We start from the raw sequence: 56660 nt of genomic DNA, 5'->3' as shown, positions 1-56660 counted from the left end.
GTTCGGCATCGATTCCGCTCAGTTGAACCGATACGTCCCACAGTCGTCTTGCGAGTTCTGGATTCCGCGCGTCCTGAGACGGAGTGCATTCACCAGAGGGGCCTCGCAATTCAGAAGTTCTCGTCGGCCCGTAATAGCCGCCGGACTTTATTTGTCCGGTCGCCGCCTGCAATGCACCCCACGCGCCCTGAGCCGGCGTATTGAAGAACAGGCCGATCAATGACATTGCGATGTTGCCCCACCAGCTATCGCGCGCAAGGTTGGTTCCAGCAAGGCCCGGATGGCAGGCCACTGCCGTAACAGGTATACCCGCCGCTCGCAGTCGCCGATCCAACTCAAAGATAAAAAGCAGATTCGCAAGCTTGCTGGCTGCATAGCGAGGCATCCACTTGTAACTCTTCTCCGCATCAAGATCGTCCCACTCGATCTTCGCGTCCTTGTGCAGGCCGCTGCTCGTGACAACGATGCGCGTCCCGGATGTTTCCGTGAGCTTGGGCAGCATGAGCGCAGTGAACGCAAAGCAACCAAGATGATTGACGCCGAATGTCAGCTCGAAGCCTTGCACCGTATGCTTTAGCTTCGGCCCTTGCACGCCCGCATTATTGATGAGCGCGTCGATGCGCGGTTCCTTTTCGGCCAGTTTTGCTGCGTTCCGCACGCTCGTCAGATCTGCGAGGTCAAGCGGCAGGAATGCGAGATTCGCTCCAGGGGTCTTCAGACGAATCCGGCTGATAGCCGCTTCCGCTTTCGACTCGTCACGGCACGCGAGAAGCACCCTGGCTCGCCGTGCCGCCAACGTACTCGCTATTTCAAAGCCTATGCCGGTGTTGGCGCCGGTGACGATAAAAGTCTTTCCCGATTGATCGGGTACATCAGCATGGGTGAATCCGCTCATGGAGTGAACCTTGTCGAGACGTTATTGCGTTAATGGTTAGCGATGCCTGGCGCGGCACGCACGAACTTCCTGTCGGTCACCTGGTCAACCAGGAACTTCGCAAGATTGCCTCTGGAGAGCTTCATGCTGAGTTTGGTTTTTCCATACCAACCTACATCCACGCTGCCATCCGCGGGACCATCCTTGAGGTTCGGAATGCGTACCAGTGTCCAGTCCAGGTCCGAATTGGCGACCAATTCGCCAGTCGCCTTGATGTCCTCATACCCTTTGCGCGCGATAACCTTGAACAACAGCGCGAACGCATGGGGTTTGAATGCAAAGCCATCCTTGGGATCGCGATAGGCAGCCGTAGAAATCTGGATAAGACGGCGCACGCCTGCGTGCTTCATCGCGGCGATGATGTTGGTCAAGCCGTGCATGATCGGCTTATCGCCTTGCACCTTGAGACTGTTGGGACCAAGGGCACTGATGACTGCATCGGCACCTTGAACGCTCCTCGCAATGGCACTCTGGTCTTGCAGGTCGCCGACAACGATTTCTACCCTTCCCGCGAACGACGCGAGTTTCTTTGCGTCGCGCGTATAGACCGACAGGTTGTAGCCCTGCTTCAAGGCTTCCTCGATGATGTGCCTTCCGGTCGGCCCAGTCGCACCGAACAGCGCGATGGTTTTTTTTCCGGCCATGAGGTCACGCAGCTTTCGCCAGCAAGGCTTTGATGGCCGTATCGGTGTTGGCGATTGCGGCCTTCGCCGCATCGGGGCCCAAAACCGTGCCTTCGACACGCACCACTTCAACGTCGGTCAGACCGATGAAACCGAACAGGTGCAGTAGATAGTTGGTCTGAAAGTCGAACGGTGCCCAGGCACCTTCCGAGAACACGCCGCCGGTAGCGGTAACTAGATAGACCTTTTTGCCGGTCAGCAGCCCCTTCGGCCCAGCATCGCGGTAGCCGAAGGTGACGCCCGGCCAGGTGACGTGATCGAACCACGCCTTGAGCTGCGAGGGCAGACCGAAGTTGATCATGCCCGAACCGAGCACGATCACATCGGCGACCTTTAACTCATCGACCAACTCTTGCGCGACCTTCACCGCCTCGACCTGTTCCGGTGTGCGATCTTCGGGCGACGTGCTCCGGCCTTGGATGTAGGCCGGTGCGATGTGCGGCGGTGGATTCGCGGCGAGGTCGCGCACGGTCAGCGGGCCGCCCGAGCGGGCCTGGACGCCTTCAGCAATTTCGGCGGCGAAGCGGGTGGAAAGGCTGTCAGCCCCGCGCGGACTGGAAGTGACAAGTAGGGTATGGCTCATGACGGCTCCTAGGTATAAAATGAGAACCAAGTTCGATATTGATTCTGACTTACCAATTCATACAAAGGATGGTATGGTTCCCGCCGTTTCCCCACAAGAAGGCACACGCATGTCACTTAGTCACACCGAGCTACCTGCCGATATGCCTGCACCTGACGCGGGCGGCTGCCTGGCAACCCGTGAAATCCTGGATCGCATCGGCGACAAGTGGAGCCTCTACATTGTCGCCATGCTGGCTAATGGCCCGCGGCGCTTCAACGAATTGAAACGCGGCATCGACGGCATTTCCCAGCGGATGCTTACGCTGACCTTGCGCGGGCTGGAACGCGACGGACTGGTAACGCGAACGATGTATCCAACGATTCCGCCGCGCGTCGATTACGAACTCACTGACATGGGAAGAACGCTGTTGAAGCCGGTCATGGCGTTGGTCAACTGGGCGAGCGAGAATCAAGTCGCCATTGCCGAGGCGCATAAACGTTTTGACGAGGAGCCGGAGCCAGATCAGGTCTTGGTTCAGGGCGTTGTCTACCAGCGTCGATAAACGAGCCGAGGCTGTAGGCTTGTGCAAACACAGCGACGAAATCCAACTGACGGCTCGCGGCGGGACCGGTCCCAACGCGGATCTTTCGTGGGGTGAGAAGGCGCTGCATTTTCCGATCTATCCAAACAACAGTCGGCCACGGGCGATCGGAAAAGTCGCATAGCCTGACCTGGGTGTCCGTTCCCTGAGCCAAACGGGACACCTCAACGTCTCGCCGTCGACGCAAACCAATGACGCTTCATGGCCGACCGGCGCCCGACGACCGAACGACACTACGTGTTTTGGAATGAGGCTAGCGATAGTTCACGAAGTTGATGATGTCATTGAGGAACCACGGGAGAATCAGTTGCGTGTCGGGATCGCTAACGCCCACGGTGAGCCTCGGCGGCTTCGATGTGGGTGAACCGGGCTTCGCGCCATCAGGGATGTGCAGCATGTAGGTGGTGGTGTCGGCGGCGGGCGGCGACGGCGAAGCACAACCGGCAACGAGTAAGGCAAGGAACGCTGCGCAGCACAAGCGCTTCATGATAGGCAATCTCCAGCCACGTGATCTCGAGAAGCCCAAGCGTACCATCGGCCCCGCCGCTGCCGCGCAAAGCTGTGCATGCGCCGGATATGCCGAATTAATTCGATGCCGTGGCTTTCGCGCTTATTCGGCGCGAAATTCCACGTCTGAATATCGCCATACAAAGGGGAAAGGAACGAAGCATTGCGGCAATGGAAAGACCACGTTGCGCGAAACGAATACGTGCAACGCGGCCGTCCCGAAAATGAGAGGCGTGGTTAACGGAAGCCGTAAACGAGAACCTTCTTTCCTTCGAATTGTTCCTGCACACCTTGTTCGCAGTTCGGCGGACACGTCGTGCCGTCGGCGGTGGGACCGGACGCGGGCGAATACGCCCTGTAGACAACGGATTCGATGAGTGTCCCGTCGTCGGAAACCACGATCTGCAGGTCGGTCTCGACGCCGGCCAGCACCGGTCCGCCGCTGCCATAGACCTGTTTCATGATCCCCGTGCAATCGGAGTTCACCGCGTAGGTGCCGCTCTGGTACGGGTTGAAGGCGGTCTGCCCGCCTTTCGGCAAGCCATTGATCATGCCGAAGTCGGTGCGGGTGAATTTACCCGAGCCGTCGAACGTCACGATGGCGACGTCATCGAGTGTCGAAGGTGAGGCAAACGGGTGCAGCTTGTTGTTGCTATCCAGCAAGCCAAGGATCTCACCATGTCCGTGAAATCCATAAGCTCCCCTTAGCGTTGCGTTGGAGCAAAGGCGCCCGTCGGCCTGCGCGACGCCACTGAGCGAGAGCAGTGCAAAGGCTGTTGCCGACAAAATGCTTGAATGCTTGATCTTCATGGTCATCTCCTTGTCACCATAGCAGGCGTCTGGCTTCATAACGCGCAGCGGGCCAAAAGCAGGCGTCGAGCGAGGCGCCGGCTGGTGCCGGTGTGCGCTCCGCTTCCTAAGCCTATGGAACCGCGCACGCTTGCGCCTCCATCATTTGATGGAGAGAGCGAGGCAGCAGGAGATTTCGTGTGCAGACAAACTCGATGGGAACGGCGTTACGGCCTCACTGCATTACGGCTTCACTGCGTAGTGCACCAGTTCGATTGCGTTCGTTGCGGGTGCGCCTCTTCCGGCCAGACGGCCCTGAAATTCTTCGCGCACTACCCGCTTGACGCTCGGGGCATACCAGAGCGTCTCCTCCATCGGGCCGCCGCCCGGGCCGTACTGCGGCTGCCAGACGCCGCTCATCGTGATCTTGATCGCGGAGAAAACGCCCGCCTTCGTCTTGACCGTCTCCACGCCGTCCAATTCGCATTGAGCCCGGCGCTGCACCCTCATGCCCGAAGGGGCGGTGGCCATGCAGTCCGCTTCATAGCGCGCGCCGGCTCGCAAGTTGTCTCCCACCCTGTAGTGCGGCGCATCCTGAGGCAGCGCGATGGCAGCGGCGTCGAGCGCGAAACTGGCCGGGGCGCCCGGGCCGCCAGCACGCTCACGACGCCGATCAATGCAGTGCGACAGACTTGCGGCCTCATTGGCCCTGTTTCTGCAGATATTGCCGCACGTCGCTCATCGACACCCTGCCTGTATGCGCCGTGTCGATCTGATCGAAATGCTGCGAGATATACCCCAGCCCGCTACTTTGCGCCTGCGCTTTCGTGATCGAAGCGCCGTTGTTCAATGCAGTATTCGCACCCAGGCGAGCCTCAACCCGCTGTTGCGCCTGCTGCTGCAATTGCGTACCGGTGGAAGGTGTGAGCGGCGCTGGCCGGCTCGTCGGGAAAAATGGGCCATCCACACCGTGGCCACCCTTCGGCAGTTGAACGGGCGCCACCGCTTGCGTTGCCGCCTGGGCAATGCCTGTTGTGACCACAGCAACCGCGCCAAGCATGAACGGCGCAATGCACCACAGCTTTTTGAATGTAGACATGATCGCTCGCCTTCAATGTGTGAGGAGCGGGCCTCAATCGGCTATCGATGATCGACGCTCGAGGAAAGGCCCCGGCCTGTCAGGTTATTGGCCCGCTGCGGCGACTGCCGTGGAAGTCGGCGTACCCGCGGGACTCTCGTCGGGCCACGGCTGCGGAAGCGTCCAGAGCGAAAGCGCCAATGGTATGGGTTGACCACCATAGTAGCTCACGAGATCGGCCTTCATCTTCGGGCGCGCCACGTCGTCCAGATAGATCATGTGTCCACCCTGGAAGAAGTTGACCTGCAGGTTCGGGCTCAAACCGGCCACCGTTTGCAGACGCGCAAGCTGCTTCTCCGTATTGAAGAACGGCGTAGCAAGATCGTGATAGCCGTTCTCCGCAAGCACCTTCAATTGCGGATTGAGCTGGATCGCGCCGAGCAGGTCGGGCAGCGTATCGGGCAACGGCTGACCGTCGTGCGAGAAGTCCCAGACTCCGATGATGTTGTCGTTCAGAGGCATGTACGTCGCATTCGGCGCCGTATAGCCGAGATAGTCCGGCATTTGCGTAGCGAGTGCTGTCGTGAACGGCTGCGAGATGAGGATGTCCGACGGGTCGCCGTCGCTCTGCAAGCGCGGATCCGAATTCGGCAGCGATACGCGTCCGTCGTAACGACCGATCGTCGTGCCCGGGATCAGTTCGTTACTGAACGGATTCACGTTGAAATAGCCATTGAGCGCCTGCAAGGTGAGGCTCGAGGGCCAACGCCACGAATCCAGCGTTTTCTCGGGCGGAAAGACCGGCTTGCCGAGCGCGTCGGGAATGCCGAGTTGACTCAGCACCCACGATTGCGCGTATTTGCGGAAATGCTGGTACTGGCCCGTCGCAAAGATCTCCGACTGCAACGCGAAGAGGCCTTGATCGATCAATGGCGGCGAAACCAGGTTGAAGTAGGCGGCCACCTCGGCATAGCCGGGGTAATAGCCCGCGAGTGTGTCGGTATCGAGCACCAGGCCAGCCGTCGAATTCGTGATGGCCGTCGCCTCGATCGCATCGGCAAAGTAGTTCAGGATGGACGACTGAAGCACGATGCCAGTCAACTGCACGCCCGCCGCTTCGAGCGCAAGCGCAAGCATGTCGGTGCGCGGCGTGCCATACGATTCGCCGTAGAGATAGATCGGCGAACTGCTACGATTATTCACGGCCAGATAGCGCTTGATGAAATCGCGCATCACGTCCACGTCCGTATCGCAGCCCCAGAACTTCTGGTTCGTGTTCGGCAGAATGGCCTCCGAGAGCCCCGTGCCCGGTGGGTCGATGAACACCATGTCCGTCGTATCGATCAGGCTCTCCGCATTGTTGACGAGCGGAAAGTTCGGCCAGTTGGTGAGCAGCGGATCGGGCGTCGCGACACGCGTTGGCGCAAACGAGCCGAGACGCAGCCAGATCGACGAAGAACCCGGCCCGCCGTTATAGATGAACGTCACGGGCCGCGGCGAACCGTTCGTGCTCGGCGCGGTATAGGCGACATACGACATCGTCGCCTCCGGATTGCCGTTTGCGTCCGAAGCCGTCAAATGGCCCGTTGTCGTCGTGTAGTTGATGGTCGTTTTTCCCGAAGTCCACTGGTAATGCATGATCGCGGCCTTTTCGGCGACCTGCGACGCGGCAAGGCCATCGGTAGCGTTCGGCGAATAGGCGATCGGGTCGGTATAAGGCTGGTTGGCATTTGGCGAATTTGAATTCTGTACGGCGGCTTTAGCGCTTGCCGAAAACTGGTTCATGGCGCTCGCGGCCGACGAAGTCGGGCTATCTCCACCGCCGCAAGCCGCTAGCATCAACACGCCGATAGCGATTGCGCCTGCATGGCGCAGCTCGCGCCAACTGCGGCTGAACTCCACACTGGGTTTACTGTCCGGATGCATTGTTATACCCCTTCGAATGATGACTTCACACTACGCGGGGGCCGCGGTCGCCGGTAATAACGCCTTGAAAAAGGCACCGAAATTCAAACGCAATTACCTGCGCGAGGCGGCTGACATTTAACTTTCCATTCCTGACAAAGTCGATTCAATTTAAGCGACATCTATTTACTATGGATGCCTAAATAATCCATAAAGCATCGGGAGAAACCACTGAGTTTCGCCGACGGAATTTCGCTGGAAATATTTGGTAATGAAAGATAGCAGAGGAAAAATAGGAGGCGCCGCAGTACTTTGTCAAGGGATAGTTCTTGAACCTATGCGCGCTGATTCGTTGCGCACGCAGCAATTGCGTCGAGCACGAAACGGCCGCGTGCATGCGGGTCGGCGATGCGAGATCTCGGTGCCACGCGAGCGCGAACGAAGAGCGAAATGGATGCTCGACAATGCCCACGGATTGTATGAATGAATGCAATCCATCGCTTGCGCGCCTGTCACCCATTCAATTGGGGCCATACTTCCAGGTGAAGTGCGTGACGGTCAAGAAGCCGTCCGCTCATTTAGCTATTCTTATAAATAAAACGCCACCATGGTAAAAAATTCCGCAAGGCAATCCTTACCAGCACGCAGCCAGCACGCATATGTGCGCCGGGCAACAACGGAGATTGACGCGCTGTGCGAAATCAACCATATTTTGACCAGACGGCTGCGCTCGGTCGGGCCCCGTCGCTTTCCTGCGCATGCAGATCGTGAGTTCCGCGACGCCTTGCCGATCGCTTCAACGACGATTCTGAGCATGCCGAAATGGCATCGCCATAACGGTGGGACGACATCATGTCCGCTCAGATTGGTCGCGACCAGAATTTCCCCGCAGCGTGCAAGCATTGCGGCGGACTGCTGTACGAAAACTTCGAATTCTGCCCTTACTGCGGCACAGATCTTCCACTCGACACCGTTTCGCTCGGCACCCATCCGAAGGCCACATTGACACCGCTCGGCGCCACGGCCGCGGCGCCCCCCGCACCCGCGGCCGCGAAGCTCGCGCAGGCGCGCTTACCCGCATCCGACGGGCCGTCGCTGGAGACCGGCTACCCGCATGCCGCGCAGCACGCCTTGGCGCTTCCACACGGGTTGCGGTTTTCGCAGATGGGGCAATGGATCTTCCCCAGGGGTCTATTCGTATTCGCACTGATTCTTGCGTTCGCGTACGGCACGTATCTGCTGCTCGGTGCGAACCGCCAGCGGGAGGCCACCGCCAGCGAAGCGACCCTGCACTCATCGGGCGGATCGGTTTCGACTGATGCGTCCGGGCAACAGGCCAACGAGACGCCCCCTGCCGCCGGCACGCAGACCAGCGAGCATCCGCAATCCCCCCCGCGCAACGCGCACCCCGCGCCGCAATTCGCCGACACGGCCGAAGCTCTGCGTGCCGCGCGCAACAGCCTTGCGGAAAACAACCTGTTCGACGCGAAGACTGCGGCCAACGCCGTGCTCGCGCGCGGCGGGGACAACGAGGAGGCACGCGCGCTACAAAACGATATCGCCGCGCGCGAACAACGGCGCGATAGCGCGTTGCAAAACGCAGACCGCTGTGTCGCGCAGCGTGCCTGGGCCTGCGTGCAACAACAGGCTTCGGAAGCGCTCGCGATCGATTCGAGCAGTCAAGTCGCGCAATCGTTGATGGAGCGCGCCATCGTATCGACCGCCTGGAAGCCACTCAGCCCACCTAATGGCGCCCCGCAAACGAACGCGGCAGCGGCGTTGCCGCACGGCGCGCACACCGTACGGCTGCCCTCGTCGCAGGACTGGAATACGGGCGCGTCGCCGCCTCCGCTGCCCGGCGCGACGAACACGGCGAACGCGGCGAATGCCCCGACCGCGGCGAATGTCGCGACGGCCGCGAGTCCCGCCGCCGGCAACAACAGCGTCGACGCACAGGAGCGCGCGATCCTGCAAAACGGCTGGAAGCACGCCGCGCCATCTGGCGCCGCACATTGAACAGGATTCCATAACATATCGAAGTCTGCCGTAGATCGCAAACAAGGCGGGAGAGAGACCATGCTGAAAACGACTCTAGCGGGAGTGGCGGCGCTGATCGCCCTGCTTTTCTCTGTCCTCGCCGTCGCCGCCGAGGTCGACGCGCACTACCGCATCGTGACCGGCCCGGAGCGCGGGACGTACATTCAGATCGGCCAGGACCTCGCGAAATGGGTCGCGCAGCCGGCGGGCATCGACCTCGAAGTGATCCCATCGAAAGGCTCGGCCGAAAACGTGCAGCGCATGCGTTTCGAGCCCGGCGTGAAGCTCGCGCTCGTGCAGTCCGACGTCTATCAGGCCTACGTCGACATGGCCAATTCCGGCAACGAAGAGGCCGGCACGCTGATACGGCCGCTGCGGCTCATCATGCCGCTCTACGACGAAGAGATTTACTTCGTGGTGCGTGACGACTCGCCGATGAAGACGATCAACGAGATCAAGGACAAGGTAATGAGCGTCGGGCTGATCGGCAGCGGCACCGCGCAGTCGGCGACGACGCTGTACCGACTCATGTTCGGCCAGCCGATTCCGGAGCAGAACGCGCAGCACCTGAGCAACGAGGACGCACTTGCCGCACTCATCGTCAAGAAGATCGACGTGGCGATCATCGTCGCCGGGCAACCCGCCAAGCTCTTTACCGACATGAACCCCGAACTGCTGCAGCAGATCCGCTTCCTGCGCGTCGATGCGAACGCGCCGGAAACGGCGCGCGCGAAGCAGACCTACTATCCCGCGACGATTCACGTGTCGAGCTACCCGAACTGGCTCAAGGAAGACGTGCCGACATGGACGGTCAAGGCCTTTCTCGTCACCTATGACTACAACCTGCGCGATACGGTCGGCAACCTGAAGCGCTTTGCCGATTCGCTCTGCGCGAACTTCGACAACCTGCAGGAGCACGGCCATCCGAAATGGAAGCAGGTCAAGCTCGATCTACCGGGCCTCGGCAAAGGCTGGCAATACTATCCGCCCGTTGAGCGACGCCTGAAGGCGTGTTTCGCGCATCGCGCCGCGATGCAGGCCGCCACGGGTTCGACCGCGGCGCAAGGCGCTCCCGCCGCACAAAAAGTCGACGGGCGGCCATGCCCGGATCAGGAGCGCCTGCTCCTGCTCTGCAAATAATCCCCCGACGAATCCGCCAGCCGAACGCGGCCCCCGACGCGCGTGAACAGCAAACAAGTGGACCCTTCAAACGCCAGCACGGGGTGGAAGGCGATCCCCTTGTGCCACATGCATTCTCTCCTGGTATCTGCTTTCAGGATGTCCTAATGTCCATGAGTGCCGTAATGCCGGCACGTCGAAACGGTCTTCCCGATGCAGTGCGTCCTAGCCTAACAACAAACAAGGAGACACCCATGAGAGATACCCCGTTCACAGTCCGGCGTAAAACGGCGCACCTGCGTGCCGCGATCGCCATCGCAGGTGCGGCGCTCGTTCCCGGCGCACACGCTGCCGAAAACGACGCCCATCACCCGGAATTCAACCGGCTGCCGTCGTTCGTGGTGGCGAGCAGTCTGCAAACCACGAGCTACGATGGCGTCAGCGACGATCTGTTGACCGCCGGTCTCGGCAAAACCGGCCTCGCCGGGGCGCAGCCTGCCATCGCCAACCCCTCGGCGCCGACGGCAGCGGAACTGCGCCGGCTCGCGATCTGGTCGAACTATCGGGCGCTCGTCGATATGAGCGCGAACGGCGGTTATGGCCGCTTCTGGGGGCCCAATGTCGATGTGTACGGCAACGACACACTGGGCGAAGGCAAAATCGCCGGCACCGAATATCTCGCGTTTGCCGACGACGGCAGCGGCCGCCGGAACGTCAGCCTGCTCGTGCAGGTGCCGACCAGCTTCGATCCGGCGAACCCGTGCATCGTGACCGCCACGTCGTCGGGCTCGCGCGGCGTGTACGGCGCGATCTCCGCGGCCGGCGAGTGGGGACTCAAGCGAGGCTGCGCGGTCGCCTATACCGACAAGGGCACGGGCAACGGCGCAGAAGAACTGATGAGCGGCCTCGTGACGTTGATCGATGGCGTCACGGCCAACGCAGCAACGGCTGGGCGCACGAGTATTTTCACCGCGGACGTGCCGGCGGGCGCGCTCGCCGCCTACAACCAGAAGTTTCCGAGCCGTTATGCGTTCAAGCACGCGCATTCGCAGTTGAACCCCGAAGCGAACTGGGGCCGCGACACACTCGAGGCGGTCCAGTTCGCGTACTGGGTGCTCAACCAGCAGTTTGCGCCGCGCGTCGACGCATCGAATCGCGGCGTGCGCTATGCGCCCGGCGACATTACGACGATCGCGGCTTCCGTGAGCAACGGCGGCGGCGCATCGCTCGCGGCAGCCGAAGAGGACACGGGCAAGTGGATCACGGCGGTCGTGGTCGGCGAACCGCAGATCAATGTGCGCATGCCCGGTGACGCGCAAGTCAGGGAAGGTGGGCAGCGCATTGCCGCGGCCGGCAAACCGCTGGCCGACTACATGACGCTCGCGAACCTGCTGCAACCCTGCGCCGCGCTCGCGGACGCCGCCGCCGGCGCGCCCTATCTCACCGCGCTGCCCGTGGCGACCACGACAGCCATTCGCCAGGCGCGCTGCACGTCGCTCGCGGCGGCAGGCTACGTCCACGGCGGCGATACGCAGGCGCAGGCGAACGACGCGCTCCAACGCCTGCATGAAGCCGGCTATGAAGCGGACTCCGATCTGCTGCAGGCGCCGATGTGGGATTCACAGGCCGTGCCGGCTGTTGCGGTGACCTACGCCGATGCCTACACGCGCTCGAGCGTGCTCGACAACCTGTGCGGATTCAGCTTCGGCACGACGAACGCATCGACGGGTGCCGCGGGCGTTGCGCCCGCCGTCTCGCCAATGCTGACCATCTTTGGCGTGGGCAATGGCGTGCCGCCGACCAATGGCGTCAATCTCGTCTACAACGTCACGCCGCCTGGCGGCGCCGACCATCGGCTGGCCACGCCCGACGCCAGCTTCGCGGGCGCGGCATGTCTGCGCGCGTTGTGGACGAACGGTGATCCGCGCATGCGCCAGAGCGTCCAGGCGATCAGCGTACATGCGAACCTGCATGGCAAGCCCGCAATCATCGTACAAGGCCGCAGCGACGCGCTCGTGCCGATCAATCATGCGTCGCGCGCGTATCTCGCGGCAAACAGCGAACGGGAAGGTTCGCACAGCCACCTGTCGCTGTACGAGGTGACGAACGGGCAGCACTTCGATGCATTCCTCGCCGTGCCGGGCTTCGATACGCACTTCGTGCCGGTGCACTACTACAACATCGCGGCGCTCAATCTGATGTGGAATCACCTGAAGAATGGCACGCCGCTGCCGCCTTCCCAGGTCATCCGCACGATCCCGCGCGGCGGCAACCCGGGCGCCGCGCCGCCGTTGGGTCTCGCGAACCTGCCGGCCATCGTGGAGAATCCGGGCAGCAACGCGATTCGCGCGAACGACGGCGTCGTGAACGTGCCGCATTGAGTCGCGAAGCACGCCGGCGCGGCGAGCGCATCACACCAGCAGTTGCCGCGCCAGCACTTCTCTCGCTTGTGTCACGGTGTCCCCTTCGCCGGGATGCGGTGGCAGGAGCGAGAACACGGCGTCGGGCAAGGCCGGCAGCCGGTGCTTCGGGCCGAGCCGCGTGAGACCCTCCCCGATTGCCGAAGCGCACAGGCATCCCACGCCCAGACCGGCTGCCAGCATGGACTGCAGCCCGGCCACGCCCGACGCGCTGTGAACGAGCACGTACGGGATGTCGTTTTCTTCGAGCGAGCGCACCGCGACCTGGTGCATCATGCAGTCGCCCGGCAGCAGCACGAGCGGCAAGGCTTGCGGCAACTGCTCGGCGAGCGTCGGCGACGCAACCCAATAGAGCGGTTCGCGCAGCAACTCCCAGCGCGCGTCCGCGTCGGTGGCGGCGGGTCGGAACGGGCCGCGCGACAGATGCATGACCACGCCGAGATCGATTTGCCGCTTCGCATACGCGAGCTCGATATCGGCGCTCTTCATCGCGCTCACGTGCAAGCTCAGCTGCGGATAGCAGTCGCGCAGCCGCACGAGCAGACCGGCCACCTCGTTCGTGCGGAAGTACTCGGTGATCGCGACGCGCAACTCGCCCTTGATGGCCTGGCCGCGCACGTCGTCGAAAGCGGCTTCGTTGAGCGCCACGAGACGCCGCGCATGGTCGAGCAATCGTGTGCCCGCGGGCGTGAGCTCCACACCGCGCTTGCTACGCACGAAAAGCGGCATGCCCGCGCGCGCTTCGAGCTTGCGCACCTGCTCGCTGATCGTGGATTGCGAAAGGTGCAGCAACGGCGAGGCCGCCGAAAGGCTGCCCACGTTCGCCACAGCCGCGAACGTCTTCAACTGGTCGAATTCGAAGCCACGCATGACATTCAACATCCATCGAATAACTCGATGGATAGTACCACCTATTCCCGCTTTTCCGTCAGATCGAGGTGGATCAGAATGTCGACTGGACGCTCACGCTGCGCGCGTGCTGAATAGCGCAGCCTGACGAAATCCGGCCCTTTATCGCTGAGCACACTCATGTCTGACAATACGTACGCCGCCTGTGCCGTGGCGCCTCGCGCCGCCGCAGCCGATACCAGCCACGGCCATCACGGCTGGGCGCTGGTCGTTTTGCTGGTGGGCGCGATTCTGCCGCCGCTCGACTATTTCATCGTGAACCTCGCGCTGCCCGCCATCCGCGACGGACTCGGCGCGAACGCGTCCGAACTCCAGCTGGTCGTCTCGGCCTATGCGTGCGCGAATGCCGTCATGCTGATCACGGGCGGGCGCCTCGGCGACCTGTACGGCCGCAAGCGCATCTTCATGGTGGGCATGGCGGGCTTCGTCGTCGCCTCCACATTCTGCGGCCTGGCCACCAGCGGCACGGCACTGGTCGCCGGACGCATCCTGCAAGGCCTGTTCGCCGCGACCCTCGCGCCGCAAGTGCTCGCCACGATCCGCAGCGTTTTCACGCCGCACGAACAGGTGCGCGTGATGGGGCTTTACGCGTTCGTTTTCGGCGTGGCCGCGGTGATCGGCCAGCTTGGCGGCGGCGCGCTCATCAGCCTGCATCCGTTCGGTCTGGGATGGCGCGCGATCTTTCTCGTCAACCTGCCTATCGGCGTGTTCGCGCTCATCGGCAGCTGGCGCTTCATCCCGGAAAGCCGGCCGCCGCGCGGCAAGCGCATCGATGTCCCGGGCACCCTGCTGCTGTCGCTGTTTCTGCTGATGCTCGTCTATCCGCTCACGCGCGGACGCGAGTCGGGCTGGCCGCTGTGGATGCTCGCCTGCCTCGCCGGCTCGCTGCCCATGCTCGGTCTGCTGCTGCGCGTCGAGTGGCGCAGCCTCGTCAACGGCAAGGATCCCCTGCTCGATGTGCGCCTCTTCCGCAATCCGGTCATCGCGCTCGGTCTCGTGCTGGCGTTCCTCTTCTATACGATGAGCGCGTTCTTCCTGACCTACGGTATTTATCTGCAAGGCGGCCTGCATTGGACGCCGCTCGCTTCGGGACTCGCGATCCTGCCGTTCGGCATCGGCTTTCTTTCCAGCCCGCTGCTGATGCCGCGCCTCGTGCACCGGTTCGGCGGCTATCGCGTGCTGACGCTGGGCTTCGTGATGCTCGCGGGCGGACTCGCGATTGCGGCTGCGCTCGCGGGGGCGGTACAGCCCGGCGCCGGTTTCTATCTCGGACTCGCGGCGATCGGCATCGGCCAAGGGCTCGTTTTGCCCTCCGTCGTGCGCATCGTGCTGGCCGAAGTGGAGCCCGAGCGCGCGGGCATCGCCTCGGGCATGGTCACGGCAATGCTGCAGATCGGCGCCGCCGTCGGCGCGGCCACACTAGGCGGCCTGTTCTTCTCGACGCTCGGCGCGGCGCCCGGTGTGATCGACTACGCACATGCGTTCAAGACGACGATGTTCGCACTCGTCGCGATCCTGCTGCCCTGCGCGCTGCTCTCCACCGCGCTGGGACCGCTGCATCGGCGCACGCATGCAAACGGTCCCGGCACACAAACCAATACGCAGTGATTTGCTCCGGAGTCCTCGCTATCAGAAGTCGATCTGCGCGGAGCACGGTGCGGAGCGCGCAGATCGTGAGGCAGGTGCCCTGCTGGAGCCAGTAGCAGGCGATGCAGTGAAACGCTTTCGCTTATATTGGATGTCTGATTATATTTTCTTCCTTGCAGCGGCTATTCACCCACGGGAGGAAATACATTCCAGTAACCGTCGTCGTGCTGAAAGAAGAACAGCGCGTGAAAACCCGTTGTCTGGCGCGTCTCCACGCACACATAGCGTGCCCTGCCGGAAGGGGTATGGCCAAACGCGGTGACATGCACCGGCGAAGTCGGTGCGAGCCATTTTTCGACCTGATAACGCAGTGACTGCGTCTTCGTGCGTCTCATCTGGTCCTCCCAGAGATCGGTTGGTTTTGCAGCCTTTTCGCCGGAAACCGCGAAAACGCCCTGCGCAAACCGAACGCTCTTGATGCAAGGCGCAATTCTTACCGCGTCGCATCAAGTGTTTGAGAAAGCACTTTAACTATAGCCAGAAAAGCCTTTCGCAACATCGATTTCAGCAAGATAGCAACAAAACAACAGAAACCCGGAAACAAGCGTCCGGCAGCATGGGACGACCCCGGCTGATGCGCCGCACCAGGCTGTGAAACGAATGAAAACGTATGCGATTGTGAGGCGCGCGGTCCCGGCGTATCCTGACTTCTGGCAGTTGGCCACCGGGACCTTTTGACTGGCCATTGAAACGATGAGAAACGTGTACGTTGCGATTTACATCTTGTTGTTGATAGCCGTTATCGTCGGCGTGGATGTGGTTTTCCTGAAAAATCTCTTCTGGCTACGGCTGGCCGTGAACATCGGCATCGTCGTGGTATTCGCCGCCGTCTACTACGCATTATTAAAGAATCTGTAAGTCAGGGATCGCGCGTAAAGGACGCAAACCCTGCACCGCGCCCCACACACCCGCGGCACACACGACCGCACCCACGAAAACCACAAGCCACAAATAAAGCCCGCGAGGCCGATACCGTTGAGGGAGCGCGGTGAGGCTCAGGGCGACGAGCAACCCCAACACGAGCGGCAACATCAACGTGTTGACCACTTGCGCGGCAACGTTCAGGGAAACGAGGTCGGGTGCGAGCCAGACAGCCCAGGCACTGCCTGCAACGGCTAGCGCATACGCGCCGTAGAACCAGGGCGCGCGGCCGGGACGGTCATCGAGCGAGGCCCGGTACCCGAATACATCGCCGAGCCCCCATGCCAGCGCGAGTGAACTCACGATGGCGGCCACCAGCGCCGCACCGAGCACGCCTGCGCCAAAGAGCAGGCGCCCCGCAAACGGGCCCGTTACCGCAACGAGCGCATTGCTGATTTCGCCGATACTGCCGAGGGAGCGCGGCTCGCCATGCGCCGACAACGTAGCCGCCGCAGCGACGAGCACCGCTGCCGTCAGCAATTGCGTGAGGACGGCGCCAACCGCCGTCTCGACTCTGGCCGACGTGAAGTCCTTCGCCGTGAGGCTGTCCGCGACCGCCGCCTGCTGATAGAACACCATCCACGGATTGAACGTCGCGCCAATGAGCGCCGCCGCCAGGTAGCCGGCTTCGCGGCCGCCCGCTGCCAGATGAGTCATTTGCGGGACCATGACCTGAAGTTTGTGACGCGCACTCCATGCGACGGCAAAGAACGTCAGGTCGAACGCGCCGATGGCAATCGCGATCCGGTCTACGCGCTTGTGCGAGCCCGTAACGACGATACCGGTCAACAGAATGACGGCGAGCGGCAGCGTGACGGCACGCGATACGCCATACATTTCCCCCACGCCGGCAACGCCCGTGAACTCCGTCACGAGCGACCCCAGCACGGCCACGACCAGTCCGGCCGCGGCGAGCGCGGCCCAAACCGGTCCGAAGCGCGAGCGGATGAGTTCGCCATAACCGCGCCCGGTGAAAATGCCCAGGCGCACGGTCAGCTCCTGAACCATGTAGAGCAGCGGGACCAGCGCAAGCAGCACGGGCAAGAGCCGCAGCCCCGTTTGCGCGCCGGCCTGCGCGGCCGTCACGACGTTGCCGGCGTCGCAGTCGGCCAGCATCACGAGCAGACCTGGGCCCCACAGGGCGAGCCCCCGCAGTCCACGCGAAACGGTTTGCTTGAGCGTCGGGAGACGAGTCATGCGTTCTGAAAGGATGCGCCTGTAGTATCTGTCGGGCGATTGTAGCGTGCGAGTCGGGAGCCGCCAGGCCTGACGTTTGTGCTCCGCAGCCTGTCCCGAGGGACGTCGATTTTCATTTACCTTACCCATGGCCTCTATATCCGCGCGTTCATCCAGTCAAACTACTGACGCCCCCGCCGCCGTGATTCTGGGCGCCATAGGGGTGGTTTTCGGCGACATCGGAACCAGCCCGCTCTACACACTGCGCGAATGCCTGAAAGCCGCAGGCGGAATTAGCCAGACCAACGTATTCGGGATCGTTTCGCTGATCCTCTGGTCGATCATCATTGTCGTGACGCTCAAATACGTGAGCTTCGTCATGCGGGCGGACAATGACCGCGAAGGCGGCATTCTGGCGCTCACGGCGCTGGCCGCTCGTGTGGCGCCCGTGCGCCTGCGCACCGTGCTGCTGACGCTCGGCGTATTCGGCGCCGCGATGTTTTACGGCGACTCGATGATCACGCCGGCGATTTCGGTCATCTCGGCAGTGGAAGGCGTCGAACTCGTGGATCCTCATCTGGCCGCGTGGGTCGTGCCGATCTCGCTCGTGATCCTGACCGGCCTGTTCAAGCTTCAAAAACACGGCACGGCCACGGTCGGAAAAGTCTTCGGGCCGGTCATGATCGTCTGGTTCCTGACGCTTGCCGTACTCGGCGTCGCTCATATCGCACACAACCCCGGCATTTTGCGCGGCGCATCGCCGTCTTACGCCCTGAGCTTCATCGCACATGCACCCGGCACGGCATTCGTCGTCCTCGGCTCTGTGTTCCTTGCGTTGACGGGCGGCGAAGCGCTTTACGCGGACATGGGACACTTCGGCAAGACGCCGATCCGGCTCGCGTGGCTGCTGCTCGTGCTGCCGAGCCTCATCCTCAACTACTTTGGCCAGGCCGCGCTCGTGCTGTCGAAGCCTTCGGCGCTCACGCAGCCATTCTTCTCCCAGGCGCCGGACTGGGCATTGCTTCCGCTGGTTCTGCTGGCAACGGCCGCGACGATCATCGCTTCGCAGGCCGTCATTTCCGGCGCGTTTTCCATGACGAAGCAGGCTGTCCAGCTCGGGTTGCTGCCCCGCATCCCCGTCGTCCACACTTCGACACACGAAGTCGGTCAGGTCTACGTGCCGTTCATCAACATCTCGCTCTATGCGGCAGTCGTATTCCTCGTCGTGTTCTTCCGGTCTTCCGACAATCTCGCGGCCGCTTATGGCATTGCCGTCGCCTCGACGATGCTGCTCACGACGCTGCTCATGTACTTCATCACCCACTGCCTGTGGAACTGGAAACCGGTCGCTACGCTGGCAGTGATCGGGCCGCTGGCCGTCGTGGATGCGATATTCGTCGCGAGCAATGCGAGCAAGGTCCTCGATGGCGGATGGTTCCCGCTGCTGGCGGGCGGCGCGCTGTTCACTATCATGACGACATGGCATCGCGGGCGGGAGATGGTCGTCGAGCGCGTGAAAAGCGACAACCTGCCGCTTCCGGCATTCATTCACTCCTTGTGCGATGGATCGCACCCGCCTCCCCGCGTGGGCGGTACGGCAGTGTTTCCAGGCGGCGTGCCCGGCATGACGCCGAGCGCGTTCCTGCACAATCTCAAGCATAACGGCGTGATGCACGAGACCAATATCTTTCTGGCCGGCACGACCGAGAACGTTCCGCACGTGCCCGAAAGCGAAAAAGTCTCGGTGAGCGATCTTGGGCACGGTTGCTATGCGGTCGCCGCGCGTCACGGCTTCATGGAAATGCCCAACGTGCCGGCACTGCTCCTGCTCGTGCAGAAGCAGATACCTACGTGGCAGTACGAACCCGCGGCCACGTCGTTCTTCCTGGCCCGCGACACGATCCTCGCAACGGCACAGAGCAAAGGCATGTCGCTATGGCGCGAGAAGCTGTTCGCGTTCATGGCGCGCAACGCAGCGCAGGCGGCCGAATACTACAGCCTCCCCGCGAACCGGGTTGTCGAGATGGGTGGACAGATCAACCTCTGAGGCACGATCCGGCGTATCACTCGAGAAAAACGACGCATGGTGAACGACGACCGCACCACGATAATTGCCAGACGAACGCCGGAATCCGCGGCCATGACGGCCAACCTCAAACGGGCGATGGCGATCACGGCCAGGATCAACCGGGGATTGCCACCGACGAGCGTAACGAACTGCCCCCTCAGTTTGAAAATCCGCTGTAGCAGCGCAATCGTCGTGAACGCGCTCGCGCTACTATGAATAGCTCAATTGCTTGTTTGTGGTGAGATAACCGATCGGCAAGAATGGCCCTGCCAAACTTTGGTCAGGACCACGATATGTCGAACGCGCCCAGCCTTCAGCTCGATTCCGCCACGCTCGTCGAAGAATACGACCGGCTTGGCATTCGCCAGTTTCATCACGGTCTGCAACTGCTCGACGTGCTCGGCTTGCGTGAAGGCGAACGCGTGCTCGACGTGGGTTGCGGCACGGGCCGTCTCACCGAATCGGCGGCACAGCGCGTGGGCGAACACGGCGAAGTGCTCGGGCTCGATCCGTTGCCGCTGCGCGTGCAGCGCGCGCTCGAACGCGCGCAGGGCCGCTTCGCCGCGCGCGTCGGCCGCGCCGAAGCGCTGGAAACGGTGCCCGATGCGCACTACGACGTGGTGTATTTCAACAGCGTGATTCACTGGATCCCGGATCAGGCGCAAGCGCTGCGCGAAGCGTGGCGCGTGCTCAAGCCAGGCGGCCGGATCGGCTTCACGACCATGCCCGAAGAAGCGCCACACGACCTGCATGTCGTGCTGCGCGCGCTATTTGCTGGCGAGCCCGAATGGCAGCGCGCTGGAATCGGCGCGCCGAACAAACTCACGCGCGAGCGCTCGGCAGCGCTGCTCCAGGGCGCCGGCTTCGACGTGACGCACAACGAGATCCGCACCTTCGGCGACACTTTCGACAACGTCGACGACGTGCTCGCCTTTAGCCGGTCCAGTTCGTTCGGCAATTTCCTCGCCTCGCTCACGCCCGACGACATCGCACGCGTACGCGCACGGCTCGCGGGCGCGCTCGAACCCCATCGCAACGCGCGTGGCTATGCGCTCACGCGGCGCATGATCATCGCCACGGCGCACAAGCCGCTCGCGCATTGAATCTGCCTTCCATTCCGTAGCGAACGCCAACCACATTCGAGGAGCACACATGAGCGCAGCACCGCGACGCGCGGGACAATTGAGCCTCGGCGCCTTCCTGATGGAGACGGGCCACCATATCGCCGCGTGGCGTCACCCCGATGCACACGCAGCCGGCGGCCTCGACTTCGCGCACTACGCCAAGCTGGCGCAAACGGCCGAGCGCGCCAAATTCGACGCCGTCTTTTTCGCCGATAGCGTGAGCGTGCGCGACACCCATGTGCCTTCGCTCTCGCGCACCGCGCGCGCCGATCATTTCGAGCCGATCACGCTGCTCTCCGCGCTATCGGTGGTCACGAAGCACATCGGGCTCATCGCCACGGTGTCGACCTCGTTCAACGAGCCCTATAACGTAGCCCGCAAATTCGCTTCGCTCGACTATCTGAGCGGCGGCCGCTCGGGCTGGAATCTCGTGACGTCGAGCACCGAAACCGAAGCGCACAACTTCAGCCTCGACAAGCATCTCGATCACGCCTTGCGCTACGAGCGCGCGAAAGAGTTCTACGACGTGGTTTCCGGGCTTTGGGACAGCTGGGAAGACGACGCCTTCATTCGCGACAAGGCAAGCGGCCTCTACTTCGACCCGCAGAAGCTGCACACGCTGGACTATCGCGGCAAGCACTTCAAGGTGCGCGGCCCGCTCAACGTGGCGCGTTCGCCGCAAGGCTGGCCCGTCGTGGTGCAGGCGGGCGCCTCGGAAGCCGGCAGGGAACTCGCGGCGCAAACCGCCGAAGTGATTTTCGTCGCGCATCAAACGCTCGATGAAGCCAGGCAGTTCTATCGCGACGTGAAAGGGCGGCTCGCGCGTTACGGCCGCCGCCCCGAGCATCTCAAGATCATGCCGGGCATTTTCCCCGTGATCGGCCGCACGCAGGAAGAAGCGCAGGAGAAGTTCGACGCGTTGCAGGCGCTGATCCATCCGAGCGTGGGACTGCAGCTGCTCGCGAACATGTCGGGCGGCCTCGACCTCTCGCAATATCCCGTGGATGGCCCCGTGCCCGACCTGCCGGAAACCAACGGCGGCAAGAGCCGGCAACGCTTGCTGCTCGATCTCGCGCGGCGCGACAACCTCACCATACGCGATCTCTATCTGCGCATTGCGGGCGCGCGCGGGCATCAACAGGTGATCGGCACGCCGCAAAGCATTGCGGACCAGCTTCAGCAATGGTACGAGGAGGAAGGCGCCGACGGCTTCAATATCATGTCGCCCTGGCTGCCTGGCGGCCTCGACGAGTTCGTGCAGTACGTGGTGCCCGAATTGCAGCGTCGCGGACTTTTTCGCACGGAATATACGGGGCGCACATTGCGCGAGCATCTTGGCCTGCCTCGTCCCGCGAACCGCTACGCCACGCAGCGCGAAGACGCATTGCGCGTCGCTTCCTGATTCCGTTCATCGACAATCCACATTTCACGCCAGGCCGAAATATTCGCACCGAAGATGCCCGCATACTGTCGATACGCGCTCTATCCCTGGAGCGTGACCCGTAATCTCACCGCGTCCGCGTGAAATCGACCGCCCAGCATGCAAACATCGACCGCGAGCAAATCGGCCGGACTCGACCTGCTTTTGCTCCTCGCACTTTCCACGCTGTGGGGCGCGTCCTATACGTTCATTCGAGTCGGCGTGACGACCATCCCGCCGTTGACGCTCATCGCCGCGAGAACGTCGATTGCCGGAACGCTCCTTCTGTTCTGGATGCTGTGGCAGCGCATTCCGGTACCGCGAGACCCGGCCGTGTGGCGTCGCTTCGCCGTGCAGGCGCTGCTCAATAGCGTGATTCCCTTTACCTTGATCGCATGGGCAGAGCGTTCGGTGGAAGCCGGTCTGGCGACCATCCTCAACTCGACCTCGCCTGTCATGGCGTTCCTCGGCACGTGGCTGATTACCCGCCACGAACAGGTCAACGCGCGCAAGCTGTTCGGCGTCGCCGCGGGTCTCGCTGGCATATGCCTCGTGGTCGGCGTGAGTGCATTCGAAGGACTCGGCCAGCAACTCGTTGCGCAGCTGGCGATCGTCGCCGCGACGGTTTGCTACGCCGGTGCGGCGATCTACGGCCGTTCGTTCAAGGGACTCTCGCCGGTCGCACCCGCTGCGGGGTCTCTCATCGTCGGTGCGATACTGCTGGTCCCCGTGAGCCTGGCCTTAGACCGCCCGTGGACGCTTCATCCGTCGTTGCAATCGATCGCAGCGCTGATCGCACTCGCCGTCTTTTCCACGGCGATCGCGTTCGTCATCTACTTCCGGCTCGTCCAGACGCTCGGCTCGGTCGGCACGACGGCGCAGGCCTATTTGCGCGTGCCGGTCGGCGTGGCGATAGGCATTGCGTGGCTCGGTGAATCGCTTTCGACCTCGGCGTGGCTGGGGCTCGGGTGCGTCGTTGCCGGAGTCATCGCGATGACGCTGCCATCGGCCAGCCAATCCCGCGCGAGCGGCCACAGGCTGCGCTCGAATCGCGAGTGAAAAAACGCGAAATGTCCGATGCTGCGCTCGCCAATTGACGCGGGCGCGATGCGTACATGCGTCGACAGGCTCTGTGTGAAATAACACAGCGCGCGTTCGATCGCGCGAATCGTGCCGAATGGATCGTCGTGGAAGCTCACGGCGAGAATCGGCGCACGCATGTTGCCGAAACGAGCGACGATGTCCATGCGCTGCTCGGGCGTGCGTGCGAGCGCCCCGTCGCCGAGCGTGTCTTCAAAGCGGGCGCGGCCCCGGCTCCATATCCTCGCAACGCCGCGCGGCGTGTCCTCCATCCATCCGAACCACGATGCGGGGAAATAGCCCATCAGGCCAGTCAAAACCGGCATCACGACATGCCATTTCCAGAGCATGAGCGGCATGCTGCGCGGCGCGTAGTCTCGCCAATACGCGTATTGCGTGCCGACGGTGAAGACGCGTCGAATGAGATGATTCGACGGCGCGAGCCCGATCAGGAAGCCGCCAATGCTATGCCCCACGACATCGATCGGCTGCCCAGGGAACAGGCTTCTTGCTTAGCGCAGCACCGCTTCGAAATCGCGCTCTCCCCATTCCAGCCAGCTCGCATCGAGCGTGGCGAGCGCGACGGGCTGCGAGCCGCCAATGCCACGGTAGTCGTAGACCAGCACGTCGAAACCCTGCTGGTGCAGCCATGCACCAAAGCGGAAATAGTAGTGGCAGCGTACCGACGTCGCCGAATTGACGATGACCACCGGACGCGACGCGTCCGCGTTCGGCAGCGCGTGACGACGCCACACATATGCGCGAAGCGTAAAGCCATCGGCAGCAGTGATGGCGACAGCGATGGGACGTGCCTCGGCTGGATCGGCTGAATCCATGAGCGTGCTCCCTGAAGAATCCGGAGTATCGATTTCACTTGACCTTGCCCGCTGCATCAATCAATCTTTGCGCAGCTTTCGCATGAGGAAAACGCATGTCAGTGCCGCTCGTGAAACTCCCTCCTCTCGACCTCATTCGCGGTTTCGTCGCGGTGGGCCGGCGCATGAGCATCACGCTCGCCGCCGACGACCTGTGCGTGACGCAATCCGCCGTGAGCCGCCAGATCGCCGCGCTCGAAGAAGCGCTAGGCGTGCGCCTCTTCAACCGCGGCTATCGTTCGATCGCGCTCACAGCGGAGGGCGAGCGCCTGCTGCGCGTTGCGGACGGCGCGGTGCAGCAGATGCAGGAAATCGTCGGCGCGCTGGCCGCGCCCCAAGCACGTCAGCCGGTGACGATCACCGCCAGCATCGGCATTGCAGGACTGTGGCTGCTGCCGCGCATCGGCGAGTTGCAACGCCAGCTTCCCGATATCGATCTGCGCCTTGCGACCTCAGAGAAGGTGCTCGATCTGCGCGCAGAAGGCATCGATCTCGCCCTGCGCTACGCGCCGGCCCGCATCGCGCCGGAGGCAGCCAATCGCGCTGTGCATCTGTACGACGAATACGTATTGCCGGTCGCGCATCCTTCGTTGAACGTGAAGAAGCTCGACGCGGCCACGCTCGCGCGCCACGTGCTGCTCGAATTCGAGGGCGTGCGCCGCCCGATGCTGCGCTGGGCGGATCATCTGGGCGCGCGCGGCCTTGACGGCGCTCCGCTTCGCGGCGTGCTGCGTTTTAACCAGTACGACCAGGTCATTCAGGCCGCCACCGCCGGCCGCGGTATCGCGCTCGGGCGCCTTGCCCTCGTGCAACCGCTGCTTGCCGACGGCAGGCTCGCCGCCATCGGCAATGCGCGCGCCGAGGGTCCGACTGGCTATGCCTACTGGCTGCATCAGGCCGACGAAGCGCCGCGCGACGACGTGCGCGCCGTCATCGACTGGATCGTCGATCAGGCTCGCCAAAACCAGGTCGCATGAGCGGCACGCATGCGAAGCGTGCCGAAAACTCACTTGAGCCAGCCCGCTTTCCCGCGCTCTACTAGGCACCACGCTGCGCAACAGCGAAGCGCCCAGTGCGAGGAGGCGAACGATGACCGGGATGGACGATGCATGGCGCCGCCGCTGGCTGCTCGTGATCGCAGGTGGCGTCGTGATGGGTGCGGCGCTCGGCGTGCGCAACGTGCAAGGGCTTTTTCTGTTGCCCGTCACGCTCGAGCGCGGCTGGTCGCGCGAGACGTTCGGCCTCGCGCTCGCGCTGCAAAACCTGCTGTGGGGCGTTGCACAGCCGCTCACGGGCATGATCTCCGACCGCTTCGGCTCCGCACGTGTGATCTTCGCGGGCGCCCTGCTCTACGCGCTCGGCCTCGCGATGATGGCATTGAGCGCGACGCCTGGCGTCTACACGTTTGGCGTGGGCGTGGTGCTCGGCGTGGCATTGTCCGGAACGGCTTTCGGCGCCGTCTATGGCGCGCTCTCGCGGCTCTTTGCAGCCGACCAGCGCAGCTGGGCGCTGAGCGTGGCGGGTATGTTCGGCGGCCTGGGCCAGTTCTGCATGGTGCCGCTCACTCAAGGGATGATCGGCAGATTCGGCTGGGTCACGGCAATTCTCGTGCTCGCCGCCATGATGCTCGCCAGCGCGCCGCTCGCGGCATGGCTGCGCGATCGGCCGCTGCGGCGCAGCGGCGCGATCGATACGCACGACACCCTGCGCCGAGCGCTCGGAAAGGCGTTCGCGCATCGCGGCTTCTGGCTGCTCAATCTGGGCTTTTTGTCGTGTGGCTTCCAGCTTGCGTTCATCGGCGCGCACCTGCCGGCGTATTTGCTCGACAAGGGCATGAGCGCGCGCGAAGCGAGCCTGGCGCTCGCGCTGATTGCGCTGGCGAACACGGCAGGCACGTTTCTCTGCGGTTACGCAGGGGGCTTTCTGCGGCGCAAGTATCTGCTCTCGGCGATCTACTTCGCACGGGCGGGCGTAATGGCGCTGTTCCTCGCCTTGCCCCTATCGCCCCTCACGCTTTACGTGTTCGCGTTCGCGATGGGCTTCATGTGGCTCGGCACCGTGCCGCTGACGAGCGGGATCGTTTCGCAGATGTTCGGCGTGCGCTATATCTCGACGCTCTTCGGCTTCGTGTTTCTCGGGCATCAGATCGGGAGTTTCTTCGGCGTCTGGCTGGGCGGCGTGGTGTTCGACGCGACGCATAGCTACGGCCTGCTCTGGCAGGGCTCGATTGCGCTTGGCGTCATCGCGGGATTGATGCACTTGCCGATCGACGACGAGCGGGTCGTGCAGCGCGCCATGATCGGCGGCCAACCTTCGTGAGTGAGGTCGTGGCCTGGCGCATCATGCAGGTCATGCTGGCCGTTTCGTTCGTAACGCTTATTGTCTGGACGTTCGTCGAGTATCTCGCGCCTTCGACGATACTTGCCTTGCTCACCGGCGCCGCGTTTTGCAGATGAGCGCGCCGCTGGTAGCCGCTTACTTGATCAACTGCAGTATGTCGCGAAAGCGCGGGTGCTGGCACGAGCGCAGCCATTCGAACGCGACCATCTCGACCGTCGCCACTTCAGCGCCCGCTTTGTTCAGCCGCGCAATGGCCGCCTCTTTGTCGGCGACTTTCCGCGAGCCTGTCGCGTCAGTAACGACAGTGACCGATAGACCGCGCTGCAGCAAACCCATCGCTGTCTGCAATACGCAGACATGGGCCTCGCATCCCGCGACGATGGCTCGGGTTCGCCCTTCAGGCAGCGCTTCAAACAGACCATCGGCGGTGGCGTCGAAATGGTGCTTTGCAACAGTCGTCGCGCACAGGTCCTTTATTTCCTGCGAGTTTTCGCCGAGCGCGCCCGGATTCTGTTCTGTCCCGATGACCGGAACATCGAGACCCCGAGCAATCCGCCCAAACCGAATGGCTTGAGCGACAACGGATTCGCCGTCGTGAATCGCCGGCATCAGTCTCATTTGCAAGTCGATAAGAACTACGATCGATTCGGAAACGCTATGCAGCATCACGCATCCTTTTCGGAGATTGCAGTGCGGAAAATGGCACCTGTCAGGGATATTACTAAGTATGCGACAAATGGTCACCGTGCGACTCTATGTCCCAATGCCATTCCCTATGGAGCCAGGCATGCAAGCAGAGACGCTAAAGAAAGCAAAAGCCGCCACCTTTCTCACCCGGTCGGCGGTGTGTCTGATGCTGTTGCCAGTTGCCTGTCTTGTCTGGGCACTCCAGGCGTATCCGCCACAAGAAGCGATTTGGGTTTGCTTCTCGCTGGCAATCTATATCTGGCCTTTCGCCGGAGTCCTGTTTGTGATCTCAGCGGGATTCCACGTCGGTAGCCACGGCCGCCGACTCGAAAAGGACGCCGGTTTCCGCGAGGCGCATGGGCACTAACTAGCCCGCGCGCCGTTCCTGCCAAACGGTCTGCTGTCGTTGCCCGGATAAAAGCCTGCTGGAAGCAACAGGCTTCTGAGGCGCGACTTGCCGTCCGCGTCCGTCCGTTTATCAAGACTGCCGGTATGATTGGTTAGCAAACCTTATCGGCACACCATCCTGCGCTGTCAGCGCGGAGCACAACAACGCACGCAGCGACGGCGCGGGTGACGCTACGCCTTGCGTGCGTTCGGCTGCCGCATGCGCGTCCTGCATGATCAAATCCGTTCGGCATCCTTATAATTCGGGTCCATTTGTCAGCGCCAGCTGCTCCGCGCGCCATGGCGAAGTCAGGCGCGCAATGTGCTTCGACCTTTTTCGCCCGGTGAAAGGCGGGGGACCGCTCTTTCGCCAATGGCGTTGTTCGCACTGCACCCAGGCCGAAACCACAAGGAGAAGAACGATGACCCTGCTCATCTATCTGATCGGATGGATCATTTTCATTGGCGGCGTGGCGTGGGCATTGATGGCGCTGCATGTTGCGGTGCACATCATCGAGATCGTGGCGGTGATACTGCTCGGCGTCGCGGTGATCACGGGCGCCACGCGCGCGCGCAATCGCGACCGGTCGACGTAGCCATACACGGGCGAGTCACGGGTGTGTGCAGACTGACGGCGCCTCACACGGCAAAACCAGGACCGGCAAAACTCGTGACTTTCGCTCACAAGCGTGCCCAAGGCGTCGGGTTTTACGATCAAAGTCATTTCAACTGGGCGTTCCGTCACGCGTTTGGCGTGGCCCCGTCTGCATACTGAGCCGATGGGCCTTCGCTCGCCTCACGCGTCAATATCTTACAAGCCAGACTCTCTCTTCCTCTTTAGGATCAGCAGAAGAACGGTTGGTCCGATCGCAATCCTGGAAGCCCATTGCAATGCATCTGCACTTTGAAACCCCGTTGGTGGAGTCGCGCGCCTTGAGCGTCCCTGGTGAACAATCCGTGTGGCTCAAGCTCGACGCCTTGCAGCCATGTGGATCGTTCAAGATCCGGGGCATCGGCCACGCTTGCGCCGTTCACCAAAGCCGTGGCGCGCAGCGTTTCGTATCGTCGTCCGGGGGAAATGCGGGTCTTGCCGTGGCTTATGCGGGCCGGCGCCTGGGCATTCCCGTGCTTGTCGTGGTGCCGGAAACGACGACGGAACGCGCCAGGGAGTTGCTCCGCCTGGAAGCTGCAGAGGTCGTGGTGCACGGCAGTTCCTGGCAAGAGGCCAACCAGTTCGCGCTGACCTTGCTGGGCGCGACGGACGCGTTTCTGCATCCCTTCGACGACACACTGCTGTGGCACGGCCATGCCTCGATGATCGATGAAGTTGCCCAGGCCCGCTTCAAACCCGATGCCATCGTGCTTTCCGTTGGCGGCGGCGGCCTGCTTTGTGGCGTCGTGGAAGGCCTCCGGCGCAATCATTGGCACGACGTGCCGGTGTTGGCCGTCGAAACCGATGGCGCCGCTTCGCTTCATGCCGCTGTCGAGGCGGGTCATACGGTGGCATTGCCCTGTATCTCCAGCGTCGCGACTTCGCTCGGCGCCAAGCGGGTGTGCGAGCAGGCCTTGCGCTGCGTGCGCGAGCACCCTGTCCACAGTCTCGTCGTATCGGACTCCAGCGCACTCGCTGCCTGCGAGCGCTTTCTTGCGGATCACCGCATTCTGGTTGAGCCGGCCTGCGGCGCAGCGCTGTCCGTCGCCTACGAGAGGCATCCCGCGTTGGCCAAATACCGGAATATTCTGGTTGTCGTATGCGGCGGCGCGACGGCCACCATCGATCAGATACGCGCGTGGGCAAGCGAGGCAGATAGCCGATGACCTGGTGCCCGCAGCGGCGGAAACGATCGGATCTTCGCGGCGCCGTGTTCGAAGCGGCAGCCTGCGCAACGCACAGTTACGCGACAGCCGCTCTGATGGCGCGGACCTACGGTCTGTAGACCTAAGCGGCTTTCGACTCTCCGATGTGCTCCAGCATCTCGCGGCCTGCGCGTGTTGTAACCCGGCGAGGGCCAGCGCGAGCTGGCCCTCGCTTGCGATCGCCGCGGCAACGTCAGCCGGGAACTCCCATTGCGCTACGAGGAACGCAACTTACAGGAGCTCGACATGCACTGGCGTCATCTAGCGCTTGGTTTGCTCATAGCCGCGGCATTCTCATTGCCCATTGCATGGGGTGCAAATGACGACCAGCACATGAATCGGCCGAACGACCTTCATACTGCCACTCCGATCAAGCACCTGGTCGTGATCTATGGAGAGAATGTCTCGTTTGATCACTACTTTGCCACCTATCCGCATGCGGCAAATCCTTCAGACGAACCGGCGTTCAACGCACTGCCCGGTACGCCCGCGGTGAACGGCCTCTCTGGACCCCTCCTCTCCAGAAATCCGAATGCCACGAATCCGGCCAATGGCGCGGGCGCAGCGAACCCGTTCCGCATCGACCGTACGCAAGCTGCGACCGCCGACCAGGATCACGCCTATGCGGCAGAACAGCAAGCCTACGACAACGGCGCCGTCGATCTGTTCCCGAAGTACACGGGCAAAGGTAAGAGCGACCTGGACGGCGGGTCCGGAAACAATGGCGAGGTGATGGGCTATTACGACGGCAACACGGTCACAGCGCTGTGGAATTACGCGCAGCGATTCGCGATGAGCGACAATGCCTGGTCGTCGACCTATGGCCCGTCGACGCCAGGCGCGCTGGAGGTGGTCTCGGGTCAAACCAACGGCGTGAGGCCCGTGCTGACGACGAAAAGGCCTTCCGTCCCGGGCTCCTACTACGTGAACGACGGACAGGGCGGCTTCACGCTGATCGACGACGTCGATCCCGCCTTCGACCAATGCTCGAGCCAGCGCGACACCGTCATGATGACGGGCCGAAACATCGGCGACCTCCTGAACGCCCGTAATATTTCGTGGGGCGGCTTCATGGGCGGCTTCAACCTCGAGACCGTGAACAGCAATGGCACGACCGCGTGCAGGCGCAGCACGCTATCGGCGGTCGTCGGTGCTGCCAAGGAGGACTACGTTCCACACCACAACTGGTTCCAGTACTACGCGTCGACGTCGAACCCGAAACATTTACGCCCGAGTTCGATCGAGGCGATCGGGCATACCCTGGAACGTGATGGCCGGACCCCGGACCCCGCCAATCATCAGTACGATTCCGACGACTTCTTTGGCGCGGTGAGCGCCGGGAACTTTCCGTCCGTGAGTTTCCTCAAGGCCCCCGCCTTCCAGGACGGTCACGCGGGCTATTCGGATCCACTCGACGAACAGGCGTTCGTCGCGAAGGTCGTCAACTTTCTGCAGCGCCAGCCGGACTGGACCAGCACCGCCATCGTCGTGACGTGGGATGACTCGGATGGCTGGTACGACCACGCATACGCATCGCCGACGAGCGCGTCATACGATTCGTTCGCCGATCACCTCAACGGTCAGGGAAAATGCGGTACCGGCACCGCGCAGGACGGCGTGAACGGCAAACCCGTGAACGGCCGCTGCGGCCCGGGTGCACGCATTCCGTTTCTCGTCATTTCGCCCTGGGCGAAAGAGAATTACGTCGACCATACGTTGATCGACCAGTCGTCGGTCGTTCGCTTCATCGAAGACAACTGGCTCGACGGAGAACGTATCGGCGGCGGGTCGTTCGACAGCAAGGCCGGCAGCATCATGGGGATGTTCGACTTCGGCCGCCGCTACGAAGACATCGCGCAGCGCAAGCTGTTTCTCGACCCGCCGACGGGGCTGCCAGTCGACCGGCCTGCGGAGGTCTGGCGCCAGACAGCGCGGAGTTCGAAAGCTCTCACCATTCCAGTTTTGATTTCGATTCAATGCAAGGGTAAACGATGCAGTGCGCGCCATTTCTACACTGACTTCTTGTAGATATGTCAACGCATCGCGTCGCTTCTTTCCCTCAGTTTTCAGCCTCTCGATAGTTCATATGGTTGATTTGGAATCCAAATCTGTCTCTCCTTCATTTGCTGGTTACCATGCAAGCGCCCCAGCGCGCCATCAGCGCTATGTCTGATTGTGGCTTCGGTCACAGCCCGAGATAAAAACGTGGCGCTATGTATCGAATGAATAACGCCTCGCCTTTACACAGACCCTTGCAAATTTTCTGATGCTCGGGAAGGTACGGCGATTGCAACACAAGCGAAGCGCGTTGCCGTGTACGCCGATTGCCGGATGGCCCACAGAGACCCTGACGGCGTTTGGAGTTGTGCGACGCGATGCCTGACATTTGCATGAGCGGGGGCTCTTCTATGTCGAACCGACACGAGGCCTCTCCTGCCGAGACGGGGGAGGTCCTGGTACTGGTGGGCGCCGCCTTCGCTGTGCTTGGCGGCTGGCTCGTCGCAATGGGTTCCACGCCCTACTACGTCGTCACCGGCCTCGCGCTGATCGGCTCGGGTACCCTCATGGTGCGAAGCCGCTCGGCGGGCGTCTGGAGCGTCTTCTTCACGCTCGTCGCGGCACTCGTCTGGTCTATCTCCGAAGTCGGGCGCGACGGCTGGAAGCCCATGCCGCGCCTGCTGCTGCTCGCGCTGCTCGGCATCTGGTTCTACCTCAACATCGGCCTCGGCAATTCAGCGATCGCCCGCCCCGTACGCGTTGTGGCGGGCGTCGCGGCGATCGTCTATGCGCTCACGATCGTCGGCATGTTCTCGCCCAAGGTGCCCATGTCGGTGGCGCAACACCTTCGCTACGGACCGTTATCTCCTCCCCACAGCAGCAGCGCGTCGTCCGATCAGGGTAACTAGCATCGTCCGGGATTATTTGCTGTGAACGAATTGAGAATTGATTTCGATTCAAACGGCGAACTCGTGATGCAGGCTTTCAGCGCTTCATCAGACGTGCGAGGAACACCAGTTGCTGAGGGCAGGTCCGGCAGTCAAAGAGGTATGCGACCGTGTTTATACAATTCCCAGATGAAGAAGCCTTCTACCACGCGAGTGGCACGATCCGGTATCGCGCCGTCGTCGACGGCACTTGGGTCATGTGCGAAATATCTCCGGAGGCCCTGGAAGACTATTTTCGTGCGCGCTCGGGCCGCGCCGGCCTGTTAGCGGCCTTCGCAACACATAGAAAGGAGATCGAATCAATCACAAGACAAATTCTTCCCCATCGGATCTACGCTGGACGCTGCCAGCTTTTCTTGCGAGACTGCTTATACAGGCCAGAAACGAACGAAGCCGACATCAGGCACAACGGCGAATTCCTGGAAGCTGCCCGACGCGACGAGATGGCAATCACGAGCGCATGCCTACCGTCAGACATGGATCCTCTAGAAGCTGGAAGTGCGTTGACGTGAGGGCGCGCACCGCGATCTGATTTCCTTGAATACGAATGCCGCCGGGTCCTTGACGCACTGCAGTGTGATCCAAGGCACGCTATATGCGCACGTATGAGATTGCATCGCAGCAGCTCGCCGCTGCGAACTGCTTTCACCGTGTGCGCTGGCTTGAAAAGAACATGAAAAATGCCTTGCGTATGTGGCACGGAGGCGGTTGAGGATTCTGTTCGAGACCGCCCTTCTCACGAATTCATCAGCGGGATGGCCACAATAATGAACAGCTTCGATATCGTCATTCTGGGAGCCCTCACTCAACTCCAGCTTCCTCAACAGGTCAATTACGCCATTGGGGTAATTGCCGACTTCTACACGTTCAAGGGCTATCTGTTGATCCCGTTGTTGTGGTGGATCTGGTTCCAGCCACACGAGCGGCGCGGCTGGCGCCGCGAGATAGTACTCGCCACGCTGGCGAGCGGCCTGATTGCACTCGCGGTGGGGCGCCTGCTTGCGCGCATTCTGCCGTACAGGGAGCGGCCGCTATTCACACCGGGGCTGAATCTGCATTTCGCCTCGTCGCCCGTACAGCTTGCCGGGCTGATGCACTGGAGTTCCTTTCCGAGCGATCACGCGATGCTGTGGACGGCAGTGGCAATGGGGATCTTCCTCGTCTGGAGAGGCATCGGCATTCTTGCGTTCCTGTCTGTCGCGGCATTTGTCTGCTTTCCGCGTGCGTACCTGGGTTATCACTACCCGACGGATCTGCTCGTCGGTGCCTTCATCGGCATCGTGATCACCTGGATCATGACGCGCAGAGCCGTGAGACGGCGCACGGTCAAACCCTTCATGCGCTACGTCATGCGCTACCCTGGGCCGGTCGCGGCGGTCGGTTTTCTGCTCTGTTTCGAACTGGTCACACAGTTCGACGATCTTCTGCGCCTCGCCCATTCGGTATGGCACACGGCGACATGACAGATGCCGACGTCGAGTCCACGCCAATCCTGGCTGCCGGCTTTTCCGCCCACCGCTTCCGCGATGGTGATGGCAACAGGCATCGTCTCGATGGCAACGCATCTGCTGGGCGTTCGGTGCGATGAAATCAATCACGGGGGAATGACGACCCTCGCGGTGAACTAGTTCGCACTACTGTGCATCACTGCGCGCGTGCGTCGTGATCTGCACGAAATCGGCAACGATACGCCCTTCGCCGTAGTGTGCTTCCATCTGTTTCAACTGCTGCCCCACTGCCGCGAGGTAAGCCGAGCGAGACTCCGAAGCCGGACGCAGCCCATCGAACAACGGTGCCGGCGTGATCAGCAGAACGATCATCTCCGTGCCGAACGGCTTGTCCACGAGCCAGTATCCCGATCCCCCGACCGTCGCCGAGAAGCCGGGCGGCGCCTGATTGTCGCGCTCGACATTGCTGGGAACCAGATGGACGACACTGCCGTCGAGCGCGAAATAATCCACGTTGACGTATGACTCGTAATGCGGCGTGGTGATATCGACGATGAGCGGCATGCCCTGCGTCAGACGTGCGTCGAGTGGCCGGGTATGGATCGTCGCGCCGCCGCCAGCCAGATGATTGGCGCGCCAATATGGCGCGAACGCGCTCACGACTTCACAGTTGTGGTTCTCCACCGCGGTCACGTCGAGTTTCGCGGCTAGCCCTCCGGGCGTTTGCGCGAGCGCGTCGTGAACGTGCGCCATGTTCTCGCCCGTGTTGGCAAAGCCTCGCACCTGGACCACGTGCTCGGGCAGCGACGCCGCAAGCGCCGAGCACGGAATCCGCGCGAGCGTCGTGTTCAGCGCGGCGATCGACGCCGCGTCGGCCACCGGCGCACTCGATGCGGGAACCACTGCAACCCCGCTCGCGGCAGGCATGCTCGCCACAACCGCGGCTGGCGCTGCGCCAAGCACCGGCGAGGCCGGCGCCTCCGAGGCCGCCTTCGTCGCGCCAGCGGGCGCCATGGCGGCCATCGAGGGCCTCGCGCCCGTTTGCCCATGTCCCGAAAGCACGCGATATCCTACCCATAACCCCGCAGCGACGACGACCGCCCCCACGCCAATGGCGCCAACCCGCGCGCCCGGGAACGCCGGTGCATGCTTGAGCACGCCCATGCCCTGGAGAAACTGATTGACGCTCGCAGTGCGCGAGGCGCGGTCAAACGAAAGCGCCGCGCTCAAGGTGCGCCACTGGCCGCGATCGAGGCCAGGCGCTCGCTCAGCGCGCATCTTGTCGCTGCGTGCCTGCGTGGCCGATTTGCGATTGAACGGGTGCTTGCCAGTCAACAGTTCATAGGTCACACAGGCGAGCGCATAGACATCGTCGCGCGGGTCCGGCTCCCGATGCTCGAACATCTCCGGACTCGCATAGGCGGGCGTGATGCCGCCGAGCGTCGCGGGATCGAACACAGTGACGTCGGGATCTTCTTCGGGCCGCTGGAACACACGCGCAATGCCGAAGTCGATCACTTTCACATCGCCGCCGTCGGTGAGGAAAACATTGGCGGGCTTGAAGTCGCAATGCACGAAGCCGCGCTCGTGCGCGTAGGCCAACGCCTGCCCCATCCCGGCAATGATGGGCCGCGCCTTTTCGAATGGCATGCCCGCGAAACCCGGCGCGCGCAGCAGCTTGCTGAGCGGCTTGCCCGAGAGATATTCCATGGTGAGGTAGACGAGCGGCCCGTCGCGGTCGAAGTCGTACACCGCGACGATATTGCGGTGCGCGAGCGTCTGCGCCTTGCGGGCTTCACGCTGCAATGCGATCAGCGAAGTCGGCTGGCCGCGGAACTGCACGTTCAGCACCTTGATCGCGATATAAGGCTTGCGATCCGAAGCTTCCAGCTTGCGCAAATCGAGCGCCTTGTAGACGGTGCCCATGCCACCCACACCCAGACATTCTTCGAGCACGAAGCGACCATTGAGCGTATCGCCGATTCCCTTCACGTGGTCCGCATCGTCGCCTGTGGTGGCGCTACGCGCAGCGGCCAGGGCTTCGTGAATGCGAGTGGAGTCGTCGACGGCCGCCGCGTTGTCCTGGCGATGTTCGATGCGGCGCAGGACCTCGGCATACACGGCATCGGGCAGCGGATGGACCGTTTGCGTCGCGTCCACCGCTTCGCGCAGGCGAGCGCAATTGGCCGCGTCGACCGCGAGCACGTGGTCGATCTCGGCGAAGAACGCCTCGCGTGAGAGCGCCCCGCTCTGGAATGTCTGGATCAGCTGCGCAAGGCTCATCATTCGTATGCCTTCAACTCAGCTTCAGGATGGCCGAGGCGCTTTGCGTCACACGTTCCCGGCGCACGATCGCGCCGCGTGTAGCTGCGGCCGCGATCCCCGTCGAGTCCGCTGCAGCGCGGTCTCGTCATCTTTAAAGCATACAGAGTCGCCGCCGGACCTGCGCGCACCGTGATCTCAGCCGGCGCGCGCCTGCAACCATGCAACAAGGTCTGATGAGAGATTAATCTGCGGCACGGCGCAGTGCAATCGGTGCCTGAACCAGGCCTTTGGCTCGCACGTGTTGCAGCGAATCCAACGAGCGCGCCCAGCGCTGTTGGGCTTCCACCATCAGCGTTTTCGCGCGCAAGTGCCGCCACCTGTCCCGCACACACCGGCTGGCTTGCCGCAAAGCCCCGTCGCACAAGGCGTCGAGCGGTTCGTGAGGCTGGCGCGAAGCCGCTGGCACAGCCTGTGCATCAGGAGGAGCGAGCCCGCAAGATACTGCAGCTCAATCGCCAACTACACCGTACTGCCCTTCTGGAGAACTGTCATGAGCAAGCTGATGATCGCCGACTTGAGCGTCGCGCAAGAACTCGACCGCAAAGCAATGAGCGCCGTTCGCGGCGGTGGCGGCCTGAGCCTCTGGCCCGGCTACTACCCGGCGCCGTCGTTCAAGTACGACACGACGAACTTCACCGCCCAGCAGTTGATCGGCCAGACGAACACCATCGAGAACAACGTGGGCAACGACGTCGCCTTCGCGCAGAACATTCACGCGACGGTCAACCCGGTGCAGACCGCCCACAACACGATCAACTTCTGATCGTCCCGCCGGCGGCGCGGCCGCACGCTGCGTTCATTCGCGTGCCGCGCCCGCCCGGGTCCACCCGCCCTATTCATCAGCAACTGGAGGCTCATCATGAGTTCCCTCGTTATCCGCGAGCTGGCTCCCGGAACGGCACTCGACCGCCGCGCCATGACAGCCGTACGCGGCGGCAACGGCAGCTCTTACGGTGGCTATGGCTCGATTGCCAACATCACCGTCTCGCCCAACATCGTGCAGAACATCTCGCAGGTTCAGGTGGTCGACGTCGCCGCGCTCAATAACATCGGTTATATCGGCGCTGGCTTCGGGCCGCTGAATCTCAAGGTCAATCCCTCGCAATACGCGAACACCGGCGTGACGTTCTAGCCGCTGCCGCGAAGGGAAAATGTAGACGGCGCCGTGAGGCGCCGCCTGCTTGTTTACGTGCGCCGCGCGCCACCGCCTATACTCGAACGACACCCCTCGAGCCCAATCCGCTATCGTGGAGCAGACCATGAGCATTATCGTCATCAAGGACCTTCCGGAAAGCGTGGAACTGGACAGGCAGGCAATGGCCGCGATCGTGGGCGGCGCCCGCGTCGCTTCGCAGCGCACGCTACTCGTGCCGCGGCCGTTTATCGGCGTACGTGTGGAGATCGAAGGCTCGCCCGCGCAGCGAGGGCCGGCAACCGTCCCCGCGGCGCGGCCCCGCCCGACGCTGCTGCGTTGAGTTCACGCAGCGCGTGCGGTCATCGCCGGACGCGTGCTGGCAGGCGGAAATACGCACCACGTGCCGTCGTCGTGACGGAAGAAGAAGATTGCAATCGTGCGCGCGGGATGGACTGCCTCGACGCAAACATAGCGCAGCCGTTGCTCGTGCGTGCGGCTGAAACGTACTACACGGGCCGGCACGCGCGCGTTGGGTGCAAGCCACTTGTCGACGAGAGTGCGCAGCGAGGTTTCGGCGGAATTCATGGTGATCTCCGATGCAAGTAGCGGCGATACGTGTCGTATTGGTCTCGACTGGATATGGCGCTTACACCGCGTGCGCGACGTACGTTTCGCGGCTGGCCTGCACGCGGCGCGCGTGAACCAGCGCGCGCACCGCGCGCAAGCCGGCCAGCGGATGGGCAATGCAGGTGCGGACCTGGTCGCTGCGGCCCTTGCCGTCCACGCACCAGGTGCAGAAGTGTTCGCAGTTGTTGCTGAGCAGTCGATAGCGGTCTTCGCCGAGACGCGAGCGCGCCCGCGCGACGGCTTCGCGGCCCACGAAAGCTGCGCACGGATGCGCGACAACGGCGACTTCGTAGCCGGCGGCGAAACGTTCGAGCGTGACCTCTTCGATCGGACCGCGATGCAGCGATACGCACAAGCCGGCGTAATGAACGACCCGCCCACCGCCGACATAGATGCCGTGATGGCTGTAGCCCGCGCGACGCGATACGAGATGCGCGCCGAGCGGCGGTTCGTCTGCGTGCATCGTCGGTTGAAGGTCGGGGCTCATGGCTGCATCCGTCTGGCGGGTTGCCGGCTTCCTGTGCTGCTCGACGTTTGCCGGTTGCCAACTACCCTGCATCAGATATGCCAGGCGGCCGATCACGGTTCTATAAGGCGGAGCGGGATAATGTGCGCGCTGGAGGCGCTCGTGTGTCGGCGTTGCACCAACTCGTGTGCTTCGATTGTGTCGGCGTCGAACCATCGGGTCGCCGCCAATCCGGCTCAGGAAGCGGCACTGTGTATGTGTCGGAGTCCTGATGACGACAGGCACGCAACGTGTTGGCGAGCGCACGACCATCGCACCGCGACCGCACGAGACGCGGGCACGCGCGGACCGCGCTCCGTGAGTGCGATGTCATATGGGGCAAGCCTCACGGGGAGATGGCGCGCGAGCGCCGCGTTTCGCCGAGAAATGGCATGCTGCTTGCAAGGTATGGTCGGAACGCCGCGGACCTGCGGCTATCATCTTGACGGAGACCTGTCATGACCTCGCTCGCCATCACCGACCTTCATCTGCAATGCGATCTCGACCGCAAGGCCATGTCGTTTATCCGGGGCGCAGGCGCGCCGTGGGTATTCGGCTGGATACAGCCTTACGAGCCCCCGCAGCCTTCGCCGCTCGGTCCGATCATCAACCTCTATCAGACCAACAACACGTTCTACGCGAATCAGGTCGTCAATCAGTACCAGACGCTCGATGTGACCAATTCGGCGTCGAACTCGAACGTTGCGGTAAACGTGGGCCAGAACGGCAGGAATAACGGACTCGTCGCGTAGCCTATGGAGGCTCGATCGTGACAGGCGGATTGTTATGGAGTTCGGCATCGCGCACGGACGTAGGCCGTGTGCGGGCGCTCAATGAGGATGCATGTCTCGATCAGCCCCAACGGGGCTTGTGGGCAGTGGCCGACGGCATGGGCGGGCACACGGCGGGCGATCTGGCCAGCGGCATGATCGTGCGCGCGCTTGGGGCGCTTGCCATATCCAACACCCTCACCAGTTTCTCGGCCACGGCGCGCGGCACGCTGCAAACAGTGAACCACCAGCTGCGCGAAGAAGCCGCGCGGCGCGGGGTTCGCATGATAGGCAGCACCGTTGCCGTGCTGATGGCGAAGGGGCGCGAGTTTGGCTGGCTATGGGCGGGCGACAGCCGCATCTATCTGTACCGTGATGCACAGTTCGAAGCGCTCACGACAGACCATAGTTACGTGGCGGAGCTACAGGCGCAGGGGCATTTGAGCGCCGAAGCGGCGCGCCACCATCCATCGCAGCATTTGATAACACGGGCCGTCGGTGCGGCAGACTGGCTTGATCTGGACGAAGGCCGCATCGTCGTGCGCGACGGAGACCTCTTTTTGCTGTGTAGCGACGGCCTGAGCAATGAAGTGCAGGTTCCCGAGATGGTGCGGGCGCTCGAGGCTGGGGATTGCCAGCATGCCACTGATTTGCTTGTTGAAATGGCCTTGCAGGCTGGGGGGCGGGATAACATTACCGCTGTCGTTGTGAGGGTGGATGATCCGGCTGCGTCGGATCGGACGCTCGTTAATCCTGCTGTCGGGCGTTAGTTTTTTGTTTTTGGTCTTGGTTTTTGGCCTTTCCCTGTTTCCGCTTCGGTACCCCAGCGTCGCCCCTGTGTGGGGCCGCACCTCCTTTCTTTGCCGCGGTCATCGCGCCCAGAAGCTCTTTGCACTTTGCAGTTCGCACGCGGCCAGACCTCCGTCCGGCTCGCGCGGATGGCGTGCGAGCCAGCGCGAACACCGGCGAACGGTTCGCACAGCCCCCTGTACCTGGCAATCCTTGACGATTTATCTGGCTGTTCCTGGGAGCCCGGTCAAAGATCGGGCGATTGAGCATTGCTGGCCAGCTCCGTTCAGTGTACTTCTTGCGTCCCAACGCCTTTTTCGCGACGTATCCGGGAGGTTTTCGATGTCGTGGCTCATGCCGTTACAGGCTTATGAATTGAAGCTGGCGCCCCATCCGGCGCCGTTCTCGATAGTGAAGTTCGCGGGCCATGACCGGATCAGCCAGCTCTACGAGTACGAGATTGAATTCACAAGCCCGATAGCGGGTCTTCCGATGGATCAGGTACTCGGGCGGCCAGCCCGGTTCATCATCGATCCGGTCGACCCGAACATGGGCCACCTGCAACGCATGTTTGGCGAGAACGCTGAAAAGTTCAGCAAAAGGCCGCCCGCACAGGTCGTCCACGGCATCATCACGAAGTTCGATGAGCACGAGACCTCCGCCGACGAGACGCGCTACCGCGTCAGGCTCGAGCCTGCGATGGCGGACCTGAACCGTGGCAGGACAAGCCGGCTGTTCCAGAAGCAGTCGGTCGAAGAGATCATTACCGACACGCTGCGGCACTACGGTTACCGGGCCGGTGTCGATTTCAGGTTCAACCTGCGCGGTACATACAAGCGGCACGAGTACATCACCCAGTACCACGAGACGACGTTCGCGTTTATCCAGCGCATCTGTGCGGAAGAAGGCATCTGGTTTCGGTGGGAGCAGAAAAAGGATTACGCGGTGATGGTGTTCGGCGACGATCTGGATGCGTACGCGCGCAAGCAGCGTACAGTGCCGCATCGTCGTGACTCCGGGCTCGAGAGCGTGGGTGCCGACTCGATCAAGTCGCTGCGGCGGCGTACCCGGCGCGTGCCACAATCCGTGCGCCTGCACGACTACAACCATCGTCAGGCCGACGTTTCGCTGCTGGTCGAGGAGAACACGGCGCGTGGCGACAAGACCACCAACGCCGTCGACTATCACTGGGGCGAGCACTACGAGACGCCGGAGGAAGGCCAGCGCATTGCCCGTCTGCGGCACGAGGCTCACCTCGCGGGTCAGGTGACGTTCATCGGCACGGGCAATCCGTTCTGGCTGGAAGCCGGGGAGGTCGTGCTGGTCGACCCGGTTCAGGTCGATGCGAAGCACGGGATCTTCATCACGTCGGTACGCTCGCACGGTGGGCGCAACAAGTCGTACCGCGTGACGTTCGAGGGGATTCCTTCGGATCGGGTCTGGCGAACATCCATGGACACGATCCCGAAACCGGAAATCAAGGGCATTCTGCCGGCCCGGATCACGTCACCCGGAAACTACAAATATGCCTATCTGACGGAAGAAGGCTGGTACGTCATCAAGCTGCCGTTCGATCTGGACGAATGGAGCCCGGGTGGCACGAGCCGGCCGGTGCGCTTTGCCAAGCCCTACAGCGGCGACAACTACGGTCACCACTTCCCGTTGATCGACTCCGCCGAGGTCGCGCTCGAATTTACGGCCGCGGATCCAAACCGGCCCATCATCATCGGAGCGCTGCATGACAGCCTGCATCCGGATCTCGTCAACAACCTGAACAATACGCGCAATCTCATCCGCACGGCTGCGCAGAATGAGATGCGCATGGAGGACAAGGAAGGCGTCGAGCATATTCACCTGACGACGCCGTTTCAGACTAGCGAGCTCAATCTTGGGCATATGGTCGACGGCAATCGCAAGGAGCGGGGAAAAGGTGCGGAGTTGCGCTCCGATGAGCATGTCGCAGTACGGGCAGCAAAGGGCGTATTGGTTACCGCCGAACGACAACCTGGTGCCGCGGGCGAGCAACTCGCGATGGAGGACGCCGACACGACTCTGGAGCAGGCCGAACAGATCCTGCACGCGCTCAATGACTCGGCGAATGCTGCGAAGGCCCTGCAGGCTGACATCGATCAACAACGCGCGCTGATCCAGCAAAAGCTCAAACGGCTTCAGAAACCCGTCATTGTCGTGACGGCCCCCGATGGCGTCGGGCTCGTCAGTGGTCAGCAGATGCAGCTTGCCGCTCGCAGGCAGATGTTTGTCACTGCCGGCGACGGGCTCGACATCGGCGTCATGAAACGTATCGCAGTCGCGGCCGGCGAGGCCATTTCGATTTTTGCGGCGCGGCTAGGAATCCGGATCTTCGCCGCGAAGGGAAAAGTCCAGGTTCAGGCCCAGTCCGACACGATGGAGTTCATGTCAATGCAGGACATGACAGCCAGTTCATCGGATGGCGAGGTCATCATCACGGGGCGCAGAGGCGTCACGATCGGCGATGGGTCTGGTGCCTACATCAAGCTCTCGGGCGGCAAGATCATTCTCGGCAGTCCCGCGGGAGAAATCGAACTCAAGGGCAACCTGAAAGTCGACGACCCGGACGGTGGCAGCTTCAAGTTCCCGACATGGTCCAAGGCGCCGCTCAACGACGTAAAGGACGCAACGAACTTCGGATTTTCTGAATAAGCACAATTATGACAAGCCAACCTGCACCGAAGAAGTCGTCGCCCGCGCCGGTCAAGCTGAAGCCGTTGCCGTTCGCCTTTCCGTTCCTTCGCAAGGGACGGGGCCAGTCGGAAGCCTCCGCACAGTTCACCGACGAGCACGAGATTTACCGGCTGCTCGCCGAACGCGAGCCGTCAGGCGCGTACCTCGTCAGCCGCAAGGGAATGTGGCATGGTGGCATCCACGTCACGGAGGCCGGCGCAGGGCAATCGCTGGATCTTGACGCGGGACTGCGCTGCATCGCCGACGGCGTGCTGATCGCGTTTCGCGCCAACAAAACCTATCCGCTTAGCGAGATCGCTGCGGCCGGTGGAGGATCGCCGGTTCAGGCACCGTATAGCACGGGCTTCGCGCTGGTGCGGCATACCATGGGGTTCCCGCAGGGCACGAAGCTGACGTTCTACAGCCTGTACATGCATCTGATGTCCTGGGAGGACTATGCGAACTTCCCGAAGCGTGAAAAACCGTCGTACTGGTCGCGGCAGTGGCAAGTGACGCAGCATGCGCAGGACAAACCCTCGCCGGGTCGCAACGGGCAGGTCGCCGACCCAGCCCAGCAGGGGCTGAGGGTTCGCAAGACGCCAAACGGTACCCCTATCGGCATCCTGCCACAGGGGGCCAGCGTCAGCGTCGGCAAGACCGAGAAGGTCCACGGAAAGACGTGGGGCCAGCTAATGAACCTGCACGGCACATCACTGTATCCGCCTGAAGCTGGCGGCTATGTCGAGCCGTTCCGTGCCATCGGCGGCTGGCTTTATCTGGGTCAGGAAAACGGCGGGCCGGTCGTTGACGAGGTCGTCCCGGACTCGATGTTCGACCGGGTGATCGTGACGGCGAATCAGACATGTACAAAGGGGGATCCGCAAGGTGAGGGAGGTATTCCGGTCAAGGCGGGCGACCTGATAGGCCACCTCGGACGCTACGACTCCCTGAACCAATGCACGTCCGGAACTCGGATGGCGCACATCGAAGCGTTCTGCGACGACAGCATCCAGTCGTTCCTCGAGCAGGGGCGTGCTTGGGTCACTCAACACGGCCCGCACCCGGGAGACTGGTCTGCATTGGGCCTAGCCACCGAACCGACGATCCTTCGCATTGCACCGGGCACGGTGCTGTATCAACGCCAGGACAACAAGTTTTTCCCGGGCGCTGACCCTCAGTCGAGAAAGACGGACGCCGTTCAGGTGTACTCGCTCGCCGAGCTGGCGCGTGACCCGAAACGGCACGTTGCCGAGCCGCATCCGAATCCCAAACCTAGTCCGGATTACCCGGTGAACTGGTGGCACGTTGAAGGCGTGAACGCACAAGGTCAACCGATCGACGGCTGGGTGTGCGACTTCAATCACCCAAGCGGTCGGGTGACGCGGGAATTTGCGCAGAAGTGGATCGACTTCGCGTGCCTGGCGGATGCCCATGATCCGGCGCATACAATCTTTGCGACAACCCCGAAATGGGTTGATTATGCGAGCGGCGCCAATGTTGCCGACGTCTCTTCGCGTTCGAATCTCAGCCCGGTGATGCTCAAGGTATACGACGCCCTGTTCACAAAAGGCGATGGCAAGCAGGCGGCTGACGAACTATGCACACTGTCGCAGACCGAGCGTGGTGGATATCCGTGGTTGGTGCAGGCGGCGTCGCGGCTGATCGTGAAGCACGACAGCGAGTGGGCGAATCCGTCGAAGTGGAAGCAGCTGATCGCGGCGCTGGAAAAGCAGTCGGGTGCGGGATCGCAGGCGCAACACGAGGCGGAGCAGAAGCGGATCGACGCGCTCGCCTGGTGGGATGACGTAAAAGCCGGTGTGCTGGGTTTCCCGGGGCCGGAGGTTTTTCACGTCAATCCTGTTGGACTGGTTGGCAATTTCAAGTGTAACTGCAACTGCATAAACGTAGATTCATTCTTGCAAATTTATGAAGAGCAACACGTTTCATTTCAGAACGGTACCCAGTCACTTGACGCTACGTCGAAGGAGAATTTAAGGATCCTTATTCAAGGTATTCTTGACTACTATGAGAAGTACAAAAATAAAGAGTGCAATATCCCATACATCGCTTATATGCTGGCAACGGCTAGACTCGAAACCAAAAAATACCACAAAGATTTAAAAAAATTCATCTACTTCGAACCTACCACAGAGGGGGGGAGAAAAAAGCTACTTTAACAAATACGACCCTGTTTTGGCTGATACGGAAAAGCATCGACAACGCGCGACGGACAACGGAAATACAGAGCAAGGCGACGGTTACACGTACCGCGGAAGGGGCTATGTTCAGGTGACTTGGAAAAAGAACTATCAGGCGGTCGGGCAACAGATTGGAGTCGATCTAGCGAGCGAACCAGATCGGATGCTCGAGCCAGAAATTGCGGCGTGGGCGACCGCATACGGGATGGAAAGGGGCATATTCACTGGAAAGAAGCTATCAGATTATGTAAATGATGAAAGGCAGGATTACGTCAATGCCAGAAGGATTATCAATGGCCTTGATCAAGCCGACACAATTGCTTCTTTCGCAATTCGGTTCAAGTCGATTCTTGAGGCTGCGAAATGCTGAAATTTCTAGTATGCATGTTTATCGCCGCTGCGCTCCCGTTGGACGCCTGCGCTGAATTATTGGAGTTCACATCTGGACGGGATGGTAAATCATACGAAGCGAAAGTGACTTCGAATGGGCACGCCGCCTCTGTTTCTTTTTATCAAGATGGTAATTTGCTTGGCACGTACGATAACCTTATTGTGAAAGAGTCATCGCTATCGTCTACTTTGGTGCCTGTCATAGGGGGAGGGGTCGCGCTAGAAATTGAATCGGACGGCTCGCGAAGCAAGTACGACATTCTTGCACCCATAAAATTAATCGGCGGGAAATTGTATATAGAGTGCTTGTACAAGAATGTCTACGACTCCGTTGAAGAAGAGCGATCTGTCGGTGCGATTTGCCAAAGACGGGAGTTGGGCCAATTTGATGTCTCTGCCTCCATTAATTCAGCCAATCTATCTCTTTATACTGCGAAACACAATTGGCTCAAGAGCTTGCCTCCCGGATCCTGCCCTAACGCCGTAGGTCTCGAGATCGGCTCGTACAGAATTGCTAGATGTGCCCAAGGAGGAGCGTCGGAGACGATCAAGCAAAAAATTATCGCCCTTGATCAACAAAATAAGCTCATTTTCTCTACCACGGGGTATGAGTTGATTCCTCTGAAAGATGGCTTCGCATTTGCTTTGGCAGCAAATCTGCAGAATGATGTGGCGATATTTAATGGTGATTTCTCGTGCTATCAGAGTACGTTAAATACGTCCGACGTCGCCGGCGGCACAGCTAAAATCGGTGACAACGTTAGCATTAACTACTCCATCGGAATGACTGGAAAATGTCTAGGTGGCACCTATAGTTATGCCAAAAGAAATCAAGACATCATCTTGAGAGGAAATGTGACGGGTGAGACGTATTATATGTTGGAGATGGATGCCAAGCGAGTCTCAAGTGGCGTCTTCATGCTGAATCAAACTAAAGATGGAATCCGGGGAGAGTGGGTGGGGGTCCCACCCAAAGGGCCCTTCGCAGTTACACCATGAAAATTAAAAACATCTTTTTCGGATGCGCGGTCGCAGCAATTTCGATGAGTGGCTGCGCATCACCCGCTGATCCGTTTACTGGAGAATGGGACTGGAATAACCCACCGAATACGATGACGTTTTCGATAGATCTAAAACAACAGGGCGGCAAGCTACAAGGGTAGTATTGTGCAGTAGCGCAGAACGGCAACAGGACGGACTGCGACGACGAGGAAAATCCTAATATTGATGGAATTGTCGATAGGACGGGAAAATCAGCAATCGTCAACTTCTCCTCGTTCTTTGGCGCGCAAAACGGGAAAGCAACGCTGAAAGTAACTGATGGACACCTCGTCTGGCACATCATGAAAGCCCCAAATGGCGGGGAATTCTACGCTCCTAAAGACGCCACCTTGACGCCCCATTGATTCACGAAGGGAACTTCAAATGAAGAATATAGCTTATGAAGGTGATGCGACGAGTCACGGTGGCAAGATCCTCACGGGCTCCGATCGCATCAAGGTGCAGGGTCGCCGAGCCGCCCGTATCGGCGACAAGGTCTCATGCCCGATCCACGGCGACAACGAAATAGTCGAAGGCAGCGGCAGGATGAAGGATGGCCCCACGCCGCTGTCGCGCGACGGCGATCACACGCGGTGTGGGGCGGTCCTCATTGCCTCGTCCAACGGAGCCCAGGTTCGGTAAGCGATGCCTGTCGATTTCAAGCGCGTGCCGCCGCGCGTCGAGGTCCCACCTGCACCTCGAGCCTCAATCATCGCCTGGACTGTCCTGCTGGTGCTCATCTTGGGAGTGGGGGCGGGGCTGGCGATCATGCTCTGGCCGACAGGTCGGCCGACGAACACGCTGTGGTTCTGGTTCTGCGTCGCTGGTTACCCCTTCCTGGCGTGGGCTTTCCTGCTGTTCGCGTGGCTGGGGTATGGCTACGTCCGTCGCAATCAGGCGATTGCGACTAACCGCGTCAGCGATAAGGCCGAGCAGGCGTGTCATGCGGTGGCGGGCAGACCACTTGCGATCCTCGGCCATGCCTGGTGCTTTGCTGCGAACGATTCGGAAAACTCGCTCGAAGGAATCCTGACAGGAGCTGAACTGGCGAAACTCCGGCCAAGCGGCGCAGTCCCGGCTAGCGAAGTCAACGCACGTTGGCTCGACATTCCCGATATGCATTTTCATCCCGGAAACGAACTCGCGGAACACGCTCGTCATCATGCCGTCTGTACGTGGCTGCTTGCGCGCTTGATCGATCGTCTCCTGCCGCAAGTCAGAGGTCTTCCGCCAGGAACGAAGCTCAAGATCGAGCTTCATCATCAATCGCGGCTGAAGTCCGAGGCAGTCGAAACCCGCATACGGGGATTACTTGCTGAACAAGTACCTGCATTGAAGGTGGACATGGGATCGGGCGAACAAGGGCACTCCCTCTTCCGAACAGACGCGTGGCTTGACAATCGAGACGACAATATAGCCTACCTGCTGGTCGCCATTGAGCTTCGCGATGCAATCAGTGCCCTTCTGTCTGATGGCGTCGCGGAGGCGGGAGTCGCCCTGCTCGCTGGACATCCGCGCCTTGTGTCACCTGTGATGCCCGTCGGACTCCGATTCCATCGCCCTGCTAAAGGCACGTTTGATACTGCCGCTAGGACGCTCAAGCTTGCCGCTCGTTGGGGCCAATCCTCATGCGACGGGCTGCGCACGGTGTGGGCGCATGGCCTGACCAGTGACAGTGCGAGCGCGGTTCGGCAATCCACGTCGTTCCCCGAGGAGACGCGATGGTTTCCGCTCGAGACGTCGGTGGGCGACTGTTCGGGCGCAGGGCCGTGGTTGGCCGTCGCCCTTGCCGCAGAAAGCGCCCGGACAACGGGCGACCCGCAATTGGTGGTGTGTGGCGAAGGTAAAGAACTGATCGCCCTCACGTGCAGAAAGCAGACATGAACGACAACAAGAACGACAACAAGACCCGACCAGCCGGCCTCTTCATTGGCATCGCGGTCGTCATCGTATTCCTTGCGCTCGGTATCGCTCTATGGGTGGAAGGGCCTCGTCACGGGTGGTCTCGCGATACCCGGATCATCATCGAGCTTTCTCTGTTTTCCGCCTTGCTGGTGGTGATCCTGCTGGTCAAGTACTTCGAGGTGGTGCTGCTGTGCATCGCCTCGCTGAGAGCTTCCCGTTGGCTTACCCGTTACGATGCTGGCAAGCGCGCAGCGTCCGTTGACCTCGACGATCCGGATCAACCGCCAGGACAAGTCGATCGGGCTGCCGCGCTCCGCAATATCCTGCGTGACCGCTACGGCTGGCGCTGGCGTTACCGCGATCGTTGGGTGCTTGTCGCTGGAGATGAACCCCTTGTGAAACGCCTGGTTCCAGGCCTCGTCGCCACCGGCTACCTGATCACCGGCGGCACCGTCCTGCTCTACGCGAAGCAGACCACCGACAGACTCGACACCGACTGGCTCAACCTGATTCGCCGCCTGCGCTCCCGCCGGCCGATCGACGCGATCGTGGCGGTGACCCGCAACCGCACGTCGGCGAGGGCTGCGTTCGACGCCGACGAGCTTGCCCAGCGCCTGGCGCGCCACGCCCGCGCACTGCGCTGGGCGGCGCCGACCTATCTGGTCAACGTGACGGATTTTGGCACCGAGCCCACGGGTCCGGACGAGGCCATTGGTTTCACGTGGTCGAACGCCCGCGTGAACGCGGACGAGGTCCACACGTCGCTACGCAGCCTCATACGCAATCTCGCCGACACCGGGGTCGAACGCATTGCCCGGGACAATCACGACCGCTACCCGGCCGAACTTTCGCAGCATATCGAGCGGCTAGGTAGCGCCCTGTCGGGACTTGTGGTGCAGACGGCCCGCTCGCGCTGCTGGCGCCACGCCGTTCACGGGCTGCTTTTCGCACCGCTATTCAGCGAGCGGGAGCTGGCCCCACCTGCGGCCACGGGTAAAGCAGTCGAAGAGGGGGAAGGCGATCCTGTCGCCCTGCAGCACCGCTCGATCTGGCAGACCGTCGCCGAGCACAGCCGAAAAATCCACGGTCGCCGCGTTGGCGTTTCACTGTCGATCCTCGCCGCGTGGATGGCAACAGGCGTGGCCGCCCTCTGGATCGTCGGCACGATGGCATCGGGTTTCACAAACCGCGCCACGATCGCCGCAGCACAGGACACGCTCGCGAAACTGTCTGGAACCCTGAGCCCGGCGCAGGGCATGCAGGCACTCGACAGCCTCGACAGACAGATCGACACGCTCGAGACACGTCAGCGCGACGGCGCGCCCTGGACCTCGCGCTTCGGTCTGAATCGAGACAGCGCGCTGCTCGCCGCACTGTGGCCCGGCTATGAGGACGCGGCAGGCCGTATTCTCATTGGGCCGATCCGCCTGAAACTGGAGGATCGCCTGCGCCAGCTCGCCGCGATGTCCGACGCCGAGATCGCCAGCGGCGGCAACGCCCAGGCGCAGGCCGCCTACGATACGCTCAAGGCCTACCTGATGCTCGCCAGGCCCGAGCGGGCCGTCGCGTCCTTCCTCACGCCCCAGCTTCTGGCAACGCAGGCGCCTGCCCGCCCGCCCGCCTCGCCGCTGTCGTCCGGCACGTGGGAGGACCTTCGCCAGCACGCCATTCAATTCTTCGCGGATCACCTGGGCCGTCGACCTGCTGCGAACGGTTCAACCCTCGCCATCGTGCCGGACAGCAGCCTGGTCGCCGCCACGCGGCAGACCGTCATTGGCGTGCGCGGCATCCAGAACTCGACTGACGCGACCTACCAGCAGATCCTCGACGACGCAAAGCCTAAGTATCCGCCGGTCTCCCTGGCCGGCCTGCTTGGCGACACCACCGGGCGCGGCCTGTTCAACACGAGCCAGACCATTCCGGGCGTCTTCACGCGCGAAGCGTGGGAGCAGCGCATCTCGAAAGCGATCGACGAGGCGAGCAGCCAGGGAGACGTCGCCGGCGACTGGGTGCTCTCCGACACAAAGACGGCCAGCGCCACATCGTCGACGCTGAAAGCGGAACTGCGTCAACGCTACTTCGACGACTATGCGCGCGCATGGGCGCAGTTCCTCAACAGCCTGCGCTGGCAGAGCGCCTCGACACTGTCTGCCACCGCCGACCAGCTCTCGCTGCTGGGCGACCCACAACGCTCGCCGCTGGTTGCGCTCATGAATGCCATCGTGTATCAGGCCGGCGCGGGCGTCACGGCGCAATCGCTTTCGGATACGCTGGTCAGCAAGGCGCAGCACCTGGTCGGCGCCGACGAGAAAGATCCGTCGAAGCGGGCACAGCCCCAGCTCGCCCCCCTCGCGAATGCATTCGGTCCGATCCTGCGGCTCAGCGGCAGCGATCCCCTGTCCGGCTTGCCGGCACAGGCCGGCAAGGCCGCCGCGCAGGTGGCGACGACCGGTGACCTGAGCCTCGCGCGCTATCTCGAACGGGTTACGGCGATGCGCCTGAAGCTCGAGCAGATGGTGAATAGCCCGGATACGGAAGCGATGTCGCGCGCCGCCGCGCAGGCGGTGCTTCAGGGTAAGACCTCCGACATCGCGGACAGCCGCGACTACGCCAGCCGGGTGGCGGCGAGCCTCGGCCAGCAATGGGCCGGTTTCGGCCAGCTGTTCCAGGCGCCGCTCGACCAGACCTGGGAGGCGGTGGTGCAGCCCGCGGCAGCCAGCCTGAACGACATCTGGCGCCGCTCGATCGTTGCCGACTGGAACGCCGCCTTCGGTGGCCGCTATCCGTTTGCGGATTCGGACAACGATGCGTCGCTGCCCGAGATGGCCCGGTTCATGCGCCCGGACAACGGCGTGATCACGCAGTTCGTCACGACGCAGCTGGCCGGCATCGTCGAGCGTCAGGGCGACCGCTGGGCAGCCGCGCAGGGCGCGGGCACGCAACAGGACGCCCTGCGGCTCGATCCGGCGTTTCTGGAAGGGCTGAACCGCTTGATGCGGGTCTCGACCGTGCTGTTTCCGTCCGGCGACGCGCATGTCCGCTTTGATCTGCGCGGTGTCGCGACGCCGGGCGTGACAAACATGAAAGTGATGCTGTCCGGGCGTGAGCTCGACTACTTCAACCAGAAGGAGGACTGGGTCCCGTTCGAGTGGCCGGGCCAGTCGCTGGAGAACCTCTCGCACATCGAATGGAAGACCGAACAAGGCGGCCTGCGCACGGCGCTCGATGCGCAGGGCCGGTTCGGACTGATCCGGCTGCTGGAGCGGGCGAAGGTCTCCCGGCAGGACAATGCGCGCTGGCTGCTCACGTGGACGCCGGATGCAAGCCAGGGCATCGCGCTCAGGCTCCAGTTGCGCAGCGAGGCCGGCGCCGGACCGCTTGACGTCCTGCAGCTGCGGCACGTTGCATTGCCCGCGCGCATCTTTCTGACCGGCAGCGCGAAGGCTGGGCCGAACGCGACTGTCAGCGGTCCTCCGCCGCTGCCACTCGCAGCCATCGCCGCGGCGAAGCACGCTCCAATGCCCCTGCCGCAAGGCATTGTCCCGGAGGCGCAATGATGCTGGGCGAACTGTTCAGGAGCCTCTTTCCGGCTGGAGACCGCACGGTGAAAAAACTGCCCGCCGCATCAGCCAGGCTAGAGGCTCCCGGGCATGCACGGCCAAAAGCGCCAAGAGCCACGACAAAACGCACCGCTCGGCACCCAGATCAAGACCCCTTCTCATGATTCACCTTCTCGGCATGCCGAAAATCCTTGGAATGAATCCCATGCTTCTTGAGCAGCATCTGCAAGTGCGACCGATTCATATCACAGCGCCGCGCCAGCTCCGCGACCGTACCCCCGGTCTCCTGCAAGCCGCGCTCGAGAAACGCCCTCTCGGCCTCATCGCTAGCAGCACGCTTGGCATCGCTCAGTGAAAGAGGCGCGCCTGCCGCCTCGGCCTCCGCCACCCGCAAAGCCAGTGCAGCGGACTTAGGCCGAATATCATCGGGCAGATGCTCGATATCGGCCGTCTCACCCGCAAGACACGAAAGCCGATACACGAGATTACGCAGCTCGCGAATATTCCCCGGATAAGCATACGTAAGCAGAAAATCGCGCAACTTGGGCGTCAGCTTCATAGGCCGCCGCTTGAGCTGCGCAGCAGCCTCGTCGCCGAAATAGGCAATCAACAGCGGAATCTCGTCGCTGCGTTCTCGCAGCGCAGGCAGCGTGACATGAATCACGCTCAACCGATAAAAGAGGTCCTCGCGAAACTGCCCCTGCGCCGCGAGCTCGCGCAAGTTGCGATTCGTCGCGGCGACGATGCGCGTATCGACCCCGATGGGTTCATCGGAGCCCACCCGCTGAATCTCGTGCGATTCGAGCACACGCAGCAGCTTCACCTGCCCCTGCAGCGGCAACTCACCGATCTCGTCCAGAAAGATCGTCCCCGTATGCGCGCTTTCGAACTTCCCTTTGCGATCGCTCGACGCCCCCGTGAACGCCCCTCTGCGATGTCCAAACAGTTCTGATTCGAGCAGGTTCTCGGGTATCGCGCCGCAGTTCACTGAGATGTACGGTCGGTCGGCGCGTGCACCGTTGGCGTGGATCACCTTCGCCATCAACTCCTTGCCCGTCCCGCTCTCGCCGTCGATCAGCACGGGCAGATCGGTGGGCGCCGCCTTTTCCGCAATCTCCAGCGCTGCGAGCAGCTTCGGGTTGTCGCCGAATATGCCTTCGAAGATGAAGCTGCGCTCGATCAGCGCCTCGCGCCGCCGGTGCGCTGTGGGCGCGAGGGCATCCGGCCTTGCCAGCGCATCGAGCGCTTCGGGCGCCTCTGCCGCCGCTTCGACGAAGCGCTCCTTGCGCGAGAGTTGCATGACTTCGTCGCGCAGCGCGTTCGACTGGTTCAAGAGCTTTTCGATATCGGTGCGTTCGAGCCGCGGCGCCCAGCGCAGCGTCGAGCGCAGGATCTCGATCTTCTCGAGCAGCCCCGCATATGACACAACGGAGCTGCCGAATCCGTGCGGATCGAAGAGTTTCATGACGCCCCCAGCTGCTTTTGCACGAGCTGGTAATACATGCCCTTGCGCTCGACGAGTTCCTCGTGCCGCCCCTGCTCCACGATCGCCCCTTCGTAGAGCACGAGGATCTTGTCCGCCCGCATGATGGTGCTCAACCGGTGCGCAATGATCAGCGCCGTGCGGCCCTGGAGTATGTCGTGCATGTTCGAGAGGATGTTGCTTTCCGACTGCGTGTCGAGCGACGAGGTGGCTTCGTCGAACACGAGCAGGCGCGGGTCGTGGTAGAGCGCCCGCGCAATGCAAAGACGCTGGATCTGCCCGCCCGAAAGGCCCATGCCGCGCTCGCCCACCACCTGCTCGTAGCCGAGCGGCATCTTGCTGATGAACGCGTGCGCATCGGCCATGCGCGCCACTTCCTCCATGCGCCGCCAGTCCGGCGTTGCATCGCCGCACGCGATGTTCTCGGCAATCGTGCCGGAGAACACGAGGTTCGTCTGCATCACGTAGCCCACCTGGGCGCGAAAGTACGCGTGATCGATCGCGCTCATGTCGTAGCCGTCCACGTTGATCTTGCCTTCGGTCGGCGCGTAGAAGCCCACCAGCAGCTTCGCGAGCGTCGTCTTGCCGGAGCCGCTGCGCCCCACGATCGCCACCATCTGGCCGCGCCCCACCGAGAAGCTGATGTTCTCCAGCACATACGGCGTTTCGTTGCCGCCATAGCGGAAATACACGCCGTTGAATTCGATGTCGCCCTGCAGGTCGGGAAGCAGCACGCGCGAACCGAGGTCGGCGGGCTTCTGCTCGGGCTCGATGTCGAGCACATCGCCTAGCCGTTCCATCGCGACCGCCGCGTCGTTCATGAGGCTCCAGAGCCCGACGAGGCCCATGAGCGGCGCGAGCACGCTGCCCATGAACGCATTGAACGCAATGAGCTGGCCGATGCTCAACTCCTGATCGAGCACGAGCGTGGCGCCCGCCCAGAGAATCACGATCGTGGTCGCCGCGTTGAGCAACTGGCTGCCGAGACCCACGAGAATATTGAATGCCTGCGCGCGATACTGCACTTCGAGCGACTTCGCGTACTTGCGCTCCCACTTCAGGCGCACCGCTCGTTCTATGCCCATGCCCTTCACGGTTTCGACGCCGCCAAGCGTCTCCATCAGCATGGAGCGCGCATCGGTGGACACGGCAAAGACCTCGCGCGCGTAGCGCTTGATGCGCGGCGTGGCAATGGCGGTGAGCGCCATGATGGGAATCACGAACGCGATCAGCAGCAGCGTCAGCTTCACGTTGTAGAGGAACATGATCGTGAAGTAGATGAAGATCATCAGCAGGTTGAGCGCCGTGGTCACCGTCGATTCGGTCAGAAAAGCGCGTATCGTCTGATTTTCCTGAAAGCGCGCGAAGATGTCGCCTGTTTTGCGGCGCGCGAAGAACGAGAACGGCAGCGACATGGTGTGCTTGAAGAACTGCGACATCATCGCGAAGTCGAGACTGCGCACCATGAAATTCGACAGATGCGCGCGTATCGTCGTCATCAGCTGCGTAAACAGGTGCGAAATGATGAGTCCCACGATCAGGAGATGCAGCAGGCTCACGTTCTGGTGGACGATCACGCTGTCGAGAATGTTCTGGATGATGAGCGGCGGCACCACGCCGAGCAACTGGATCACGAAGGTCGCGAGAAACAGGTGGGCGAGTATTTTCCGGTAAGGCAGCAGGTAGCCGATGAAGCGCACCCACGGCGAGCGCGTCGCCGCCTGCGCGCCCGTGGTCTCGACCTCGGTGAACAGCAGGCACGTGCCGTTCCAGCCGCGCTCGAACGCTTCGACGCTCAGCTTGCGAAAGCCGAGCGCCGGGTCGGCCACCCTCACCCACTGCTTCGACACGCCGTACACGACGATATAGTGGTAGCCCTCCCAGTGCGCGATGAAAGGCAGCTCGAACCCTTGCAGCGCCTCAAACGTGCACTGCACGCCCCGCGTCGTGAAGCCGAGCGCCTCGCCGGTGCGCGCGAGACTGTCCAGCGTCGCGCCCTGCGTCGTCACGTTCGCGAGGTCGCGCAGCTTGCCGAGCGTCATGGGTATGCTGTAATGCCGGCAGATCATGGCGAGGCACGCTGCGCCGCAATCCATCTCCTCGGCCTGCTCGATGAGCACGAAGCGCTTGACCACGCGTTCGCGCAATGCAGCATCCGCCCCGCTGTCCACGGCAACGGGCCGGCTGCGGCGCTCGGCGAGCTTCTTCTGCCGCTGCAATTCGCGCTCGCTGAAGCGCACGCGCTCTTCCAGCACCTCGCGCAACTTCGGGTTGCGCTCCAGCATGAAATGCACAGTCTTCTCGGGAATCACCAGGAGCCGTACATCGGTGAGCGCCGTGACGGTCGCGGGCTGATTCTGGCGCAGCAGGCAAGCGCGTTCGCCGAAGATCTCTCCCGCGCCGAGCGTCGCGATCTGATAGACGCTGCCGTCTTCCTCGCGCGCAATACTGACCTCGCCCTGCCGCACGACATATAGGCGCATGTCACCGCCAGCACCCTGATGGATGATCTCCTTGCCCGCGCTCACGCGCTTGACGCCCACGCTCGACACATACTCTTCGAGCTCGGCGCGCGAAAGCTTGCCGCGCAGGTCGAACAGCCGCGTGACGAAGCCGCCCGCGGAGCTGATCGCGACATAGCTCGTCACGAACGACTGCGCGGCCGGATTCGCAGCCAGCAACGGCTCGAGCGCCGCGCGGGGGATGCAAAGCACCTCGGTTTTCGCGGAAGCGCGCACCGACACTTCGTGCCAGTAGTCGCGCAGCATGGCGATTTCGCCGAATACTTCGCGTTCCTTGCGCACGCCGAGACTCATTTCCTTGCCGCGCTCTTCGGCGATGATCCGCACGGAGCCCGAGCGGATCACATAGAGTCCGGCTGCGGGCTCGCCGCGCTTGCACAGCGTGTCGCCAAATGCGTAGTTGTGCGTTTCGACCTGCGCGGCAAGACGGTCGAGTTCCTCGCGCGAGAAGAGCGAGAGCGGTTCGACCGATGCGAGAAAATCCACCAGCGACGGCGCGCTGGCAGGTAGGGGCGCCTGGGTGTCCATCTGCGTGGCTCTGCGCGCTCAGTGCGCGTCGATGATATGTTCTTGTGCGCGCTCGGCGAGCCATTCTTCGCGCAATAGCCGCCGCACCTCGGACGAGACGTCCGCTTCGAGCGACGCCGGATGCTTTGCCGTCACGCAAAAGATTTCGAAGAACGAGCCGTCCGGCGCGGGAAACGGGCCGAGCAGGTCGCCGACCTGCGCGTTGAACACCTTCGCCTCGATGTCCGTCTTCAACGACCCACGCAATACCTTGCCGATCACGCCGCCGCGCTCGCTGGTATCGGCGATCGAATGCTCACGCGCCATTTCGCCGAACGCCTGCGGCTCGTCCTCGAGAATCGACATGACCTCGCGCGCCTTGCCTTCCGAGTCCACCACGATGTGGCTCACTTCGATGCTGTCGAATTTCGGCGAATTGAGCTTGAAGTAGCTTTCGACCGCCTCGTCGTTGCAGATCAGGTTGAAGGTCTTCTCCTGATAGAGCGTGTCGGTAATGAAGTGCTCGAATTCGTCGAGGCTGATACCGAACACGTCCAGGTAGCGATTCATGTCCGCCGCGCGGTGCAGCCCCCGCACGCGGCGAAACTGGTCGGCGCGTTGCTGGATTTCGTCGGGCTCCACCTTTACGCCCATTTTCTTCGCGGCGATGACCGTGAG

The 56660-nt window shown here is 62.1% G+C and carries 51 protein-coding genes and 3 pseudogenes (2 of these 54 cut by a window edge); 35 read left to right on the top strand and 19 right to left on the bottom strand.

Going from position 1 to position 56660, the window contains the following annotated elements:
- The 3 genes in view from AB4Y43_RS13295 to AB4Y43_RS13285 are tightly spaced (at most 29 nt apart) and all read right to left on the bottom strand, a layout consistent with a single transcriptional unit that may run on beyond the window.
- Positions 1 to 895: the 5' portion of an oxidoreductase gene (locus tag AB4Y43_RS13295; protein WP_368617450.1), read on the bottom strand. The gene continues 17 nt to the left of window position 1, outside the view; the window shows 895 of its 912 coding nt (coding positions 1-895); it begins with the start codon at positions 893 to 895; its stop codon lies beyond the left edge, outside the window.
- A gap of 29 nt (positions 896 to 924) precedes the next feature.
- Complete coding sequence (locus AB4Y43_RS13290) at positions 925 to 1578, bottom strand: NAD(P)-dependent oxidoreductase (protein WP_368617449.1); 654 nt, start codon at positions 1576 to 1578, stop codon at positions 925 to 927.
- A 4-nt stretch (positions 1579 to 1582) separates the two neighbouring features.
- Positions 1583 to 2200: an FMN-dependent NADH-azoreductase gene (locus AB4Y43_RS13285; RefSeq protein ID WP_368617448.1), complete on the bottom strand. Its 618-nt coding sequence runs from the start codon at positions 2198 to 2200 to the stop codon at positions 1583 to 1585.
- Positions 2201 to 2309: 109 nt separating this feature from the next.
- Here AB4Y43_RS13285 and AB4Y43_RS13280 point away from each other — a divergent pair, with 109 nt between their 5' ends.
- Positions 2310 to 2744, top strand: a complete 435-nt coding sequence (locus tag AB4Y43_RS13280; protein ID WP_342948231.1) for a helix-turn-helix domain-containing protein — start codon at positions 2310 to 2312, stop codon at positions 2742 to 2744.
- Positions 2745 to 3036: 292 nt separating this feature from the next.
- On the opposite strand, the gene AB4Y43_RS13275 is transcribed toward AB4Y43_RS13280, so the two are convergent.
- The 5 genes from AB4Y43_RS13275 to AB4Y43_RS13255 all read right to left on the bottom strand — a co-directional run bounded on the left by AB4Y43_RS13275 (position 3037) and on the right by AB4Y43_RS13255 (position 6996).
- A complete protein-coding gene (locus tag AB4Y43_RS13275) occupies positions 3037 to 3270 on the bottom strand; it encodes a hypothetical protein (protein WP_368617447.1) in 234 nt (77 codons plus the stop codon).
- A 257-nt stretch (positions 3271 to 3527) separates the two neighbouring features.
- Positions 3528 to 4100, bottom strand: a complete 573-nt coding sequence (locus tag AB4Y43_RS13270) for a hypothetical protein (RefSeq protein ID WP_368617446.1) — start codon at positions 4098 to 4100, stop codon at positions 3528 to 3530.
- 222 nt (positions 4101 to 4322) lie between these two features.
- Positions 4323 to 4610 carry a hypothetical protein gene (locus tag AB4Y43_RS13265; RefSeq protein ID WP_368617445.1) on the bottom strand — a complete coding sequence of 96 codons (288 nt, stop codon included), beginning with the start codon at positions 4608 to 4610 and terminating at the stop codon, positions 4323 to 4325.
- Positions 4611 to 4779: 169 nt separating this feature from the next.
- Positions 4780 to 5139: a 2-oxoglutarate dehydrogenase gene (locus tag AB4Y43_RS13260; RefSeq protein ID WP_176732835.1), complete on the bottom strand. Its 360-nt coding sequence runs from the start codon at positions 5137 to 5139 to the stop codon at positions 4780 to 4782.
- Between the two features lie 123 nt (positions 5140 to 5262).
- Positions 5263 to 6996, bottom strand: a complete 1734-nt coding sequence (locus tag AB4Y43_RS13255; protein WP_256094513.1) for a peptidase S10 — start codon at positions 6994 to 6996, stop codon at positions 5263 to 5265.
- On the opposite strand from AB4Y43_RS13255, the gene AB4Y43_RS13250 reads away from it, so the two are divergent.
- The 4 genes from AB4Y43_RS13250 to AB4Y43_RS13235 all read left to right on the top strand — a co-directional run bounded on the left by AB4Y43_RS13250 (position 6941) and on the right by AB4Y43_RS13235 (position 12599).
- Positions 6941 to 7204, top strand: a complete 264-nt coding sequence (locus tag AB4Y43_RS13250; protein ID WP_368617590.1) for a hypothetical protein — start codon at positions 6941 to 6943, stop codon at positions 7202 to 7204. The two genes, AB4Y43_RS13255 and AB4Y43_RS13250, sit on opposite strands and share 56 nt — an antisense overlap.
- A 710-nt stretch (positions 7205 to 7914) precedes the next feature.
- Entirely contained in the window at positions 7915 to 9078 is a 1164-nt protein-coding gene (locus AB4Y43_RS13245; RefSeq protein WP_368727975.1) for a hypothetical protein, read from the top strand.
- Positions 9079 to 9138: 60 nt separating this feature from the next.
- Positions 9139 to 10239 carry a TAXI family TRAP transporter solute-binding subunit gene (locus AB4Y43_RS13240; RefSeq protein ID WP_368727974.1) on the top strand — a complete coding sequence of 367 codons (1101 nt, stop codon included), beginning with the start codon at positions 9139 to 9141 and terminating at the stop codon, positions 10237 to 10239.
- A 233-nt stretch (positions 10240 to 10472) separates the two neighbouring features.
- The gene (locus AB4Y43_RS13235) at positions 10473 to 12599 is read left to right on the top strand and encodes a D-(-)-3-hydroxybutyrate oligomer hydrolase (protein ID WP_368727973.1); all 2127 of its coding nucleotides are present in this window, start codon (positions 10473 to 10475) and stop codon (positions 12597 to 12599) included.
- 30 nt (positions 12600 to 12629) lie between these two features.
- Here the strand turns inward: AB4Y43_RS13235 and AB4Y43_RS13230 are convergent, their stop codons facing one another.
- The gene (locus AB4Y43_RS13230; protein WP_069262431.1) at positions 12630 to 13508 is read right to left on the bottom strand and encodes a LysR family transcriptional regulator; all 879 of its coding nucleotides are present in this window, start codon (positions 13506 to 13508) and stop codon (positions 12630 to 12632) included.
- 159 nt (positions 13509 to 13667) lie between these two features.
- On the opposite strand from AB4Y43_RS13230, the gene AB4Y43_RS13225 reads away from it, so the two are divergent.
- Positions 13668 to 15155, top strand: a complete 1488-nt coding sequence (locus AB4Y43_RS13225; protein WP_368727972.1) for an MFS transporter — start codon at positions 13668 to 13670, stop codon at positions 15153 to 15155.
- 161 nt (positions 15156 to 15316) lie between these two features.
- Here the strand turns inward: AB4Y43_RS13225 and AB4Y43_RS13220 are convergent, their stop codons facing one another.
- A complete protein-coding gene (locus AB4Y43_RS13220; RefSeq protein WP_069262228.1) occupies positions 15317 to 15529 on the bottom strand; it encodes a hypothetical protein in 213 nt (70 codons plus the stop codon).
- Positions 15530 to 15917: 388 nt separating this feature from the next.
- Between AB4Y43_RS13220 and AB4Y43_RS13215 the strand changes: the two genes are divergently transcribed.
- Entirely contained in the window at positions 15918 to 16052 is a 135-nt protein-coding gene (locus tag AB4Y43_RS13215; protein WP_342948238.1) for a hypothetical protein, read from the top strand.
- On the opposite strand, the gene AB4Y43_RS13210 is transcribed toward AB4Y43_RS13215, so the two are convergent.
- Positions 16038 to 17312, bottom strand: a complete 1275-nt coding sequence (locus AB4Y43_RS13210; protein ID WP_342948239.1) for a divalent metal cation transporter — start codon at positions 17310 to 17312, stop codon at positions 16038 to 16040. The two genes, AB4Y43_RS13215 and AB4Y43_RS13210, sit on opposite strands and share 15 nt — an antisense overlap.
- A 127-nt stretch (positions 17313 to 17439) precedes the next feature.
- On the opposite strand from AB4Y43_RS13210, the gene AB4Y43_RS13205 reads away from it, so the two are divergent.
- The 5 genes and pseudogenes from AB4Y43_RS13205 (at position 17440) to AB4Y43_RS13185 (ending at position 22962) form a co-directional block, all read left to right on the top strand.
- Entirely contained in the window at positions 17440 to 19338 is a 1899-nt protein-coding gene (locus AB4Y43_RS13205; RefSeq protein WP_368727971.1) for a potassium transporter Kup, read from the top strand.
- A gap of 36 nt (positions 19339 to 19374) precedes the next feature.
- Positions 19375 to 19482 (top strand): annotated as a pseudogene (locus AB4Y43_RS13200) (sugar O-acetyltransferase); the annotation flags it as partial.
- Positions 19483 to 19652: 170 nt separating this feature from the next.
- Complete coding sequence (locus AB4Y43_RS13195; RefSeq protein WP_342948241.1) at positions 19653 to 20462, top strand: methyltransferase domain-containing protein; 810 nt, start codon at positions 19653 to 19655, stop codon at positions 20460 to 20462.
- 49 nt (positions 20463 to 20511) lie between these two features.
- The gene (locus AB4Y43_RS13190) at positions 20512 to 21885 is read left to right on the top strand and encodes an LLM class flavin-dependent oxidoreductase (RefSeq protein ID WP_368727970.1); all 1374 of its coding nucleotides are present in this window, start codon (positions 20512 to 20514) and stop codon (positions 21883 to 21885) included.
- A gap of 138 nt (positions 21886 to 22023) precedes the next feature.
- Entirely contained in the window at positions 22024 to 22962 is a 939-nt protein-coding gene (locus AB4Y43_RS13185; protein WP_368727969.1) for a DMT family transporter, read from the top strand.
- Between the two features lie 533 nt (positions 22963 to 23495).
- Here AB4Y43_RS13185 and AB4Y43_RS13180 read toward each other — a convergent pair.
- On the bottom strand, positions 23496 to 23819 hold the full coding sequence (locus tag AB4Y43_RS13180) for a hypothetical protein (RefSeq protein ID WP_368727968.1): 324 nt from the start codon (positions 23817 to 23819) through the stop codon (positions 23496 to 23498).
- Positions 23820 to 23914: 95 nt separating this feature from the next.
- Between AB4Y43_RS13180 and AB4Y43_RS13175 the strand changes: the two genes are divergently transcribed.
- From AB4Y43_RS13175 to AB4Y43_RS13165, 3 genes are all read left to right on the top strand, one after another.
- Complete coding sequence (locus AB4Y43_RS13175; protein ID WP_368727967.1) at positions 23915 to 24835, top strand: LysR substrate-binding domain-containing protein; 921 nt, start codon at positions 23915 to 23917, stop codon at positions 24833 to 24835.
- 112 nt (positions 24836 to 24947) lie between these two features.
- Entirely contained in the window at positions 24948 to 26177 is a 1230-nt protein-coding gene (locus AB4Y43_RS13170) for an MFS transporter (protein WP_368727966.1), read from the top strand.
- A complete protein-coding gene (locus AB4Y43_RS13165) occupies positions 26174 to 26314 on the top strand; it encodes a hypothetical protein (RefSeq protein WP_368727965.1) in 141 nt (46 codons plus the stop codon). The genes AB4Y43_RS13170 and AB4Y43_RS13165 overlap by 4 nt, the downstream gene beginning before the upstream one ends.
- 19 nt (positions 26315 to 26333) lie before the next feature.
- On the opposite strand, the gene AB4Y43_RS13160 is transcribed toward AB4Y43_RS13165, so the two are convergent.
- On the bottom strand, positions 26334 to 26864 hold the full coding sequence (locus AB4Y43_RS13160; protein ID WP_368727964.1) for an isochorismatase family protein: 531 nt from the start codon (positions 26862 to 26864) through the stop codon (positions 26334 to 26336).
- Positions 26865 to 26985: 121 nt separating this feature from the next.
- Here AB4Y43_RS13160 and AB4Y43_RS13155 point away from each other — a divergent pair, with 121 nt between their 5' ends.
- The 8 genes and pseudogenes from AB4Y43_RS13155 (at position 26986) to AB4Y43_RS13120 (ending at position 33537) form a co-directional block, all read left to right on the top strand.
- Positions 26986 to 27252 (top strand): hypothetical protein, encoded by a 267-nt coding sequence (locus AB4Y43_RS13155; RefSeq protein WP_069262239.1) that lies wholly within the window; start codon positions 26986 to 26988, stop codon positions 27250 to 27252.
- 442 nt (positions 27253 to 27694) lie between these two features.
- A complete protein-coding gene (locus tag AB4Y43_RS13150) occupies positions 27695 to 27868 on the top strand; it encodes a hypothetical protein (RefSeq protein WP_176732829.1) in 174 nt (57 codons plus the stop codon).
- A gap of 89 nt (positions 27869 to 27957) precedes the next feature.
- Positions 27958 to 28047, top strand: a pseudogene (locus AB4Y43_RS13145) (AraC family transcriptional regulator); the annotation flags it as partial.
- A gap of 116 nt (positions 28048 to 28163) precedes the next feature.
- A complete protein-coding gene (locus AB4Y43_RS13140) occupies positions 28164 to 29090 on the top strand; it encodes a pyridoxal-phosphate dependent enzyme (RefSeq protein ID WP_368727963.1) in 927 nt (308 codons plus the stop codon).
- A gap of 372 nt (positions 29091 to 29462) precedes the next feature.
- Positions 29463 to 30962, top strand: a pseudogene (locus AB4Y43_RS13135) (phospholipase C); the annotation flags it as partial.
- A 575-nt stretch (positions 30963 to 31537) separates the two neighbouring features.
- Entirely contained in the window at positions 31538 to 32035 is a 498-nt protein-coding gene (locus tag AB4Y43_RS13130; protein WP_141710577.1) for a hypothetical protein, read from the top strand.
- A gap of 149 nt (positions 32036 to 32184) precedes the next feature.
- Positions 32185 to 32586, top strand: a complete 402-nt coding sequence (locus AB4Y43_RS13125) for a DUF1488 family protein (RefSeq protein WP_083245068.1) — start codon at positions 32185 to 32187, stop codon at positions 32584 to 32586.
- A 255-nt stretch (positions 32587 to 32841) separates the two neighbouring features.
- Positions 32842 to 33537: a phosphatase PAP2 family protein gene (locus AB4Y43_RS13120; RefSeq protein WP_368727962.1), complete on the top strand. Its 696-nt coding sequence runs from the start codon at positions 32842 to 32844 to the stop codon at positions 33535 to 33537.
- Positions 33538 to 33708: 171 nt separating this feature from the next.
- On the opposite strand, the gene AB4Y43_RS13115 is transcribed toward AB4Y43_RS13120, so the two are convergent.
- Positions 33709 to 35808, bottom strand: a complete 2100-nt coding sequence (locus AB4Y43_RS13115; protein WP_368727961.1) for a protein kinase — start codon at positions 35806 to 35808, stop codon at positions 33709 to 33711.
- A 529-nt stretch (positions 35809 to 36337) separates the two neighbouring features.
- On the opposite strand from AB4Y43_RS13115, the gene AB4Y43_RS13110 reads away from it, so the two are divergent.
- The 3 genes from AB4Y43_RS13110 (at position 36338) to AB4Y43_RS13100 (ending at position 37322) form a co-directional block, all read left to right on the top strand.
- On the top strand, positions 36338 to 36610 hold the full coding sequence (locus AB4Y43_RS13110; RefSeq protein ID WP_069262244.1) for a hypothetical protein: 273 nt from the start codon (positions 36338 to 36340) through the stop codon (positions 36608 to 36610).
- 96 nt (positions 36611 to 36706) lie between these two features.
- On the top strand, positions 36707 to 36979 hold the full coding sequence (locus AB4Y43_RS13105; RefSeq protein WP_042267637.1) for a hypothetical protein: 273 nt from the start codon (positions 36707 to 36709) through the stop codon (positions 36977 to 36979).
- Between the two features lie 127 nt (positions 36980 to 37106).
- Positions 37107 to 37322, top strand: coding sequence for a hypothetical protein (locus tag AB4Y43_RS13100; protein WP_069262245.1), 216 nt, complete (start codon positions 37107 to 37109; stop codon positions 37320 to 37322).
- Between the two features lie 2 nt (positions 37323 to 37324).
- Here the strand turns inward: AB4Y43_RS13100 and AB4Y43_RS13095 are convergent, their stop codons facing one another.
- Together AB4Y43_RS13095 and AB4Y43_RS13090 are read right to left on the bottom strand one after the other, a co-directional pair.
- The gene (locus AB4Y43_RS13095; protein ID WP_069262246.1) at positions 37325 to 37567 is read right to left on the bottom strand and encodes a hypothetical protein; all 243 of its coding nucleotides are present in this window, start codon (positions 37565 to 37567) and stop codon (positions 37325 to 37327) included.
- 61 nt (positions 37568 to 37628) lie between these two features.
- Complete coding sequence (locus AB4Y43_RS13090) at positions 37629 to 38096, bottom strand: lecithin retinol acyltransferase family protein (RefSeq protein ID WP_069262247.1); 468 nt, start codon at positions 38094 to 38096, stop codon at positions 37629 to 37631.
- 476 nt (positions 38097 to 38572) lie between these two features.
- Here AB4Y43_RS13090 and AB4Y43_RS13085 point away from each other — a divergent pair, with 476 nt between their 5' ends.
- The 9 genes from AB4Y43_RS13085 (at position 38573) to AB4Y43_RS13045 (ending at position 51467) form a co-directional block, all read left to right on the top strand.
- Positions 38573 to 38866 (top strand): hypothetical protein, encoded by a 294-nt coding sequence (locus tag AB4Y43_RS13085; protein ID WP_368727960.1) that lies wholly within the window; start codon positions 38573 to 38575, stop codon positions 38864 to 38866.
- Positions 38867 to 38883: 17 nt separating this feature from the next.
- The gene (locus tag AB4Y43_RS13080; protein ID WP_141710578.1) at positions 38884 to 39654 is read left to right on the top strand and encodes a PP2C family serine/threonine-protein phosphatase; all 771 of its coding nucleotides are present in this window, start codon (positions 38884 to 38886) and stop codon (positions 39652 to 39654) included.
- Between the two features lie 361 nt (positions 39655 to 40015).
- Complete coding sequence (locus AB4Y43_RS13075; RefSeq protein WP_368727959.1) at positions 40016 to 42355, top strand: type VI secretion system Vgr family protein; 2340 nt, start codon at positions 40016 to 40018, stop codon at positions 42353 to 42355.
- A gap of 8 nt (positions 42356 to 42363) precedes the next feature.
- Entirely contained in the window at positions 42364 to 44553 is a 2190-nt protein-coding gene (locus AB4Y43_RS13070) for a glycoside hydrolase family 19 protein (protein ID WP_368727958.1), read from the top strand.
- A 16-nt stretch (positions 44554 to 44569) separates the two neighbouring features.
- A complete protein-coding gene (locus AB4Y43_RS13065) occupies positions 44570 to 44944 on the top strand; it encodes a glycoside hydrolase family 19 protein (protein WP_368727957.1) in 375 nt (124 codons plus the stop codon).
- Positions 44938 to 45963, top strand: coding sequence for a hypothetical protein (locus AB4Y43_RS13060; protein WP_368727956.1), 1026 nt, complete (start codon positions 44938 to 44940; stop codon positions 45961 to 45963). The genes AB4Y43_RS13065 and AB4Y43_RS13060 overlap by 7 nt, the downstream gene beginning before the upstream one ends.
- A gap of 426 nt (positions 45964 to 46389) precedes the next feature.
- Positions 46390 to 46647, top strand: coding sequence for a PAAR domain-containing protein (locus tag AB4Y43_RS13055; RefSeq protein ID WP_368727955.1), 258 nt, complete (start codon positions 46390 to 46392; stop codon positions 46645 to 46647).
- Between the two features lie 3 nt (positions 46648 to 46650).
- The gene (locus AB4Y43_RS13050; RefSeq protein WP_368727954.1) at positions 46651 to 47889 is read left to right on the top strand and encodes a hypothetical protein; all 1239 of its coding nucleotides are present in this window, start codon (positions 46651 to 46653) and stop codon (positions 47887 to 47889) included.
- The gene (locus AB4Y43_RS13045) at positions 47886 to 51467 is read left to right on the top strand and encodes an ImcF-related family protein (RefSeq protein WP_368727953.1); all 3582 of its coding nucleotides are present in this window, start codon (positions 47886 to 47888) and stop codon (positions 51465 to 51467) included. Before AB4Y43_RS13050 ends, AB4Y43_RS13045 begins: the two co-directional genes overlap by 4 nt.
- A 148-nt stretch (positions 51468 to 51615) precedes the next feature.
- Here the strand turns inward: AB4Y43_RS13045 and AB4Y43_RS13040 are convergent, their stop codons facing one another.
- The 3 genes in view from AB4Y43_RS13040 to AB4Y43_RS13030 are tightly spaced (at most 18 nt apart) and all read right to left on the bottom strand, a layout consistent with a single transcriptional unit that may run on beyond the window.
- Positions 51616 to 52935 carry a sigma-54-dependent Fis family transcriptional regulator gene (locus AB4Y43_RS13040; protein WP_069262257.1) on the bottom strand — a complete coding sequence of 440 codons (1320 nt, stop codon included), beginning with the start codon at positions 52933 to 52935 and terminating at the stop codon, positions 51616 to 51618.
- On the bottom strand, positions 52932 to 56003 hold the full coding sequence (locus AB4Y43_RS13035; RefSeq protein ID WP_368727952.1) for a peptidase domain-containing ABC transporter: 3072 nt from the start codon (positions 56001 to 56003) through the stop codon (positions 52932 to 52934). Before AB4Y43_RS13035 ends, AB4Y43_RS13040 begins: the two co-directional genes overlap by 4 nt.
- A gap of 18 nt (positions 56004 to 56021) precedes the next feature.
- Positions 56022 to 56660 carry the 3' portion of a peptidylprolyl isomerase gene (locus AB4Y43_RS13030; RefSeq protein ID WP_069262259.1) on the bottom strand. The gene runs 114 nt beyond the window's last position, so 639 of the gene's 753 nt are visible here — the last part of the coding sequence; its start codon lies beyond the right edge, outside the window — the gene reads right to left on this strand; the stop codon is at positions 56022 to 56024.

Origin of the sequence: Paraburkholderia sp. BR10872 (assembly GCF_040965835.1) — a bacterium.
GTDB lineage: Bacteria > Pseudomonadota > Gammaproteobacteria > Burkholderiales > Burkholderiaceae > Paraburkholderia > Paraburkholderia nodosa_A.
Note: the sequence above shows the minus strand (reverse complement) of the source record. Positions and strands in the feature narration are given on the sequence as shown.

What these genes read in the sequence shown, in the direction of transcription:
- AB4Y43_RS13290 (WP_368617449.1), bottom strand. Translation starts at nt 1,578, where the DNA reads ATGGCCGGAAAAAAAACCATCGCGCTGTTCGGTGCGACTGGGCCGACC.
- AB4Y43_RS13285 (WP_368617448.1), bottom strand. Translation starts at nt 2,200, where the DNA reads ATGAGCCATACCCTACTTGTCACTTCCAGTCCGCGCGGGGCTGACAGC.
- AB4Y43_RS13280 (WP_342948231.1), top strand. Translation starts at nt 2,310, where the DNA reads ATGTCACTTAGTCACACCGAGCTACCTGCCGATATGCCTGCACCTGAC.
- AB4Y43_RS13275 (WP_368617447.1), bottom strand. Translation starts at nt 3,270, where the DNA reads ATGAAGCGCTTGTGCTGCGCAGCGTTCCTTGCCTTACTCGTTGCCGGT.
- AB4Y43_RS13270 (WP_368617446.1), bottom strand. Translation starts at nt 4,100, where the DNA reads ATGAAGATCAAGCATTCAAGCATTTTGTCGGCAACAGCCTTTGCACTG.
- AB4Y43_RS13265 (WP_368617445.1), bottom strand. Translation starts at nt 4,610, where the DNA reads ATGGCCACCGCCCCTTCGGGCATGAGGGTGCAGCGCCGGGCTCAATGC.
- AB4Y43_RS13260 (WP_176732835.1), bottom strand. Translation starts at nt 5,139, where the DNA reads ATGCTTGGCGCGGTTGCTGTGGTCACAACAGGCATTGCCCAGGCGGCA.
- AB4Y43_RS13250 (WP_368617590.1), top strand. Translation starts at nt 6,941, where the DNA reads ATGGCGCTCGCGGCCGACGAAGTCGGGCTATCTCCACCGCCGCAAGCC.
- AB4Y43_RS13255 (WP_256094513.1), bottom strand. Translation starts at nt 6,996, where the DNA reads ATGCTAGCGGCTTGCGGCGGTGGAGATAGCCCGACTTCGTCGGCCGCG.
- AB4Y43_RS13245 (WP_368727975.1), top strand. Translation starts at nt 7,915, where the DNA reads ATGTCCGCTCAGATTGGTCGCGACCAGAATTTCCCCGCAGCGTGCAAG.
- AB4Y43_RS13240 (WP_368727974.1), top strand. Translation starts at nt 9,139, where the DNA reads ATGCTGAAAACGACTCTAGCGGGAGTGGCGGCGCTGATCGCCCTGCTT.
- AB4Y43_RS13235 (WP_368727973.1), top strand. Translation starts at nt 10,473, where the DNA reads ATGAGAGATACCCCGTTCACAGTCCGGCGTAAAACGGCGCACCTGCGT.
- AB4Y43_RS13230 (WP_069262431.1), bottom strand. Translation starts at nt 13,508, where the DNA reads ATGCGTGGCTTCGAATTCGACCAGTTGAAGACGTTCGCGGCTGTGGCG.
- AB4Y43_RS13225 (WP_368727972.1), top strand. Translation starts at nt 13,668, where the DNA reads ATGTCTGACAATACGTACGCCGCCTGTGCCGTGGCGCCTCGCGCCGCC.
- AB4Y43_RS13220 (WP_069262228.1), bottom strand. Translation starts at nt 15,529, where the DNA reads ATGAGACGCACGAAGACGCAGTCACTGCGTTATCAGGTCGAAAAATGG.
- AB4Y43_RS13210 (WP_342948239.1), bottom strand. Translation starts at nt 17,312, where the DNA reads ATGACTCGTCTCCCGACGCTCAAGCAAACCGTTTCGCGTGGACTGCGG.
- AB4Y43_RS13205 (WP_368727971.1), top strand. Translation starts at nt 17,440, where the DNA reads ATGGCCTCTATATCCGCGCGTTCATCCAGTCAAACTACTGACGCCCCC.
- AB4Y43_RS13195 (WP_342948241.1), top strand. Translation starts at nt 19,653, where the DNA reads ATGTCGAACGCGCCCAGCCTTCAGCTCGATTCCGCCACGCTCGTCGAA.
- AB4Y43_RS13190 (WP_368727970.1), top strand. Translation starts at nt 20,512, where the DNA reads ATGAGCGCAGCACCGCGACGCGCGGGACAATTGAGCCTCGGCGCCTTC.
- AB4Y43_RS13185 (WP_368727969.1), top strand. Translation starts at nt 22,024, where the DNA reads ATGCAAACATCGACCGCGAGCAAATCGGCCGGACTCGACCTGCTTTTG.
- AB4Y43_RS13180 (WP_368727968.1), bottom strand. Translation starts at nt 23,819, where the DNA reads ATGGATTCAGCCGATCCAGCCGAGGCACGTCCCATCGCTGTCGCCATC.
- AB4Y43_RS13175 (WP_368727967.1), top strand. Translation starts at nt 23,915, where the DNA reads ATGTCAGTGCCGCTCGTGAAACTCCCTCCTCTCGACCTCATTCGCGGT.
- AB4Y43_RS13170 (WP_368727966.1), top strand. Translation starts at nt 24,948, where the DNA reads ATGACCGGGATGGACGATGCATGGCGCCGCCGCTGGCTGCTCGTGATC.
- AB4Y43_RS13160 (WP_368727964.1), bottom strand. Translation starts at nt 26,864, where the DNA reads ATGCTGCATAGCGTTTCCGAATCGATCGTAGTTCTTATCGACTTGCAA.
- AB4Y43_RS13155 (WP_069262239.1), top strand. Translation starts at nt 26,986, where the DNA reads ATGCAAGCAGAGACGCTAAAGAAAGCAAAAGCCGCCACCTTTCTCACC.
- AB4Y43_RS13150 (WP_176732829.1), top strand. Translation starts at nt 27,695, where the DNA reads ATGACCCTGCTCATCTATCTGATCGGATGGATCATTTTCATTGGCGGC.
- AB4Y43_RS13140 (WP_368727963.1), top strand. Translation starts at nt 28,164, where the DNA reads ATGCATCTGCACTTTGAAACCCCGTTGGTGGAGTCGCGCGCCTTGAGC.
- AB4Y43_RS13130 (WP_141710577.1), top strand. Translation starts at nt 31,538, where the DNA reads ATGTCGAACCGACACGAGGCCTCTCCTGCCGAGACGGGGGAGGTCCTG.
- AB4Y43_RS13120 (WP_368727962.1), top strand. Translation starts at nt 32,842, where the DNA reads ATGAACAGCTTCGATATCGTCATTCTGGGAGCCCTCACTCAACTCCAG.
- AB4Y43_RS13115 (WP_368727961.1), bottom strand. Translation starts at nt 35,808, where the DNA reads ATGATGAGCCTTGCGCAGCTGATCCAGACATTCCAGAGCGGGGCGCTC.
- AB4Y43_RS13110 (WP_069262244.1), top strand. Translation starts at nt 36,338, where the DNA reads ATGAGCAAGCTGATGATCGCCGACTTGAGCGTCGCGCAAGAACTCGAC.
- AB4Y43_RS13105 (WP_042267637.1), top strand. Translation starts at nt 36,707, where the DNA reads ATGAGTTCCCTCGTTATCCGCGAGCTGGCTCCCGGAACGGCACTCGAC.
- AB4Y43_RS13100 (WP_069262245.1), top strand. Translation starts at nt 37,107, where the DNA reads ATGAGCATTATCGTCATCAAGGACCTTCCGGAAAGCGTGGAACTGGAC.
- AB4Y43_RS13095 (WP_069262246.1), bottom strand. Translation starts at nt 37,567, where the DNA reads ATGAATTCCGCCGAAACCTCGCTGCGCACTCTCGTCGACAAGTGGCTT.
- AB4Y43_RS13090 (WP_069262247.1), bottom strand. Translation starts at nt 38,096, where the DNA reads ATGAGCCCCGACCTTCAACCGACGATGCACGCAGACGAACCGCCGCTC.
- AB4Y43_RS13085 (WP_368727960.1), top strand. Translation starts at nt 38,573, where the DNA reads ATGACCTCGCTCGCCATCACCGACCTTCATCTGCAATGCGATCTCGAC.
- AB4Y43_RS13075 (WP_368727959.1), top strand. Translation starts at nt 40,016, where the DNA reads ATGTCGTGGCTCATGCCGTTACAGGCTTATGAATTGAAGCTGGCGCCC.
- AB4Y43_RS13070 (WP_368727958.1), top strand. Translation starts at nt 42,364, where the DNA reads ATGACAAGCCAACCTGCACCGAAGAAGTCGTCGCCCGCGCCGGTCAAG.
- AB4Y43_RS13060 (WP_368727956.1), top strand. Translation starts at nt 44,938, where the DNA reads ATGCTGAAATTTCTAGTATGCATGTTTATCGCCGCTGCGCTCCCGTTG.
- AB4Y43_RS13055 (WP_368727955.1), top strand. Translation starts at nt 46,390, where the DNA reads ATGAAGAATATAGCTTATGAAGGTGATGCGACGAGTCACGGTGGCAAG.
- AB4Y43_RS13050 (WP_368727954.1), top strand. Translation starts at nt 46,651, where the DNA reads ATGCCTGTCGATTTCAAGCGCGTGCCGCCGCGCGTCGAGGTCCCACCT.
- AB4Y43_RS13045 (WP_368727953.1), top strand. Translation starts at nt 47,886, where the DNA reads ATGAACGACAACAAGAACGACAACAAGACCCGACCAGCCGGCCTCTTC.
- AB4Y43_RS13040 (WP_069262257.1), bottom strand. Translation starts at nt 52,935, where the DNA reads ATGAAACTCTTCGATCCGCACGGATTCGGCAGCTCCGTTGTGTCATAT.
- AB4Y43_RS13035 (WP_368727952.1), bottom strand. Translation starts at nt 56,003, where the DNA reads ATGGACACCCAGGCGCCCCTACCTGCCAGCGCGCCGTCGCTGGTGGAT.